Origin of the sequence: Streptomyces sp. SM18, from assembly GCF_002910775.2 — a bacterium.
Lineage (GTDB): Bacteria > Actinomycetota > Actinomycetes > Streptomycetales > Streptomycetaceae > Streptomyces > Streptomyces halstedii.
In genome coordinates, this window is the sequence record NZ_CP029342.1 from 6,119,650 (window position 1) to 6,176,274 (window position 56,625).

Annotated in this window: 50 protein-coding genes (2 of these 50 cut by a window edge); 26 read left to right on the forward strand and 24 right to left on the reverse strand. The window is 73.8% G+C overall.

The window, feature by feature from the left end:
* Positions 1-24, reverse strand: the 5' end (the start) of a protein-coding gene (gene zapE / locus B9S64_RS27220) for a cell division protein ZapE (RefSeq protein ID WP_103492867.1). The gene continues 1,071 nt to the left of window position 1, outside the view; 24 of the gene's 1,095 nt are visible here — the first part of the coding sequence; its start codon is at positions 22-24; the stop codon falls past the left edge of the window.
* A gap of 37 nt (positions 25-61) precedes the next feature.
* Here zapE and B9S64_RS27225 point away from each other — a divergent pair, with 37 nt between their 5' ends.
* The 4 genes from B9S64_RS27225 (at position 62) to msrB (ending at position 3,338) form a co-directional block, all read left to right on the forward strand.
* Entirely contained in the window at positions 62-844 is a 783-nt protein-coding gene (locus tag B9S64_RS27225) for a pyrimidine reductase family protein (RefSeq protein WP_181012403.1), read from the forward strand.
* A 159-nt stretch (positions 845-1,003) separates the two neighbouring features.
* Positions 1,004-1,456, forward strand: a complete 453-nt coding sequence (locus B9S64_RS27230; protein WP_181012404.1) for an indole-3-glycerol phosphate synthase — start codon at positions 1,004-1,006, stop codon at positions 1,454-1,456.
* A 69-nt stretch (positions 1,457-1,525) separates the two neighbouring features.
* The gene (gene murC, locus B9S64_RS27235; protein WP_103492868.1) at positions 1,526-2,920 is read left to right on the forward strand and encodes a UDP-N-acetylmuramate--L-alanine ligase; all 1,395 of its coding nucleotides are present in this window, start codon (positions 1,526-1,528) and stop codon (positions 2,918-2,920) included.
* Between the two features lie 10 nt (positions 2,921-2,930).
* On the forward strand, positions 2,931-3,338 hold the full coding sequence (gene msrB / locus B9S64_RS27240; RefSeq protein ID WP_103492869.1) for a peptide-methionine (R)-S-oxide reductase MsrB: 408 nt from the start codon (positions 2,931-2,933) through the stop codon (positions 3,336-3,338).
* Positions 3,339-3,398: 60 nt separating this feature from the next.
* On the opposite strand, the gene B9S64_RS27245 is transcribed toward msrB, so the two are convergent.
* Both B9S64_RS27245 and B9S64_RS27250 read right to left on the reverse strand, forming a co-directional pair.
* Positions 3,399-3,869: a hypothetical protein gene (locus B9S64_RS27245; RefSeq protein ID WP_103492870.1), complete on the reverse strand. Its 471-nt coding sequence runs from the start codon at positions 3,867-3,869 to the stop codon at positions 3,399-3,401.
* Between the two features lie 131 nt (positions 3,870-4,000).
* Positions 4,001-6,412 (reverse strand): GTPase-associated protein 1-related protein, encoded by a 2,412-nt coding sequence (locus tag B9S64_RS27250; protein WP_109492146.1) that lies wholly within the window; start codon positions 6,410-6,412, stop codon positions 4,001-4,003.
* A gap of 242 nt (positions 6,413-6,654) precedes the next feature.
* Here B9S64_RS27250 and B9S64_RS27255 point away from each other — a divergent pair, with 242 nt between their 5' ends.
* Positions 6,655-7,494 carry an alpha/beta fold hydrolase gene (locus tag B9S64_RS27255; RefSeq protein WP_103488946.1) on the forward strand — a complete coding sequence of 280 codons (840 nt, stop codon included), beginning with the start codon at positions 6,655-6,657 and terminating at the stop codon, positions 7,492-7,494.
* 52 nt (positions 7,495-7,546) lie between these two features.
* Here B9S64_RS27255 and B9S64_RS27260 read toward each other — a convergent pair whose 3' ends face one another.
* Positions 7,547-8,305 carry a DeoR/GlpR family DNA-binding transcription regulator gene (locus B9S64_RS27260; protein WP_103488945.1) on the reverse strand — a complete coding sequence of 253 codons (759 nt, stop codon included), beginning with the start codon at positions 8,303-8,305 and terminating at the stop codon, positions 7,547-7,549.
* 73 nt (positions 8,306-8,378) lie between these two features.
* Here B9S64_RS27260 and B9S64_RS27265 point away from each other — a divergent pair, with 73 nt between their 5' ends.
* On the forward strand, positions 8,379-9,644 hold the full coding sequence (locus B9S64_RS27265) for an MFS transporter (RefSeq protein ID WP_103488944.1): 1,266 nt from the start codon (positions 8,379-8,381) through the stop codon (positions 9,642-9,644).
* 52 nt (positions 9,645-9,696) lie between these two features.
* Here B9S64_RS27265 and B9S64_RS27270 read toward each other — a convergent pair whose 3' ends face one another.
* The gene (locus B9S64_RS27270) at positions 9,697-11,292 is read right to left on the reverse strand and encodes an MFS transporter (protein ID WP_103488943.1); all 1,596 of its coding nucleotides are present in this window, start codon (positions 11,290-11,292) and stop codon (positions 9,697-9,699) included.
* Between the two features lie 350 nt (positions 11,293-11,642).
* Positions 11,643-12,131, reverse strand: coding sequence for a MarR family winged helix-turn-helix transcriptional regulator (locus B9S64_RS27275; RefSeq protein ID WP_103488942.1), 489 nt, complete (start codon positions 12,129-12,131; stop codon positions 11,643-11,645).
* A 124-nt stretch (positions 12,132-12,255) separates the two neighbouring features.
* Here B9S64_RS27275 and B9S64_RS27280 point away from each other — a divergent pair, with 124 nt between their 5' ends.
* From B9S64_RS27280 to B9S64_RS27310, 7 genes are all read left to right on the forward strand, one after another.
* Positions 12,256-12,699 (forward strand): MarR family winged helix-turn-helix transcriptional regulator, encoded by a 444-nt coding sequence (locus tag B9S64_RS27280; RefSeq protein ID WP_103488941.1) that lies wholly within the window; start codon positions 12,256-12,258, stop codon positions 12,697-12,699.
* A gap of 157 nt (positions 12,700-12,856) precedes the next feature.
* Positions 12,857-13,654 carry a hypothetical protein gene (locus tag B9S64_RS27285; protein WP_181012132.1) on the forward strand — a complete coding sequence of 266 codons (798 nt, stop codon included), beginning with the start codon at positions 12,857-12,859 and terminating at the stop codon, positions 13,652-13,654.
* A gap of 7 nt (positions 13,655-13,661) precedes the next feature.
* The gene (locus tag B9S64_RS27290; RefSeq protein ID WP_109492147.1) at positions 13,662-15,800 is read left to right on the forward strand and encodes a bifunctional serine/threonine-protein kinase/ABC transporter substrate-binding protein; all 2,139 of its coding nucleotides are present in this window, start codon (positions 13,662-13,664) and stop codon (positions 15,798-15,800) included.
* A 1-nt stretch (position 15,801) separates the two neighbouring features.
* Positions 15,802-17,913: a bifunctional serine/threonine-protein kinase/ABC transporter substrate-binding protein gene (locus B9S64_RS27295; protein WP_109492148.1), complete on the forward strand. Its 2,112-nt coding sequence runs from the start codon at positions 15,802-15,804 to the stop codon at positions 17,911-17,913.
* A gap of 220 nt (positions 17,914-18,133) precedes the next feature.
* Positions 18,134-19,162, forward strand: coding sequence for an L-threonine 3-dehydrogenase (tdh, locus tag B9S64_RS27300; RefSeq protein WP_103488557.1), 1,029 nt, complete (start codon positions 18,134-18,136; stop codon positions 19,160-19,162).
* A 40-nt stretch (positions 19,163-19,202) separates the two neighbouring features.
* Positions 19,203-20,396: a glycine C-acetyltransferase gene (locus B9S64_RS27305; RefSeq protein WP_103488556.1), complete on the forward strand. Its 1,194-nt coding sequence runs from the start codon at positions 19,203-19,205 to the stop codon at positions 20,394-20,396.
* 48 nt (positions 20,397-20,444) lie between these two features.
* The gene (locus B9S64_RS27310) at positions 20,445-21,350 is read left to right on the forward strand and encodes a LysR family transcriptional regulator (RefSeq protein WP_109492149.1); all 906 of its coding nucleotides are present in this window, start codon (positions 20,445-20,447) and stop codon (positions 21,348-21,350) included.
* A gap of 60 nt (positions 21,351-21,410) precedes the next feature.
* On the opposite strand, the gene B9S64_RS27315 is transcribed toward B9S64_RS27310, so the two are convergent.
* Together B9S64_RS27315 and B9S64_RS27320 are read right to left on the reverse strand one after the other, a co-directional pair.
* A complete protein-coding gene (locus tag B9S64_RS27315) occupies positions 21,411-24,011 on the reverse strand; it encodes an FtsX-like permease family protein (protein ID WP_109492150.1) in 2,601 nt (866 codons plus the stop codon).
* Positions 24,008-24,733 carry an ABC transporter ATP-binding protein gene (locus B9S64_RS27320; protein WP_103488471.1) on the reverse strand — a complete coding sequence of 242 codons (726 nt, stop codon included), beginning with the start codon at positions 24,731-24,733 and terminating at the stop codon, positions 24,008-24,010. Before B9S64_RS27320 ends, B9S64_RS27315 begins: the two co-directional genes overlap by 4 nt.
* A 163-nt stretch (positions 24,734-24,896) precedes the next feature.
* Between B9S64_RS27320 and B9S64_RS27325 the strand changes: the two genes are divergently transcribed.
* From B9S64_RS27325 to B9S64_RS27340, 4 genes are all read left to right on the forward strand, one after another.
* On the forward strand, positions 24,897-26,126 hold the full coding sequence (locus tag B9S64_RS27325) for a sensor histidine kinase (protein ID WP_103488472.1): 1,230 nt from the start codon (positions 24,897-24,899) through the stop codon (positions 26,124-26,126).
* On the forward strand, positions 26,114-26,773 hold the full coding sequence (locus tag B9S64_RS27330) for a response regulator transcription factor (protein ID WP_103488473.1): 660 nt from the start codon (positions 26,114-26,116) through the stop codon (positions 26,771-26,773). The genes B9S64_RS27325 and B9S64_RS27330 overlap by 13 nt, the downstream gene beginning before the upstream one ends.
* 105 nt (positions 26,774-26,878) lie before the next feature.
* A complete protein-coding gene (locus B9S64_RS27335; protein WP_103488474.1) occupies positions 26,879-27,535 on the forward strand; it encodes a nucleoside/nucleotide kinase family protein in 657 nt (218 codons plus the stop codon).
* A gap of 144 nt (positions 27,536-27,679) precedes the next feature.
* Complete coding sequence (locus B9S64_RS27340; RefSeq protein WP_109492151.1) at positions 27,680-28,822, forward strand: aminopeptidase P family protein; 1,143 nt, start codon at positions 27,680-27,682, stop codon at positions 28,820-28,822.
* Positions 28,823-28,886: 64 nt separating this feature from the next.
* Here B9S64_RS27340 and treZ read toward each other — a convergent pair whose 3' ends face one another.
* Positions 28,887-30,647, reverse strand: a complete 1,761-nt coding sequence (gene treZ, locus B9S64_RS27345; protein ID WP_109492152.1) for a malto-oligosyltrehalose trehalohydrolase — start codon at positions 30,645-30,647, stop codon at positions 28,887-28,889.
* A 219-nt stretch (positions 30,648-30,866) separates the two neighbouring features.
* On the opposite strand from treZ, the gene B9S64_RS27350 reads away from it, so the two are divergent.
* Positions 30,867-32,210, forward strand: coding sequence for a GH1 family beta-glucosidase (locus B9S64_RS27350; protein ID WP_103490732.1), 1,344 nt, complete (start codon positions 30,867-30,869; stop codon positions 32,208-32,210).
* Between the two features lie 62 nt (positions 32,211-32,272).
* Here B9S64_RS27350 and B9S64_RS27355 read toward each other — a convergent pair whose 3' ends face one another.
* Positions 32,273-33,226, reverse strand: coding sequence for a GNAT family N-acetyltransferase (locus tag B9S64_RS27355; RefSeq protein WP_103490731.1), 954 nt, complete (start codon positions 33,224-33,226; stop codon positions 32,273-32,275).
* Positions 33,227-33,388: 162 nt separating this feature from the next.
* On the opposite strand from B9S64_RS27355, the gene B9S64_RS27360 reads away from it, so the two are divergent.
* The gene (locus B9S64_RS27360; RefSeq protein ID WP_103490730.1) at positions 33,389-33,955 is read left to right on the forward strand and encodes a DUF1707 and FHA domain-containing protein; all 567 of its coding nucleotides are present in this window, start codon (positions 33,389-33,391) and stop codon (positions 33,953-33,955) included.
* 15 nt (positions 33,956-33,970) lie between these two features.
* Here B9S64_RS27360 and treY read toward each other — a convergent pair whose 3' ends face one another.
* Together treY and glgX are read right to left on the reverse strand one after the other, a co-directional pair.
* Positions 33,971-36,376, reverse strand: a complete 2,406-nt coding sequence (gene treY, locus B9S64_RS27365) for a malto-oligosyltrehalose synthase (RefSeq protein WP_103490734.1) — start codon at positions 36,374-36,376, stop codon at positions 33,971-33,973.
* 111 nt (positions 36,377-36,487) lie between these two features.
* A complete protein-coding gene (glgX, locus tag B9S64_RS27370) occupies positions 36,488-38,644 on the reverse strand; it encodes a glycogen debranching protein GlgX (RefSeq protein ID WP_103490729.1) in 2,157 nt (718 codons plus the stop codon).
* 380 nt (positions 38,645-39,024) lie between these two features.
* On the opposite strand from glgX, the gene B9S64_RS27375 reads away from it, so the two are divergent.
* Entirely contained in the window at positions 39,025-40,257 is a 1,233-nt protein-coding gene (locus B9S64_RS27375; protein WP_103490728.1) for an SAV2148 family HEPN domain-containing protein, read from the forward strand.
* Between the two features lie 95 nt (positions 40,258-40,352).
* Positions 40,353-41,084, forward strand: a complete 732-nt coding sequence (locus B9S64_RS27380; RefSeq protein ID WP_103490727.1) for a 3'-5' exonuclease — start codon at positions 40,353-40,355, stop codon at positions 41,082-41,084.
* Between the two features lie 59 nt (positions 41,085-41,143).
* Here the strand turns inward: B9S64_RS27380 and B9S64_RS27385 are convergent, their stop codons facing one another.
* Together B9S64_RS27385 and B9S64_RS27390 are read right to left on the reverse strand one after the other, a co-directional pair.
* Entirely contained in the window at positions 41,144-41,503 is a 360-nt protein-coding gene (locus B9S64_RS27385; RefSeq protein ID WP_103490726.1) for a DUF4333 domain-containing protein, read from the reverse strand.
* 113 nt (positions 41,504-41,616) lie between these two features.
* Positions 41,617-42,483, reverse strand: a complete 867-nt coding sequence (locus B9S64_RS27390; protein ID WP_037880510.1) for a phosphotransferase enzyme family protein — start codon at positions 42,481-42,483, stop codon at positions 41,617-41,619.
* A gap of 348 nt (positions 42,484-42,831) precedes the next feature.
* On the opposite strand from B9S64_RS27390, the gene B9S64_RS27395 reads away from it, so the two are divergent.
* From B9S64_RS27395 to B9S64_RS27415, 5 genes are all read left to right on the forward strand, one after another.
* Positions 42,832-44,034 (forward strand): S8 family peptidase, encoded by a 1,203-nt coding sequence (locus B9S64_RS27395; RefSeq protein ID WP_103488410.1) that lies wholly within the window; start codon positions 42,832-42,834, stop codon positions 44,032-44,034.
* Between the two features lie 96 nt (positions 44,035-44,130).
* Positions 44,131-44,679 (forward strand): DUF1697 domain-containing protein, encoded by a 549-nt coding sequence (locus tag B9S64_RS27400; RefSeq protein WP_103488409.1) that lies wholly within the window; start codon positions 44,131-44,133, stop codon positions 44,677-44,679.
* Complete coding sequence (locus B9S64_RS27405) at positions 44,672-45,061, forward strand: DUF4440 domain-containing protein (RefSeq protein ID WP_103488408.1); 390 nt, start codon at positions 44,672-44,674, stop codon at positions 45,059-45,061. Before B9S64_RS27400 ends, B9S64_RS27405 begins: the two co-directional genes overlap by 8 nt.
* Before the next feature lie 472 nt (positions 45,062-45,533).
* Positions 45,534-46,451, forward strand: a complete 918-nt coding sequence (locus B9S64_RS27410) for a S1 family peptidase (protein ID WP_103488407.1) — start codon at positions 45,534-45,536, stop codon at positions 46,449-46,451.
* 221 nt (positions 46,452-46,672) lie between these two features.
* Entirely contained in the window at positions 46,673-47,305 is a 633-nt protein-coding gene (locus B9S64_RS27415; protein ID WP_103488406.1) for a DsbA family protein, read from the forward strand.
* Between the two features lie 9 nt (positions 47,306-47,314).
* Here the strand turns inward: B9S64_RS27415 and B9S64_RS27420 are convergent, their stop codons facing one another.
* The 10 genes from B9S64_RS27420 to B9S64_RS27465 all read right to left on the reverse strand — a co-directional run.
* Positions 47,315-48,085, reverse strand: coding sequence for a sirohydrochlorin chelatase (locus B9S64_RS27420; protein ID WP_103488405.1), 771 nt, complete (start codon positions 48,083-48,085; stop codon positions 47,315-47,317).
* A 7-nt stretch (positions 48,086-48,092) separates the two neighbouring features.
* Positions 48,093-48,971, reverse strand: coding sequence for an ABC transporter permease (locus B9S64_RS27425; protein ID WP_103488404.1), 879 nt, complete (start codon positions 48,969-48,971; stop codon positions 48,093-48,095).
* On the reverse strand, positions 48,958-49,749 hold the full coding sequence (locus B9S64_RS27430; RefSeq protein WP_103488403.1) for an ABC transporter ATP-binding protein: 792 nt from the start codon (positions 49,747-49,749) through the stop codon (positions 48,958-48,960). Before B9S64_RS27430 ends, B9S64_RS27425 begins: the two co-directional genes overlap by 14 nt.
* A gap of 54 nt (positions 49,750-49,803) precedes the next feature.
* Complete coding sequence (locus tag B9S64_RS27435) at positions 49,804-50,913, reverse strand: aliphatic sulfonate ABC transporter substrate-binding protein (protein ID WP_103488402.1); 1,110 nt, start codon at positions 50,911-50,913, stop codon at positions 49,804-49,806.
* Between the two features lie 237 nt (positions 50,914-51,150).
* Positions 51,151-52,509 carry a sulfate adenylyltransferase subunit 1 gene (locus B9S64_RS27440; RefSeq protein WP_103488401.1) on the reverse strand — a complete coding sequence of 453 codons (1,359 nt, stop codon included), beginning with the start codon at positions 52,507-52,509 and terminating at the stop codon, positions 51,151-51,153.
* A gap of 159 nt (positions 52,510-52,668) precedes the next feature.
* A complete protein-coding gene (gene cysD, locus B9S64_RS27445; RefSeq protein ID WP_103488400.1) occupies positions 52,669-53,604 on the reverse strand; it encodes a sulfate adenylyltransferase subunit CysD in 936 nt (311 codons plus the stop codon).
* The gene (gene cysC / locus B9S64_RS27450; protein ID WP_078552223.1) at positions 53,601-54,170 is read right to left on the reverse strand and encodes an adenylyl-sulfate kinase; all 570 of its coding nucleotides are present in this window, start codon (positions 54,168-54,170) and stop codon (positions 53,601-53,603) included. The genes cysD and cysC overlap by 4 nt, the downstream gene beginning before the upstream one ends.
* Positions 54,170-54,886, reverse strand: coding sequence for a phosphoadenylyl-sulfate reductase (locus B9S64_RS27455; protein ID WP_103488399.1), 717 nt, complete (start codon positions 54,884-54,886; stop codon positions 54,170-54,172). The genes cysC and B9S64_RS27455 overlap by 1 nt, the downstream gene beginning before the upstream one ends.
* Positions 54,883-55,062 (reverse strand): hypothetical protein, encoded by a 180-nt coding sequence (locus tag B9S64_RS27460; RefSeq protein WP_103488398.1) that lies wholly within the window; start codon positions 55,060-55,062, stop codon positions 54,883-54,885. Before B9S64_RS27460 ends, B9S64_RS27455 begins: the two co-directional genes overlap by 4 nt.
* Positions 55,059-56,625, reverse strand: the 3' portion of a protein-coding gene (locus tag B9S64_RS27465; RefSeq protein WP_103488397.1) for a nitrite/sulfite reductase. The gene runs 128 nt beyond the window's last position; the window shows 1,567 of its 1,695 coding nt (coding positions 129-1,695); the start codon falls outside the window, past its right edge; it ends in the stop codon at positions 55,059-55,061. Before B9S64_RS27465 ends, B9S64_RS27460 begins: the two co-directional genes overlap by 4 nt.

Below are 56,625 nucleotides of genomic sequence, written 5' to 3' on the forward strand. Positions count from 1 at the left end.
CGGCACGGCGGTGGAGGACGACACAACTCTCCACCTTACGGCCCGTGCCAGACTGCCTCACATGCGACGCCTGCTCCCTGTGACGGACCTGACAACCTCCACACCCGGCCCGGAGGCCGCGGCCGACCGTGAATGGACGCTCGACGAACTGGCCGAGGCCTACGCCTACCCCGGGGACGGGCGCCCCTGGCTCCGCGCCAACATGGTGACCACGCTGGACGGTGCCGCCCAGCACGACGGGCGCTCCCAGGGCATCTCCTGCGCCGCGGACATGCGGATCTTCGGCACTCTGCGCGGTCTGGCCGACGTGGTGCTCGTCGGCGCGGAGACGGCCCGGCGGGAGGGCTACCGGCCGGCCCGCGCCCGTGAGGCGTTCGCGGCGCGGCGGGCGGCCGCCGGGCAGGGGCTCGCTCCCGTGATCGCCGTCGTCAGCGCGGGCCTGGACCTGGACTTCTCGCTGCCGCTGTTCGTCTCGCCGCTGGTCCCGACCCTGGTGCTCACCGGGGCCGGAGCCCCGGCGGACCGTGTCCGGGCCGCCCGGGAGGCGGGCGTCGAGGTGCTGGTCGCCGGGGACGGGGCGGGGATCGAGCCGGCGCGCGCGGTGGCGGAGCTGGTGGCGCGGGGGCACACCCGGATGCTCACCGAGGGCGGTCCGAGGCTGCTCGGGCAGTTCGTGGCGGCCGGGGTGCTGGACGAGCTCTGCCTGACCGTCTCCCCGGTGCTCACCGCCGGCAGCGCGCAGCGTATCGCGACGGGACCCGGGGTGAAGGTGCCGGAACGTTTCTCCCTCACATCTCTGCTGGAGGAGGCAGGATTCCTCTTCAGTCGGTACGGAAAGAACTGACACGTAACGGAATTTCCCGTTCCGGTTAGCTCCGGATGGGCAGACTTGACTCTGCAACCCCGTGCAATTGCGGGGAAGGATGGTTTCAGCAGCAGCGGCCGACCACTCACGGCCGAAGAGATGAAGCGGAAGGCGCCTGTCGTGTTCACAAGCGTTTTGATGATCGAGAAGCCCCTCACCCCCGAGGACGTGGAGTTCGTCACCACGCTCCACGGTGAGGAGCGGATCTCGTTCGTCGTACTGATGCAGCCCCGCGGCGACCAGGCCGACGTCCTGCTGCGCGCGATCGACGACGTGGCGCTCGGCGAGCTGAGGGAAGCCGCCCGGGAGAACGAGGAGCCCGAGGGCCGGGCCGCCCTGGAGCCCGCCGTGGTGGCCCTGGAGTACTCGCTCCGGGAACTGCGCGAGGCCGGGGCCGAGGCCGTCGGACAGGTGGTCGAGGACCACCCCCTGGACGCGCTGAAGACCGTGGTCGAGGACTCCCGGGCCGACGAGGTCATCGTGCTGACCGCACCGCACTACGTCGAGGAGTTCTTCCACCGCGACTGGGCCTCGCGGGCGCGTCACAAGGTGGGTGTACCGGTGCTCAAGCTCTTCGCGCACAACGAATAGGCTGGGACCCCGCGGTCCGGGCCTGCCCCGGCCGCGTTCCGGCACCGCACACCCTCGGAGGATCCACAGATGGCACCCGGTATTCCCGCCGCCCTGGAACGGCCGCACTTCATCGGCATCGGCGGCGCCGGGATGTCGGGCATCGCGAAGATCCTCGCCCAGCGGGGAGCGAAGGTGGCGGGCAGCGACGCCAAGGAGTCCGCCACCGCCGAGGCGCTGCGCGCGCTGGGGGCGACCGTCCACATCGGGCACGCCGCCGGTCATCTGGCGGACGACGCGTCCTGCGTGGTCGTCTCCAGCGCCATCCGCCCGGACAACCCCGAGCTGGTCCGCGCGGCGGAGCTGTCCGTGCCGGTGGTGCACCGCGCCGACGCCCTGGCCTCCCTGATGGACGGCCTGCGCGCGATCGCCGTCGCCGGCACGCACGGCAAGACCACCACCACCTCGATGCTCGCGGTCGCCCTGTCCGGCCTGGGCCTCGACCCGTCGTACGCGATCGGCGGCGACCTGGAGGGCCCCGGCACCAACGCAGCGCACGGCGCGGGCGACCTCTTCGTCGCGGAGGCCGACGAGAGCGACCGGAGCTTCCAGAAGTACGCCCCGCGGGTCGCGATCGTCCTCAACGTCGAGCTGGACCACCACGCGAACTACGCGTCGATGGACGAGATCTACGAGTCCTTCGAGACGTTCACCGGCAGGATCGTGCCCGGCGGCACGCTCGTCGTCTCCGCCGACCAGCCGGGCGCCGTCGAGCTGACCCGCCGGGTCCGCGGGCGGGACGGCCTCCAGGTCGTCACCTACGGCGAGGCCGAGGGCGCCGACGTACGGGTGCACAAGATCACCCCGAGGGGTCTGACCAGCGAGGTCACGGTCGTCCTGGACGGCAGGTACCTCACCTTCACCGTCTCCGTGCCCGGCCGGCACTACGCCCTCAACGCCGTCGCCGCGCTCGCCGCGGGGGTCGCGCTGGGCGTCCCCGCGCACAACCTGGCCTCCGCGCTCGGTACGTACACCGGGGTCAAGCGCCGCCTCCAGCTCAAGGGCGAGGCGGGCGGGGTGCAGGTCATCGACTCCTACGCGCACCACCCCACGGAGATGGCCGCCGACCTGGAGGCCATGCTGGGCGCGGCCACCGGTTCCCGGCTGCTGGTGGTCTTCCAGCCGCACCTGTTCTCCCGCACCCAGGAGCTCGGCGCCGAGATGGGCCAGGCCCTCGCGCTCGCCGACGCCTCCGTGGTGCTGGACATCTACCCGGCCCGCGAGGACCCGGTCCCGGGCGTCACCAGCGAGCTGGTCATCGAGGCCGCGCGGGCCGCCGGTGCCGACGTCACCGCCGTCCACGACAAGACCGCGGTGCCCGCCGCCGTCGCGGGAATGGCGAAGCCCGGCGATCTCGTTCTCACCATGGGAGCGGGCGATGTCACCGACCTCGGCCCGCGGATCCTGGACCACCTGTCGAACTGAGGGAGCCACCGTGGCGTACGACGTCGAGAAGCCGGACGAGCAATGGCGGGCCGAGCTCACCCCCGCCGAGTACGCGGTGCTGCGCAAGGCCGGCACCGAGCCGGCGTTCGTGGGTGAGTACACCGACACCAAGGCGGCGGGTGTCTATTCCTGCCGCGCCTGCGGGGCGGAACTCTTCCGCTCCGGCACCAAGTTCGAGTCGCACTGCGGCTGGCCGTCCTTCTACGACCCGAAGGACAGCGACGCCGTCGAGCTGATCGCGGACACCAGCCACGGCATGGTCCGTACCGAGGTGCGCTGCGCCCGGTGCGGCTCCCACCTCGGTCATGTGTTCGAGGGGGAGGGGTATCCGACCCCGACCGACCAGCGCTACTGCATCAACTCGATCTCGCTCCGGCTGGAGCCCGAAGAGGCCTGACCGCCCGCTCACCGGCCGCGCGGCCCCGGACGCCCCACCGGCGTCCGGGGCCGCGCCGGGTCAGGCGTCCTCGGACTCCGTGGCCGCCGCGGCCCGCAGCAGCGGGTGTGCGACCCCGGGGAACACCGTCGCCCGCACGACCTCCTCGGCCGACCCGCCCTGGACCACGGTCCCGGCGACACCCCAGGGGCGCCCGGCCAGCCGGACCGTCAGCGTGTACGAGGACGGGCAGCCCGCGCACGCGTAGCGGTCCGCCCAGACCTCCACGTCCGTGACGCTGCCCGGGTACCGCTTCACGTGCAGATGCCGTGCGTGGCAGCGGCCACAGGTCTCACCGGGCTCGCAGGTGCTTCCGCACGGGCAGGGGACGTCCGCCGAGTCGGCGGGTGCCCACCGCTGGGTGAGGACGGCGGTGCGCGTCGCGGCCGTGTCCTTCATCGCCTTCAGATGGCGCGCGGCGACGTTGTACGACTCCCCGGTCGCCGCCATCCGGTCCCGGATCACGTCCTTGCGTCCGCGGTTCGTCGTCATCGCACTCCTCCTGGGGTGTCACGCAGCCCACCGGAGGCACACGAGATCGGAACACTCCACCGTACCCGCCGTGCCCCGGGCCGCGCACGCCGCGTTCCCGGCTCACCCCGGCGCACCCGCCCGCTCCCGGCTCACCCCCGGCGCACCCGCCCCGCGATGCGTCTGCCGAGACCGCCCAGTGAGCGGGAGGGGCGGTTCCAGGCCCGGAACGCGTCGAGGGTACGGCTGGTGCCCCCGCTCTCCACCGCCGCCTCGACCGCCGCGACCTCCTGGGGCGGCAGCGCGCGCACCGCGGGCCGCAGGACCTCGTCCAGCAGCGCCGTGCGGGTCCGCGTCCAGCCGGCGCCCGCGTGCGGATGGGACGTCCAGACGGCGAAGCAGTCCGCCGCGTACCCGGGGTCGGTGCGCAGCAGGGCCGACACCTCCTCGCGACGGGCCGCCCGGCCGTAGGCCGCGAACAGGTCCTCGTCGCCGCTGTGCGCACAGGCGAACAGCTCCGCCTCCGGCCGGTCCGGGGTGAGCAGCCGGCGTGCCACCGCGTCGTAGGCGTGGTCCCGCACCGAGGGCTCCACCGGTTCCGCCCGCTCGCGCAGCGCACGGACCCGCTCGGCCCAGCCGGGCTCCGCCGTGCCGGAGCGCACCTCACGGGCGAAGTCCAGCAGGAGCAGACAGGCGCGCACCCGGGCGTCGGTCTCCTGCGGGAAGCCCCGCAGCACGTCGTGGGCGAGCGCGGGCCCGTCCTCGTCGTCCGCCGGGGCGGCCAGCGCGGCGTCCACCAGCCGCCGCCAGGTCCCGGCCGTGCGATGGGCGTCCGAGGTGGTCTCGGCGAGCAGCGCGAGCCCCTCGGAGGCCGTCGGCGTGTCCTCGCCCCACACCAGGCCCACCGCCGTGCGCAGCACCAGCGGCTCGGTGAACGGGGACATCCCGGCGGCCCGCAGCACCGTGTGCAGGACCGCCACCCGGTCCGCGCCCCGCGCCTTCGCCCCGGGCGCCGCCGCGCACATCCGCAGGTGCGGAAGCGCCTGCGTCCCCGTGAACGGCAGGGCGACCCGGGACAGCAGCCGTTCCGCGCCGGCCGGGTCGTCGGGGGTGAGCCGGTCCAGCTCGCCCAGCAGCGCGGTACGCACGTCGAACTGCTCGTCCAGCAGGTCCGGCAGCGCGGGGCACGCCCCGGCCTCCGGGTCGGCCAGGAGCGCGCCCGCCAGACGGCGTACGACCCCGGGGAGCACGTCCGTGCGGTCCAGGCCGAGCAGCCGGGCGATCCGTAGCAGTTGCACGGTCCGCGCGACGCCCCCGGTGGCGCCCGCGGTGAGTTCGGCCAGCAGGTCCTCGCCCAGCTCCGCGACCAGTGTGCCGACCGCGTGCTCCCCGGCGGCCCCGGCGAAGGACGAACGGGCCGGAGGCTCCAGGGTGACGTCGCCGCCGCGTACCGCCTCCGTCACCAGCAGCGCGGCGAGCGGGGCGGTCACCGAGGCGGGGGCACGGCCGTCGAGCGCCGTGAGCAGCCGGAGCGCGGCGGCGCACTCGGCCGACGTACGGTCCTCGCCGGGCACCGTGAGCGCGTCGGTCAACTGCTGGGTCCGCTTCTCGTCCAGGGCGTACGGGCGGACGGCCGCCCAGTCCGCCGCCGCGGCGCGTTCCTCCGAACCGAGCGCGATCCCGGCGCCCAGCGCGGTCACGGCGAGCGGCCCTGCGGCGAACGGCTCGCCCGGCAGCTCCGCCGCGTCCCGGAACAGCTCCGGCGCCCGGTGGCGCCAGACGCGGGCGGCGGTCGCCGCCCAGGGGTCGCCCGCCGGTCCGGCGGGGTGCGGCCCCCCGCCGACGTGCACGCGGAAGCGCGGGTCCCGCACATCGGGGGCGTCCTGGGGCAGCACACCGACGACCCGGTGCGCGGCGGACCCGGGCCGCCGGGTGTACGTGGTGAAGGTCAGCCGTTCGGCGTACTCGCGCGGCAGCACGGCCACGGCGAGCGCGATCCACCGGGCGACGTCCGCGCTGTGCCGCTCCACGAGCACGACCTGCGGCGCCGACGGGTCCTCGCTCGTCCGGCGTATGTCACCGAGGACGGCGGCGAGCCAGGGGCCACGGGACACCGCGAAGTCCCCCAGCCACTCGCGGGAGAATCCGCCCGGAGCGCCGGACAGGGCCAGCGCGGTCAGCGGATCGGGCAGTGTGCGGCCGGGGGGTGCGGAGAGCCACCCCGCCGCGCCCCAGGCGGCGACCGGGAGCAACCGGCCCGGCAGGGCCGCGTCCGCCGGTATGTGCACGGCGTGCGCGTGGAAACCGGCCGCGCCCAGGGCCACCGTACGGCTGAGCAGATGGCTGCCGTCGGACAACGCGCTGAAGCCGAACGCGACGGGCAGGGCGCGGAGTTCGCCGTCGCTGAGGCGCTCTGGGGTGCCGGCGGGCGCCTCGTAGGCGAGCAGCGGCCCGGCCTCCGCGCGCACCGGCCCGGGTATCGCGCTGTCGGCGGCGGCGAACCGGCCGGCTGATCCCCCGTCACCTGCCGTGGGGGCGGTGTAGTGCAACTGCGCGAGGCTCATTGTGTCGGTCCTTTTCCGTGCCACGTCCGTCCGGGCCCACCGCGGTCACAACTCCGCGAGGGGAGCGGTCCGTAGTCGCGTGGGCGACGCTATCAAGGCTCGGGCGGTCGGCCCGCGCCGTCGGGCGGACCGGGCGCGCGACGGGCGCCCGGAGGCCGCGCGTGGGGCACGCCTTCCCGCCACGCCGTGGACGAGGCCTTCGGTGTGCCGTGCCCCCGGGCGGTCGGGCTAGGTTGGCCGGTATGAGCGAGGTGCTGCTGTCCGCGGGGGTGGTGGAGTACGAGGACACCGGTGGCGACGGCCCCGTGCTGGTGCTGTTGCACGGTGTGGCGATGAACGGTTCGCTCTGGCGGCACGTGGTCGCCGGGCTGCGCGCGGACTTCCGGTGCGTCGTGCCCACGCTGCCGCTGGGCGGCCACCGCAGGCCCATGCTTCCGGACGCCGATCTGACGGTCCAGGGGGTGGCCCGGCTGGTCGCGGAGTTCCTGGACGCGCTGGACCTCCGGGACGTCACGCTGGTGACGAACGACTGGGGCGGCGCCCTGTCCCTCGTCGCGGACGGCAGGGACCGCCGGATCGGCAGGCTGGTGATCACGTCCTGCGAGGCGTTCGAGAACGTCCCGCCCGGACTGCCCGGCCGCACTCTGTACGCCGCGGCGAAGCTGCCCTTCGCGCTGTGGGCCGCCCTGACCCTGCTGAAGCTGAGGCCGCTGCGCAGGCTGCCCTTCACCTGGGGGTGGATGAGCAGGCGGCCCGTACCGCACGCGGTGATGGACGCCTGGTTCCGCCCCCTGTGGACCTCCGCCGAGATCCGCCGCGACCTCAGGGCATACGTCCTCGGGGTGCCGCCCGACGACGTACTCCTCGGGTGGGCGGAGGCGTTGCGTACGTTCGACCGGCCCGCGCTCGTCGTCTGGGCGGCCGAGGACAGGGTCATGCCGCCCGCCCACGGGCGCCGGCTGGCCGAACTGCTGCCCCAGGGCGAGCTGGTGGAGATCGTGGACAGCTACACGCTGATTCCCGAGGACCGTCCGGAGCGGCTCTGCGAGGCCGTCAGGGGGTTCGTCCCGCACGGGCGGTGACGGACCCGGGAGGCGGGAACGCGCCCTGGGCTCCTGGGGCTTGAGGCGGTGGTCAGACCGTCCGTACGTCCACCCCGGCGGCGCGCAGCGCCTCGGTCTCCTCGTCCGGGGCCCCTGTGTCGGTCACCACGGTGTGCAGGGCGCTCACCGGTGCCACCAGGGCCAGGGCCGTCCGGGAGAACTTCGCCCCGTCGGCGACGGCGACGACCCGGCGGGCCGACGCGATCGCGGCGCGCTTGACGGCGGCGTCCTCCAGGTCGTACGCGGTCAGGCCGTCCGCCGTGGTCAGACCGCAGCAGCCGATGACCGCCGTGTCGAAGCGCAGGGAGGCCAGGGACGCCTCGGTCAGCGGGCCGGTCAGCGCCAGCTCACCGGGGCGGGGTCGGCCGCCGGGCAGCAGCAGGGTCGTGCCGGTCGTCCCGGTCAGGGCGTTGGCGGCGTGCAGCGACAGCGGCATCACGGTCAGCCGGCGGCCGGCGACCGCGTGGGCCACCTCCAGACAGGTGGTCCCGCTGTCCAGGACGACCGATTCGCCCTCCGCGAGCAGCGAGGCCGCCTCGGCCGCGATGCGCCGCTTGGTCTCCACGCCCTCCCCGGCGCGCAGCGCGAACGGCGGCTCCTCACCGCGCAGCACCAGGCTCCTGGCGCCGCCCCGGAATCGCTCCAGCACGCCCTGGCCCGCCAGCGTCTCCAGATCACGCCGGATCGTCATCTCCGAGGCGCCGGTGAGCCCGGCCAGCTCCGCCACCCCCACCCGGCCGCTCTCCCGTACCGCGTCGGTGATCTGCCTCAGCCGGTCCATGCTCGCCATGCGGCGATTGAACACAGAGCATGTTCGAAACGCAACTTTACGAACATGAACGATGTTCTATAGGTTCTCGGTCATGGAAAAGTCCCTGCGTGCCGCCCGGCTGGCCACCTTCGCGTACTTCGTACTCAACGGCTTCCTGCTGGGGATGTGGATCGTCCACATCCCCACGGTGGAGGAGCACACGGGCATCAGCCACGCGGTCCTGGGGTGGCTCCTGCTGCTGCTGGGCGGCGGGGCGTTCGCGGGGATGCAGCTGGTCGGGCCGCTCGCCGACCGGTTCGGGTCCCGCAAGGTCGTCCCGCTGAGCGCGGCGCTGTGCAGCGCGGCACTCCTGCTGCCGGGGCTGGCCGCCGACGCCTGGACGCTCGGCCCGGCCCTGTTCGTCTTCGGCTTCGGCAACGGCTGCCTGGACGTCAGCATGAACACCCATGCCGTCCAGGTCGAGCGCGGCTACGGACGGCCCATCATGTCCGCCTTCCACGCGCTGTTCTCCATCGGCGGCGTGATCGCCGCGCTGGTGGGCGCCCTGACGCTCAGCCTCGGCTGGAGCGCGGCCACCACCCTGGGCGCCATGGCCGTGCTCGGTCTCGTCGCAGCGGCGCTGGCGTCGCGCGCCCTGCTGCCGCCCGAGAGCGCCCCGTCGAAGGAGACGACCGCGACCGCCACGGAGAACGGGGCCACGGAGACCGGCCCCGGGGAGGCGGCCACCGAGAACGGCACCGCGGGGGCGGCCGCCGGGCGCCGGGCGCCGTCGCGGATCTGGATCCTGGCGGCCCTGGCGTTCATGCTCATGCTCAGCGAGGGCGTGGCCAACGACTGGAGCGTGCTCCACCTGAAGGACGTGCTGGACGCCCCCGAGGCGACCGCGGCCTTCGCCTACGGTGCCTTCGCCACGGCCATGACGGTCGGCCGTCTGCTCACCGACCGGGTGGCCGCGCGGATCGGGACCGTCGCGGTGGTGCGGTACGGCTCGGCGGTGGCCGCGGTCGGTCTGACGGTGGCCACGCTGGCGCCCGCCGTGCCGCTCGCCCTGGTCGGCTGGACCATTTTCGGAATCGGCCTCTCCGGCTGTGTCCCGCAGCTCTTCAGCGCGGCGGGACACGCCGACCCGGGCGCCGCGGGAGCCAATGTGTCCCGGGTGGCGGGTCTCGGGTACCTCGGCATGCTCGCCGGGCCCGCGGTCATCGGCCCGATGACCCATCTGATGCCGCTCAACCTGGCGTTCTTCCTGCCGGTCGCCTTCTGTGCCGTCGCCTGCCTCACCGCGCCGGTCCTGCGGACGGGACAGCCGGAGGGGGCGCCCGGCGTGGGTCCCGCGCCCGCGCGGCAGCAGGTCTGACGGGTCTGCCCGTCCCGTACGGGGCCCGGCCACCGGGCCCCGTGACGCGCGCTCAGGCCCCGGTGGCCTCCTCCCGCGTGGCGCGCCGCATACCGAGTCCGGCCAGCAGCGCGCCGGCCACGCACAGGAGGGCGGTGACGAGCACCGCGGCGTGGACCCCGTTCATGAACGCGTTGCCGCTGCCCTCGACGACGGCGGCCCTCAGTTGGGCCGGCATGGCGTCCGAGACCGGGGAGACCCCCATGGCCACGGCGTCCTTCGCCTCCGCGAAGCCGGCCGCCGCCCCGGCCGGTACACCGGCCGCGGTGAGTTCACCGGTGAGGGTGGAGCCCACCGTGCCGCTGATCAGGGAGATCAGGACAGAGGTGCCCAGCGCGCCGCCGACCTGGAGCGCGGTGGCCTGGAGGCCGCCCGCCACGCCACCGTCCTTCTGCGGCGCGTTGCCGACGATGGCGTCGGAGGAGGCGGACATCACCATGCCGACACCCAGGCCGATGGCCAGGAGCGGCGGCCACAGCGCGGCGTAGGAGGACTCGGCGTCCCAGGTCAGCATCCACAGCGAGGCCGCCGCCTGGAGGAGCATGCCGGCCGGCATGGTCAGGCGGGGGCCGAAGCGCTGGGTCAGGGCGGCGCCGAGCGGGGCGGCGACCACGGAGGCCAGGCTCAGCGGCAGGGTGCGGACCCCGGACTCCACGGGGGTGAAGCCCCGCACGTTCTGGAGGTACAGCATCAGGAAGAAGATGACGCCGAGCAGGACGAAGAAGTTGATCGCGGTGACGAGCGCGCCGATGGACAGCGACCGGTCGCGGAAGAGGCGCATCGGGAGCAGCGGGTGCTCCTGACGGGTCTCGTACCAGCAGAAGACGGCGAGCAGGACGAGGCCCGCGGCGAGCGAACCCAGGGTGCCGCCGGAGGTCCAGCCCCACGTCTCGACCTTGACCACGCCGAAGACCAGGGAGACCAGTCCGGCGGCGAGCAGGATCACGCCCGGTACGTCGAAGCGGTGATGCCCCGTGGCGTCCTTGCTCTTCGGGAGGACGAACAGGCTGAAGACCAGGGCGACGACACCGATGGGCGCGTTGATGTAGAAGACCGACTCCCAGTTGACGTGCTCGACGAGCAGGCCGCCGACGATCGGGCCGAGCGCGGTGGAGCAGGACGCCACCATCGCCCACAGGCCCACGGCCGTGCCGAACCGCCGGGGCGGGAAGACCGCCCGCAGCAGGCCGAGGGTGTTGGGGATCAGCAGGGCGGCGAAGAGGCCCTGGGCCGCGCGGAAGGCGATGACGCCCTGGATGGACCCGGAGAGGGCGATCGCCACCGAGGCCAGGGTGAAGCCGACGACGCCCACCAGGTAGACCGTGTGCCGCCCGAAGCGGTCGCCGAGCTTTCCGCCCAGGATCAGCAGGGCGGCCATGGCGATCAGGTAGGCGTTGGTGACCCACTGGAGGTCCGCCGTGGACGCGTCGAGGTCGCGGCCGATCTCGGGGTTGGCGATCGCGACGACGGAGGCGTCGAGGTTGACCATGAACAGGCCGATGGCGACGGCGATCAGCGTCAGCCACGGATTGCCGCGCCGGTCCGTCTTCCGGACATCTGGTGACGGGCCGGCGGGCGTGGAGGAGGTGTCCACGGTGGTGGAGGACATCAAGTGCCTTGTCTGTGTACGTGATGGGGAGGGGTGGGCGTGCCGGGGGACGGTGTGCGCGCTCCGGGGTGTGGGCGTGCTCCGGGACGGCGCCCTGTGCCGGGACACGCCCGTACGCCGGTGGCACGCGCCGTACGCCGGGGCACCCGCCGTACACGGGCACGCCGTCGTACGCCGGGGCGCCGGGGCGTGTGGGATCAGGCGGGCGGTCCTGGGACACCTGGGTCCGGGTGAGCGGTACCGGGCCGTGCGGACCGGGTCGGCGGCATCCGTCCCCCGGGGCGCCGGGAACCCGCCAGGGGCCCCGGGCCCCCAGCGGTCCCGGGGCCCCAGGCCGGTGTCCGGGGGTGTCAGCCGGCGGGGGAGTGCAGACGCGGCGGCAGGGACACCAGCGCCCCCAGAGCCGCGCCGAGGGCGTCGAGATCACCGTCGGTGAGGGAGCGCAGGGCGCGGGCCATGTACGCCTGCTTGAGGAGCCGTGCCTCCGCCAGGCGCTCCCGGGCCAGAGGCGTCGGGTACAGATGGGCGACGCGCTTGTCCGCCGTGTCCTGCCTGCGCTCCAGCAGCCCGAGATCGGTGAGCTGGGAGACCAGGGCGCTGACGTTGTTCGGCTTCATCAGCAGGGCCTCGGCCGTCTCCCGGACGGTGACGCCCTCACGCTCCTCCACGAGGAACAGCAGGGCGAGCTGGCCGTCGGGGAGCCGCGGGTGCGGGAACTCCCGCGCGATCCGCCGTTCCAGGCCCCGGTGCAGCGCGGGCAGGCACGCCACGAGCACGGAGGCCACATGGTCGATGTCCTGGGAGTGCGCGTCCTGGGAAGGGGCACGGGAGCCGGTCATGCCGGGAGTGTAGGTACGACAATATAGCTATGTCAACATACCTAAAATCCCGTGAGTCCGGCGTGAGTGGTATATCTGCACGTGAGAGCCCCGGAGCACGGTGAAGACGGTCGGGAGAAGGACCATGGAGAAACCCACGCACCTGATCGAGTTCGAGACGATGCTGCTCGGGCGGTACGTCCAGCTGAGCAGCCGTAACGGCTCCCACCTGGACCGCAGCGCGTACACCCTGCTCAGCCGCATCCGGATGGACGGCCCGATGTCCATCGGGCAGCTCAGCGACGCCTTCGGCCTGGACGCCTCCACCCTCAACCGCCAGACCGCCGCCATGCTCCGCGCGGGCCTCGTGGAGCGCATCCCCGACCCCGAGGGCGGCATCGCCCGCAAGTTCCGGATCACCGGCGCGGGGGAGCGCAGCCTGGACGCCGAGCGCGCCGGGAACATCAGCGGCCTGGAGCGGGTCATGGCCGCCTGGGACCCGGAGGAGGTCGCCGCCTTCGCCGCGTACCTCCAGCGCTTCAACACCGACATCGAGAAGCTCGACGGGCGGCCCTGGCCCCGGCCCTGACGGCCGGCCGCCGCCGTCCCGTTCGTCACGTCCGTGTGCCGCTTGTCGCACCGGCGCAACAGTTCGCCCGCTCCCCGGCCGGGGCGCCGGGGCGCCCCTATGATCGGAGCGACCGGCCCGAGCGGAGCCGGCCGCGCGCGACGGGGGGAGCGAACGCATGGGCCACGTAGGGGACTTACGACGCGGACTCGGGCTTCCCGTCCTGGTGCCCCTGCTCCTGCTGACCGCCTGCTCACCGGGCGGCGGCGCCCCGGCCGAGAACAAGCCCGGTGTCTCCTCCCCGGCCATGGGCGGCCCCGCGCCCACCCCCTCCGTGCTGGACGCCGACCCGGCCCGGCTCCCCGACGACCGGGAGTCCGCGCTCGCCCTCGTCCGCCAGGTCATCGCGACCCCCGACAGCTTCGGGCCGGACGCGGTGAAGCGCACCCCCTACGAGAGCGGCCCGGACACCTGGCCCGTGCTCGGCGCCGACTGCGTCTGGCGGCGGGCGAAGACCCCGGACAGCGTGCTCGCCACCCTCACCCGCTCCTTCGAACTGCCCGCCGCCGACGGCAAGGGGCCGCTGCGGCTCTCCGCCGTCGTCACCGTCCACCGCACCCGCGACGACGCCCGCTGGGAGATGGCCGAATCGCTGGAGGAGACCATGCGCTGCCCCGCCCAGCGGTTGCGACGGGACGAGCGGATCGGCTCGATGCTGTCCGGCGTGCTGTTGTCCGGCGAGGGCGGGCAGCACACCTCGGAGGACACGCTCACCGAGTCCGGGGAGTTCCACAGCACCGAACTGGGCGGCCCCCACCCCTACGAATGGCACCAGGCGCAGACCCTCCAGTTCACCGTGGCGGTGACCGGCAAGGGAGCGAAGGGCCGGACGGCCGACGAGCTCTCCGGACTGTCCTCCCGGGCGGTGGCCACCATGCTGACGCGGCTGGAATCCGCCGTCGAGAAGCGGAGTTGAGGCCCCGATGGACGCGTTACGCCCCACCGACCCCTCCCGCATCGGCGGCCACCGGCTGCTCGGACGCCTCGGCACGGGCGGCATGGGCGTGGTCTACCTCGGCCGTACCCGGGCGGGGGCGCCCCTGGCGATCAAGGTGATCCTCCCGGAGTACGCCGGGGACGAGGACTTCCGGGCCCGTTTCCGGCGGGAGGCCGAGGCCGCCCGGAGCGTGCGCAGCCCCTGGGCCGTCGAGGTGGCCGACGCCGACACCGAGGCCGAACGGCCCTGGATCGCCACCGCGTTCGTGCCGGGTCCGCCGCTCTCCGAGGCGGTCGCCCGCTGCGGCCCGCTGCCCGCCCGCGCCGTACGGGTGCTGGGCAGGCTGCTGGCCCGCGCGCTGGCCGCCGTGCACGACGCCGGTCTCGTCCACCGCGACGTCAAACCCGGCAACGTCCTGCTCGGCGCGGACGGGCCCCGGCTGATCGACTTCGGGATCGCCCGGACCGGCGAGGCCACCGCGCTCACCGCCACCGGTCTGGTCGTCGGCACCCCCGGCTTCCTCTCCCCGGAGCAGGCCACCGCCGACGACACGGCGCTCGGGCCCGCGAGTGACGTCTTCTCGCTGGGCTGCCTCCTGGCGTACGCGGCGACCGGGCGGCCCCCCTTCGGCAGCGGAGCCGTGGACGCGCTGCTCTACCGCACCGTGCACGACGCCCCCGACCTCACCGGGATCGACGACCCCGCGCTGCGCGCCCTGGTCACCGACTGCCTCGCCAAGGACCCGGCCGACCGGCCCACCGCCCGTGCGCTGGACACCCGTATCGCCGAGGACGTGCCGGGCGGGTCCATCGACTGGCTGCCCGAGGACGTCGTACGCCTGGTCGCCGAGCGGTCCGCCGCCATGCTCGCCCTGCCCGACATCGAACCCACCGCCGCCGAGCCGCCCGCCGCGCCCCCGGCGACCCGGCGGCGGGTCCTCGCCCTGGCCGCCGGGGGCGCCGTCCTGGCCGTCGGCGGCGGCGCGTACGCGGTCTGGGAGGTGCTGCGCGACGACGCCTCCGGAGGTGCGGCGAAGGCGGGTGAGCCCGTCTGGACGCTCGGGGTGCAGGCCGACCTCTCCGGGGCGCGCGGCGCGTGGGGACGGGCCCAGGAGCGCGGGGTGCGGCTCGCGGTCGCGGAGTTCAACTCCCGTGCGGACAAGGCGTTCACCCTGAGGGTCAAGGTCCTGGACGACCGGGGCGAGGTGGCGCGGGCGGCCGAGGTGGCCGAGGAGTTCGCCCGGGACCGCGACGTCCTCGCCGTGGTCGGCCCGACCGGCGACGCGGAGACCGACGCCGTACTGAGCCTGTACGACGAGGCGATGCTCCCGCTGATCACCGTGTCCTCGCTGGCCATGGCCTACGCGTCCCGGCCCCACGCGTCCTTCTTCCAGGCCGCGCCGTCCTACGCCGTCCTGACCAAACCCGTCGTCAGCAGGCTGGTGATCCGGCCCGACGTGGAGCGGCTGGGGGTGCTCCTGGACCGGGCCGGCGGCCAGTCCGCCTACGCGGGCGGCTACACGACCAACTACCTCATCCCGGCCTTCACCACCGGCACCACCTATCCGCGGGTGGTGCCCGGCGGCACCGAGGACCTCGGACCGGTCGTCGCGGACATGCTGGCCCACGGCAGCGACGCCTTCTTCTACGCCGGGGACGAGGCCGGAGCCGCCCGCACCGCCCAGGCGCTCGCCGCGACCCCCTTCGCCGGGCCGCGCATGGCCATGTACACCTCCATGGGCGCGCGCTTCCTGAGCCAGGCGGGCGCCGCCGCGACCGGCTGGGAGTTCGTCGCCCCGTACACCGACGCCACCGCCCCGGCCGCGAAGGCGTTCACCGCCGCGCACCGCGAGCGGTACGGCTCCGCGCCCGCGCCCTGGGCCGCCGAGGCCCACGACGCGGCCGCCCTGGTCGCCGCCGCGCTCACCACCGCCGCCGGACCGGCCGGGAAGCGGCCCACCCGGGCCGCCCTCATGGCCCGGATCGCCGCGTCCACGTACCGGGGGATCTCACGGACGTACGCCTTCGACAAGGACGGGACGCTCGACGGCGACGACGCCCATCTGTACCGGGCCGAGCGGGGCCGCTACCGCTATCTGGGGCCCGCGCCCGAACTGGGGAGCTGAGGTGCGGCCGCTCACCCCCGAGGACCCCCGGGCGATCGGGACCTACCGGCCGCTGGCCCGGCTCGGGGCGGGCGGTATGGGCGTCGTCTATCTGGCGCGGGCGTCCGGCGGGGCGCTGGCCGCCGTGAAGGTGATCCACGCCGAGCACGCCGCCGACCCCGCGTTCCGGGCCCGGTTCCGGCGGGAGGCGTCGGCGGCCCGGCGCGTCGGCGGCCCCTGGACGGTCCCGGTGACCGGCGCCGACACCGAGGCCGAAGCCCCCTGGCTGGCCACCGCGTTCGTGCCGGGCCCCACGCTCGCCGAGGCGGTCGCGGAGCGCGGTGCGCTGCCCGTGGCCACCGTCCGGGCGCTGGGTGTCCGGCTGGCCCGTGCGCTGGGCGCGGCCCACGCGGCGGGCCTCGTCCACCGGGATGTGAAACCCGGCAACGTCCTGCTCGCCGCCGACGGGCCCCGGCTCATCGACTTCGGCATCGCCCGGCACACGGGCGCCACCGCGCTCACCGCCACCGGGGCGCTGCTGGGCACCCCCGGCTATCTCGCCCCGGAACAGGCGGTCGCCGGGGAGACCGGGCCGCCCTGCGACCTGTTCGCGCTCGGCGGGGTGCTGGTGTTCGCCGCCACCGGGCACCGGCCCTTCGGCGAGGGCTCCGCCCCGGGGGTGCTGTTCCGCACCGTCCACGAGGACCCGGACCTGCGCGGACTGCCGGCCGGGCTGCGCGCCCCGGTCACCGCGTGCCTGGCCAAGGACCCGGCGAAGCGGCCCACCGCCCGCGAGGCGGAGGCGCTGCTGTCCGCGACCGGGCCCTTCGACACCTGGGACGTACCCGGGCTCAACGCCCTGATCGCGGAGCGCTCCACCGCCGCGCTGGCCCTGCCCGACCCCGAACCCCTCCCGCCCGGCCCGGAATCCGCCGCCCCCGAGCCCGCGCCGCGGCCCTCCCGGCGCCGCTTCCTGACCGCGGGCGCCACGGGGGCGGTCCTGCTGGCCACAGGCGGCACCGCCTGGATCGCCACCCGCCGCGACCGCTCGGGCGGTGCACCACCTGGTTCCGGCAGCCGCCCCACGTACACCCTCGGGCTGCACGCCGACCTGACCGGCCCCGGCGCGGCCGTCGGGCTGGCGCACCGGCGGGGCGTCCTGCTGGCGGTGGCCGACCACAACGCCCGTACCGGCACGGCCTTCCGGCTCGCCCTGCGCGCCGAGGACGACGGCGGCACCGCGGCCGGGGCCGCCCGCGCCGCCGGACGGCTGGCCGACGACACCACGGTGCTGGCCGTCGTCGGCCCCACCACCGACGCCGTACCGAAGGCGGTCGCCGCCCGGTACGCGGCGGCCCGGCTGGCCGCCGTCGTGGTCGCCGCCGGTGCGCAGACGCCGGGATTCGACGAAACCCTGTGTGTGATACGGCCGTTCGACCCGGACCTGTCCACCGCCCTGATCCACTACCTGGCCCGGACGCACCCCGCCGGGACGGTCCGGGTCGTCGACGACCGGACCGGCGGCACGGGCACCTGGGGTGTCACCCAGGAGTTCCAGGACCTGCGCCGGTCCTGGGTCACCGTGCACACCGTCCGGGACGGCGAGGACTTCGGCCCCGCCGCCCGCGCCGCGAGAGCCGACCGGGTGGACGCCGTCGTCCACGCGGGCACCTCGCCCGCACGGGCCGCCCGGTGTGCCGTGGCACTGGCCGAGGCCGGGTACACCGGAACCCGGCTGTCCAGCGGGCCCGCGCTCGGCCCGGACTTCCTCACGGGCGCCGGGGCGGCCGGGGACGGCTGGGTCTTCGCCGAGGCGTACACCGACCCCGCCGCCGCCCCGGCCGCGAAGGCGTTCACCGCCGCCCACCGCGCCCGGTTCGGCGCACCGCCCGACCGCTGGGCCGCCGAGGCGTACGACGCGGTCGGGCTGATCGCACGGGCCGCCGAGAGCACCAGCGCCGCCGACGCCGAGCGCGGCGGGATCGCCCGGCGGCTGTTCCTGCTGAGCTACGACGGCATCAGCCGCCCCATCGCCTTCCGCACCACCCGGCGGGTCCGCGCGGAGACCGGGATGTTCCTGTACCGCGCCGAGGGCGGCCGGGCGCGCTGGCTGGGGCCGTACGCCGACGTCTGACACCCCGGCGGTGTGAAGCACAACTGCGGCGGAGCTTAAGAAATCCTCGATGGACCCGGCGGCCCGCCTGCGGAAGAGTGCTCCTGACGGCAGTCGGCGCCCGCGAGGCCGCCCCGGCCCCTGCCGGACCGTCCGTCGAACCCCGACCACCCCGGGCCCCGGGCTGCCCTCGGCATGCCCGAGGCCCGGGGCTCTCCACTCCGCACAGGGAGCCGCAGCCGTGAAGGCACTCGTGAAGCACAAGGCCGAGCCCGGACTCTGGCTGATGGACGTGCCGGAGCCGGAGACCGGTCCGGGTGACGTCCTGATCAAGGTGCTGCGCACCGGGATCTGCGGCACCGACCTGCACATCCGCGCCTACGACGGCTGGGCCCGGCAGGCCGTGCGCACCCCGCTCGTGCTGGGCCACGAGTTCGTCGGTGAGGTCGCCGACGTGGGCGCCGACGTCGTGGACATCAAGGCCGGCGACCTGGTCAGCGGCGAGGGCCACCTCGTCTGCGGGAAGTGCCGCAACTGTCTGGCCGGCCGCCGCCACCTGTGCCGCTCCACCCTCGGGCTCGGCGTCGGCCGGGACGGGGCGTTCGCCGAGTATGTCTCGCTGCCCGCGTCCAACGTCTGGGTGCACCGGGACCCGGTCGACCTCGACATCGCCGCGATCTTCGACCCGTTCGGCAACGCCGTGCACACCGCGCTGTCGTTCCCGCTGGTCGGCGAGGACGTCCTGATCACCGGCGCCGGTCCGATCGGCATCATGGCCGCCGCCGTCGCCCGCCACGCGGGTGCCCGTAACGTCGTCATCACCGACGTCAGCGAGGCCCGGCTCGAACTGGCCGGAAAGGTCGGCGTGGACCTTGCCCTGAACGTCCGCGAGGAGACCATCGGCGACGGGCAGCGCCGCCTCGGCCTGCGCGAGGGCTTCGACATCGGCCTGGAGATGTCCGGACGCCCCGAGGCCATGCGGGACATGATCGCGAACATGACGCACGGCGGGCGGATCGCGATGCTCGGCCTGCCCTCCGAGGAGTTCGCCGTCGACTGGTCCCGCGTCGTCACCTCGATGCTCACCGTCAAGGGCATCTACGGCCGCGAGATGTACGAGACCTGGTACGCCATGTCCGTGCTGCTGGAGGGCGGACTCGACCTCTCCCCGGTCGTCACCGGACGCTACGGCTACCGCGATTTCGAGGCGGCCTTCGACGACGCGGCGAGCGGCCTGGGCGGCAAGGTCCTGCTCGACTGGACCGCCTGAGCCCCCTCGTCCGACCCACACCTCACCGGGAGACAGCCCCATGTTCGACTCCGTACGCGACGACCTGCGCACCACCCTCGACGAGATCCGGGACGCCGGGCTCCAGAAGCCGGAGCGGGTCATCGGCACCCCGCAGTCCGCGAACGTCGCCGTCACCTCCGGCGGTCGCGCCGGCGAGGTGCTCAACTTCTGCGCCAACAACTACCTGGGCCTCGCCGACCACCCCGAGGTCGTCGCCGCCGCCCACGAGGCACTGGACCGCTGGGGCTACGGGCTGGCCTCCGTCCGCTTCATCTGCGGCACCCAGGAGGTCCACAAGGAGCTGGAGCAGCGCCTGTCGGCCTTCCTCGGCCAGGAGGACACGATCCTCTACTCCTCCTGCTTCGACGCCAACGGCGGTGTCTTCGAGACCCTGCTCGGCCCCGAGGACGCGGTGATCTCCGACGCCCTCAACCACGCCTCGATCATCGACGGCATCCGCCTCTCCAAGGCGGAGCGGTACCGCTACGCCAACCGCGACATGGCCGAGCTGGAGCAGCGGCTCAAGGAGGCGTCCGGGGCCCGGCGGCGCCTCGTCGTCACCGACGGCGTCTTCTCCATGGACGGTTACGTCGCCCCGCTCGCGGAGATCTGCGACCTGGCCGACCGCTACGACGCCATGGTCATGGTCGACGACTCGCACGCCGTCGGCTTCGTCGGCCCCGGCGGCCGGGGCACCCCCGAACTGCACGGCGTCATGGACCGCGTCGACATCATCACCGGCACCCTCGGCAAGGCGCTGGGCGGCGCGTCCGGCGGTTACGTCGCGGCGCGCGCCGAGATCGTCGCGCTGCTGCGCCAGCGCTCACGGCCGTACCTCTTCTCCAACTCGCTCGCCCCGGTGATCGCCGCTGCCTCCCTCAAGGTCATCGACCTGCTGGAGTCCGCGGGCGACCTGCGCGAGCGGCTCGACGCCAACACCGCGCTCTTCCGCTCCCGGATGACCGCCGAGGGCTTCGACGTCCTGCCCGGCGACCACGCCATCGCCCCGGTGATGATCGGGGACGCGGCGAAGGCGGCCCGGATGGCCGAACTGCTCCTGGAACGCGGGGTGTACGTGATCGGGTTCTCCTACCCGGTCGTCCCCCAGGGCGCCGCGCGCATCCGGGTCCAGCTGTCCGCCGCGCACTCCACCGAGGACGTCGACCGCGCCGTGGACGCGTTCGTCGACGCGCGGGCGGCCCTGGAGGCGTGACCCGGACGGCGGGTCGGGGCAGCCGCCGCGACCTGGGACAATGAGGACATGATCGATGCCCGGCGGTTGCGCGTCCTGCGTGCGGTGGCGGATCACCGCACGGTGACCGCCGCGGCCGCCGCGCTCTACCTCACCCCGTCCGCCGTCTCCCAGCAGCTCGCCGCCCTGGAGCAGGAGACCGGCCACCGGCTGGTCGAGCGCGGGGCGCGCGGGGCCCGGCTCACGGTGGCCGGGGAGATCCTGCTGACCCACGCCAACGAGGTGCTGGCCCAGCTGGAGCGGGCCGAGGCGGAGCTGGCCGACTACGGGGCGGGGGTCGCCGGCACGGTCACCGTCGCCGCGTTCGCCACCGGCATCGGTCTGGTGCTGGCCCCCGCCATCGCGGAGCTGACCCGCACCGCGCCCGGTATCCGGGTCCGGGTGCAGGACGCCGAGGGCGACGCGAGCGTACCGATGGTGCTGGACCGGCAGGTCGATGTGGCGGTCGCCGTCGAGTACCGGGGCGCGCCCGGCGACGACGACCGGCGCCTCACCCGCGTCCCGCTGTACTCCGAGCCCTTCGACGCCGTGCTGCCGGTCGGCCACCGCCTCGCCGGACGTGGGCACATCGCCGTCGCCGACCTCGCCGACGACCCCTGGATCGGCCCGTACCCCGGCAACCCCTGCCATGACGTGGTGGTCCTGGCCTGCGAGTACGCCGGGTTCGCACCGAGGCTCGAACACTCCTCGGACGACTTCCACGCGGTGCTCGCCCTGGCCGGCGCGGGCGCCGGGGTGGCCCTGGTGCCCCGGTCGGCGCTGCGGGACACGGAGCGGGGCGGTGTGGTCGTCCGTCCGGTGGAGGGTGTCGCGCCGACCCGGCGGGTCTTCGCCGCGGTGCGGCGGGGCGCCGAGGGGCACCCGCTGATCAAGCCGGTCCTGGACGCGCTGGGCGCGGCGGCGGGACCCGCGTAGCAGCGGTCCCGCCGACCGTGTCCGCGGGCCGCCCGCCACCGCGCCCCCCGGCCGCCCGCCTCAGCGGCCCGACCGGGCCGGCAGGAGCGTCCCCGCCACCGCGGCCGCCACCACGGCGAGCACCAGCGCCCCGTACCGGGCGGGCTCCATGTACGGCGCCGAGCCGGCCAGCGCCACCGAGAACGCGGTGAGCGGGATCGCGGCCACCAGGGTGCCGAGCGCCAGCCCGGCGACCGCCACCAGCGCCGTCTCCAGCACCAGCATCCGGGTCAGCTGTCCGCGCCCGGCGCCGACCAGCCGCAGCAGCCGCAGCTCACGACGGCGGCCCACCGAGATGAGGGTGAGGGTGGAGACCACCGCGAGGAGCGCGAAGCCGCCGATCACCCCGACGCCGATCACCATCAGCGCGTCGTCCTCGCCCGAGACCGCCGGGGCGGTCCGTACGGCGTCGTCCGTCGCCGGGCCGGTCCGCGCCCCGCCGTACGGGGCCAGCGCGTCCCTGACCGCCGCGGCGGTCGCGTCCCGGTCGGTGCCGTCCGTGCGGACCAGCACCGCGTGGTCGCGGGCGGCGGACACATGGGCGGCGAGCGCCTCCCGGGGGAAGAGGAAGTCGCCCACGCCCAGGGCGCGTTCGTACACGGCGACGACCCGGGGCGCCACCTCCGTACCGTCCCCCAGGCGCAGCTTCACCCGGTCGCCGACGCCCGTGCCCAGGCTGCCGGCCCGGTCGGCGCCGACCGCCACCGTGCCGGTGCCCCTCAGGTCCCCGAGGTCGCCCGCGGTGACCCCGGCGTCGAGGGTGCCCTCCAGCTGTCCGGGCGTCACCCCCAGGACCGGCAGCCGGTCCAGCACCGGTTCGCCCGCCTCGCGGTGGGCCAGCACCACCGCGGAGCGCAGGACGCCCGTCGCCGCGGCCACCCCCGGGACCCCGCGTACGGTTCCGGCCACCTCCGACGGCAGGCCGCCCGGGGCGGTCACCATCAGGTCGGCGCGGAGCGCGGCCGCGGCCTGCCGGTCGGCGGCCCGCTCCAGCGTGGACGTCGCCGCCAGCTGTACGCAGACGAACGCGGCCACCAGCACCACCGGCGTGAGCGCCGTGCCCAGCCGGCGGGTGTGCGCGGCGGTGGACCGGGCCGCCAGGAATCCGGAGACCCCGCCGGCCCGGCGCATCGGCGCCCCCAGCACCCGCACCGCCACCCCGGCGATCCGGGGGCCCAGCAACGCCACCGCGACGACCAGGGACATCGCGGAGCTCGACGCGGCGAGCGCGGCCGCCTGGCCGCCCTGCGTCGTCGCCAGACCCGCCGAACTGACCCCGGCCAGCGCCAGGAGCAGCCCCGCGACCGTGCGGACCCGCCCCGGATCGCCCGGCTCCGGGGCCCCGGCCGCCCCCAGCGCGGCGGACGGCCGCATCCGGGTGACGCGCCGGGCGGCGAGCATCGCCACCGGCCGCGCGGCCAGGGCGACCAGCAGCGCCCCCGCCGCCCCGGCGGCCAACGGCAGCCACGGCGGCACGGGCAGCACCAGCGCCTCGGTCTCCAGCAGCGAGCGCATCAGCAGCCCCAGCGGCAGCGCGCCGAGCCCGCCCACGGCCGCGGCGACCGCGGCGACCCGTCCCGCCTCCCGGCCGACGGCCGACCGCAGCTGGCGCGGGGAGGCGCCCACCGCGCGCAGCAGGGCCAGCTCCCCGGAGCGCTGGTGGACGGCCTGGGCGAGGGTGGAGGCGATCACCAGCAGCGCCACCATCACGACCGTCCCGGCGACGGAGGCCAGCAGCGCCAGCAGATCGCCCCGCCCGCCCAGCGCGTCCACCCGCTCGCCCTCGCCCCGCTCCGCGCCCGTCAGCACCCGCACCGCGCGGTCCTGGTCCGTCGCCTCGGGGAGCGCGGCACGCAGCGAGTCCCGCAGCGCCCCGGCGGAGACACCCCGCTCGGCCACGACGCCGATCGCGTCGACCGTGCGCGGGTGCCCGGCCAGCTCCGTCAGCCGCGCCCCGGTGAGGAAGACGGCCGGAGAGCCCGTCCCGCCCGCGGCCTCGGCGAGCCCGCTGACCGTGTAGCTCCGGGCGGCTCCGTCGGCCCGGAGCGTCACGGTGTCGCCCGGCCGGACACCCGCCGGGGCCGCGTCCGCGTCCAGGACCACCTCACCGGCTCCGCCCGGGGCCCGGCCCTCGGTGAGCCGGTACGGGGTGAGCGCCGCCGACTCCCAGGACCGGGCGATCGCCGCGGCGCCGTCCCCCAGGGCCACCGGCACCGAGTCGTCCGCGACGGCCGAGGCGACCCCCTCCGCGGCCGCGGCCCTCGCCACCAGTGCCCGGTCCAGCCGTACCCGCTCCGGCAGATACGCGGACACGGTGCGCGGCTCGCTGCCCCACGGCTTCGCGGTGTACGACACCTTCTGGTCCGCCGCCACCACCGCGTCGGCGCCCGCGTACCGCTCCACCGGCGGCCCGGCGAGCAGCAGCGACCCCAGGACGAGCGCGAACGCGCCCAGCAGCGCCGCCGCCGCGCCCGCGGCCGCGAACACGGCGGCCCAGGACCGCCGGTGGGCCGCAAGCGAGCGCCGCGCGAGGAACGCCGACGCCCGCCGCGAACCCGCCCGCACGGCCGCCACCGGCGGCGCGTGCTCCGCCGTTACCCGCGCTTGCTTTCCCCTGCTCATCCCAGCCGCCCGTCACGCATCGTCAGCACGGTGTCGGCCCGGTCGGCCGCCGCTGGGTCATGGGTGACCATGACGACGGTCCGCCCGTCGATCCGTACCGCGTCCCGCAGCAGGGCCAGCACCAGCGCGGCCGAGTCCGGGTCCAGCGAAGCCGTCGGCTCGTCCGCGAAGATCACGTCGGGCCCGGTCACCAGGGCCCGCGCCACCGCGACCCGCTGCTGCTGTCCCCCCGACAGCGTCGAGGGCCGGTCCTGACCGCGCCCACCCAGCCCCACCCGGGCCAGCAACTCCCGTCCCCGGCCCAGCACATCGGCGGCCGCCGGGTCGGCGCCCGCCAGCACGAGCGGAAGGACGACGTTCTCCTCGATGCTCAGCGAGGGCACCAGGTTCAGCGCGTGCGACTGGAAGACGAACCCGACCCGGTCCCGCCGCAGCCGGGTCAGCGCCGCCTCCGACAGCGACCCCAGATCCGTCCCGCCGATCCGCACCGTCCCGGACGTCGGCCGGTCCAGCCCCGCCGCGCACAGGAGGAACGTGCTCTTGCCGGAGCCGGAGGGTCCGACCACCGCGGTGAAGCTCCCGGCCGGCACCGCGCAGCTCACCGCGTCCAGCGCCGTCGTCCCCCGGCCGTCGCCGCCCCGGCCCCCGTAGCGCCGGCTCACCGACTCCAGGCTCAGCGCGGCCGTCCGCACCGCCGTGACCCCTCGCACCGTCGACTTCACTGTCCCTCTTCCGCTGTACGTCTGTGACCTGCGTAAACGCTAGGCGGGCGGGGGCTTCGGGGCGAGGGTGCGCACTCCCGGACCCGGGGTTCAGCAGGCACCACCACGGGAGGGGTGGGCACCCCACTCCGTACGGGGGCCACCCCCCGTACGGTGGTCTGCCATGAGCTCCACTCCCGCCCCGCTCCCGGCGGCCGTCCAGCGCTCGTGGGACGCCTCCACGTACCTGTTCACCGGCCTGCTGCTGGGCCTCGCCGGCTATGTCCTCACGTTCCTCGTGGCGGCGGTCCTGCTCTTCGCGGCCGTGGTCATCGGCCTGCCCGCGCTGCCCGAGGCCGCCACGCTGCTGCGCCGGCTCACCGGCTGGGAGCGGCGCAGGACGGCGGAGCGGCTCGGTGAACCCCACCGGCCCGCGCCGTACCTCCCCCTCGACACGGGGGAGCTGGGGGAGCGGGTGCGCCGTGTCCTCACCGACCCCACGACCTGGCGTGACGTCCTGTGGCTGCCGTTCCAGGCCGTGGTCGGAGGCGCCCTGGCCTACCTCGCGATGGTGCTGTGGCCCGTCGGCCTGCTCGTGGACGGCATCGCCCTTCCCGTCACCCACCTGCTGGACCGCAGGGCGGCCGACGAGTACGGGACCCCGCCCCCGGTCCGCCGGGGCTGGGTCCTGCGCTGGCACCCCGTCCTGGCCGACCTGTCGGCGAGCTGGAGCCGCTCGGTCCTCACCGCCCCGGTCACCGACGGCCTCACGGAGCGCGTCGCCCAGCTCACCGAGAGCCGCGCCGGCGCGGTCGAGGCCCACGGGGCCGAACTGCGCCGTATCGAACGGGACCTGCACGACGGAGCCCAGGCCAGGATCGTCGCCCTGTCGCTGCGCATCGGACTGGCCAGACAGCTCCTGGACCGTGACCCGGCGGCGGCCAGGGTCCGCCTCGACGAGGCCCAGGACGGCGCGGACGCGGCCCTGGCGGAACTGCGCCATGTGGTGCGCGGCATCCACCCACCGGTGCTGACGGACCGTGGACTGGCGGGCGCCGTACGGGCGTTGGCGGCCGACGTGACCGTCCCCGTCGAGGCGGAACTCGACGCGGTGGAGGACGGCCGACGGCTCCCGGCCGCGATCGAGGCCGCCGCCTACTTCGTGATCGCCGAGGCGCTCACCAACATCAGCAAGCACAGCGGGGCGACGACGGCGACCGTCCGGATCGGCAGGGGCGCGGGCACGCTGCGCGTACACATCGGCGACGATGGGCACGGCGGCGCGGACGAACGCGCCGGCAGCGGGCTGGTCGGGATCAGGCGGCGGGTCGCCGCCCTGGACGGGACCACCCGGATCAGCAGCCCCGCCGGGGGGCCGACGGACATCGAGGTGGAGCTGCCGTGCGGATCGTGATCGCCGAGGACAACGCGTTGCTCAGGGAGGGCATCATCCTGCTGCTCACCAGCTCGGGGCACGAGGTGGTCGCCGACGTGGCCACCGGGCCCGAGGTGCTGCCCGCGCTGCTGGAACACCGCCCGGACGTCGCCGTCCTGGACGTCCGCCTGCCCCCGGCCTTCCGTGACGAGGGCCTGCGCGCCGCGCTCGCCGCCCGCGCCGAGATGCCCGGCCTGCCGATCCTGGTCCTCTCCCAGTACGTGGAGGAGACCTACGCCGCCGAGCTGCTGGCCAGGGGCGCGCAGGGCATCGGTTACCTGCTCAAGGACCGGGTGGGCCGCGTCGAACAGTTCCTCCAGGCCCTGGAACGGGTCGCCGCGGGCGGCACCGCGCTCGACCCCGAGGTGGTCTCCCAACTGCTGACCCGCAAGGCGTCCGCGGGGCCCCTCCAGAGCCTCACGGCCCGGGAACGCCAGGTGCTGGAACACATGGCGCAGGGCAAGGCCAACGGCACGATCGCCGCCGAACTCGTGGTGACCGAACGGGCCGTGAGCAAGCACATCGGCTCGATCTTCGCCAAGCTGGGCCTGGAACCCGACGACGGCACCGTGCACCGGCGCGTCCTGGCCGTACTGGCCTACCTGGAGGGCCGGGACACCCTCTGACCGTGCGGGCCCCGGCGCGGCGCGGGGCGGTGTGAGGCGGTGCGGCGCGCTCGGGCCGCGCCCCGCGCTGACGCGGTACCGCACCACCCGGGGACAATGCCCGCCATGGACACGAGCGCCCCCGCCCCCACCCCCGCCTCCGTTCCGGACCTGGCCCGGCTGACGGCCCGCGCCCGGCGCCTCGCCGTTCCCGGGACCCGCCGCCTGCTGGGGATCGCCGGGGCGCCCGGCTCCGGGAAGTCCACCCTGGCCGCCCGGCTCGTGGACGCCCTCGACGGGCAGGCGGTGCTGGTCCCGATGGACGGCTTCCACCTGGCCGGGGCCGAGCTGGACCGGCTCGGGCGCACGGAGCGCAAGGGCGCCCCCGACACCTTCGACGCCGCCGGGTACGCGGCGCTGCTCCGGCGGCTGCGCCACGCGGAGGGGCCGGAACCGGTGTACGCGCCCGCCTTCGACCGGACGCTGGAGGAGCCGGTCGCCGGAGCGGTCCCCGTGCCCTCGGACACCCCGCTCGTGGTGACCGAGGGCAACTACCTGCTGCTGGACGAGGGCCCCTGGGCACCGGTGCGCGGACTGCTCGACGAGGTGTGGTTCCTGGAGGCGGAACCGGCGCTCCGGGTGCGCCGGCTGGTGTCCCGGCACATGCGGTACGGCAGGTCCCGCGCGGACGCCGAACGCTGGGTCGCCGGGTCCGACGAACGCAACGCCCGGCTGGTGGACCACCACCGCGACCGGGCCGACCTGGTGGTACGGGTGGGGTGAGCCGGAGACGCCGGGCAGCGGCGGCCCGGCACGTCCCCCGATACCGTTCGCGTCGTCCGGGGCGGGCGGGCAGGATGCTGTCTGCCGTGCCGTCGCCCGCGGGCGGTCCACGGCCTCGTGCCACCGTCCCGCCAGGAGGTTTCCATGACCAGCCCCGCCGCCGGAACCGGCCGGCCCGTCCCCTTCACCGCCGACGACTACCGGGCCCGGATGGCACGTGCGGCCGGGGCCGCCGACGCCGCGGGGCTCGCGGGCGTCCTCGTGGCCCCCGGCCCCGATCTCGTCCACCTCACCGGATACCGCCCGACCGCGGCCACCGAGCGGCTCACCCTGCTCGTCCTGCGGGCCGGCCACGACCCCGTCCTGGTGGTCCCCGCCCTGGAGGCGGCGGACGCCGAACGCGCGGTCGGCGCACCCGCGTTCACCGTACGGGACTGGACCGACGCCGCCGATCCGTACGCCCTGTCCGCCGGACTGCTGGGCGACACGGGCAGGTTCGCGGTCAGTGACAACGCCTGGGCCCTGCACCTGCTGGCCCTCCAACAGCTCCTCCCCGGCACCGCCTACGCCTCGCTGACCGCCGCCCTGCCGATGCTCCGGGCGGTGAAGGACACGGCCGAACTGGAGCGGCTCGCGGCCGCGGGGGCCGCCGCCGACGCCACGTACGAGCGGATCCTGAAGGTCCGCTTCTCCGGCCGCCGGGAGACCGACGTGGCAGCCGATCTGGCGTCCCTCCTCCGGGAGTACGGCCACGAGCAGGTCGACTTCACCGTGGTCGGTTCCGGCCCGAACGGAGCCAACCCGCACCACGAGGCAGGTGAACGCACCATCGAGCGGGGCGACATGGTCGTCCTGGACTTCGGAGGCCTCAAGCACGGCTACGGCTCCGACACCTCCCGCACGGTGCACGTCGGCGAGCCCACCGCCGAGGAGCAGCGGGTCCACGACATCGTGCGCGAGGCCCAGGAGGCCGGATTCCGTGCCGTACGCCCCGGGGCCGCCTGCCAGGACGTCGACCGGGCGGCCCGTGCCGTCATCACCGAATTCGGTTACGGCGAACGGTTCATCCACCGCACCGGCCACGGCATCGGCGTCACCACCCATGAACCGCCCTACATGATCGAGGGCGAGGAGCAGCCCCTGGTGCCCGGCATGTGCTTCTCGGTGGAGCCGGGCATCTACCTCCCCGGCCGCTTCGGCGTCCGCATCGAGGACATCGTCACCGTCACCGAGGACGGCGGACGGCGGCTGAACACCACCCCGCGCGAGCTGGCGGTGGTCGAGTAGGACCGGCCGCGCCGGCCCGGATCCGCCTCGCCGTCCCCCCCCCCCCCCCCGCGCGCCTCCCCGCTCAGTCGTCGGCCAGCACCACGCACGACTCCGGCGGCAAGTGCAGCACACCGTCCGCGCCGGGCGCCTCGACCGGGGTCCAGGCGGCCAGCACCCGGCCCCCGCCCGCGCGGTGCCGGCCGAGCCCCAGGGGGAGGGCGGCGGGCCGGCCGGCGAGGTTGACGGCGATCCGCAGATCGCCCCGGCGGTAGGCGATCCAGCGGGCCCGCTCGTCGTACGCGGTCCGGACCGAGGCCAGGTCCGGATCGCACAGGTCGGGCATGGCGTGGCGCAGCGCGATCAGTTCGCGGTACCAGGCCGCCATCCGGGCGTGCGGCTCCCGCTCCGGTTCGCTCCAGTCGAGGCACGAACGGGCCCGGGTCCCCGGATCCTGCGGGTCGGGGATGTCCTCGGCGGCCCAGCCGTGCGCCGCGAACTCCCGCCGCCTGCCCTCCCGTACGGCCCGCGCCAGGGCCGGATCGGTGTGGTCGGTGAAGAACTGCCACGGGGTCCGGGCGCCCCACTCCTCGCCCATGAAGAGCATCGGGGTGAACGGCCCGGTGAGCAACAGGGCCGCCGCGCACGCCTGGAGCCCGGGGGAGAGGGACGAGGCGAGGCGGTCACCGAGCGCCCGGTTGCCGATCTGGTCGTGCGTCTGGGCGTATCCGACGAAGCGGTGGGCGGGGGTCCGGGTGATGTCCACGGGACAGCCGTGCGTACGGCCCCGGAAGCTGGAGTACGTGCCGTTGTGGAAGAACGCGGCGGTCACCGTCTTGGCGAGCGCGGCCAGCGGGGCGTCCGCGAAGTCGGCGTAGTACCCCTGGGACTCACCGGTCAGCGCGGTGTGCAGGGCGTGGTGGAAGTCGTCGTTCCACTGGGCGTGCAGCCCGAGCCCGCCCTCGGCCCGCGGCGCCGTCGTCCGCGGGTCGCACAGGTCGGACTCGGCGATCAGCGGCAGCGGGCGGCCCAGCACCGACGAGAGCGCGTCCACCGCCGCGGACAGCTCCTCCAGGAAGGTCAGCGCCCGGCCGTCCGCGAGCGCGTGCACCGCGTCCAGCCGCAGCCCGTCCAGCCGGTAGTCCCGCAGCCAGGCCAGCGCGCTGCCCAGCAGATACGCGCGCACCTCGTCCGAGCCGGGGGCGTCCAGGTTGACGGCCGCGCCCCAGGGCGTGTGGTGGGTGTCGGTGAAGTACGGGCCGAAGGCCGGGAGGTGGTTGCCCGAGGGGCCGAGGTGGTTGTGCACCACGTCCAGTACGACGGCCAGGCCCCGGCCGTGCGCCGCGTCCACGAAGCGCTTCAGGCCCGCCGGTCCGCCGTACGGCTCGTGCACCGCCCACAGCGACACCCCCTCGTACCCCCACCCGTGGGTACCGGGGAAGGGGCAGACCGGCATCAGCGACACATGGGTGACGCCCAGGTCCACCAGGTGGCCGAGGCGTGCGGCGGCCGCGTCGAAGGTGCCCTCCTCGGTGAACGTACCGATGTGCAGCTCGTACAGGACGGCGCCCGGCAGCCCGCGCCCGGCCCACTCGCTGCGCCAGGCGTAGGCCGCGTGGTCGACCACCGCGCTCTCGCCGTCCGGGCCGTCCGGCTGGCGGCGCGAGCGCGGGTCGGGCAGGACGGGGCCACCGTCCAGCACGAAGCCGTAGCGGTCGCCGTCCACCGCCTCGGCCGTGGCCGTCCACCAGCCCGCGCGCAGCGGATCGGCCTCCATCGGCAGGCGGCCGCCCCGCGTCGCCAGCAGGACCGACTCGGCCCGAGGGGCCCACACCTCGAACTGCATCCACCACTCCTCGTCCACGGACCGACAGGACCCCCGCAGGGGCCCCATGTTCGGCGGAAGTCGCACGCACGGTCGCCGGAACACTGGAGCGAGTCCGTACCTGGCCATTAGGGTCTGGTCCTGATCATTGCCCTACCGGCTTCCGCTCATACGTGGCAGACATGCGTGGAAGCACCCGGAACGCGTACCAGGTCCCTCTGACGGCTGCTGGAGGCCGAGATGACCGTGCCGACCTTCCCACCCGGCTTCCTCTGGGGAGCCTCCGCCTCCGCCTTCCAGACGGAAGGGGCGTACGACGCGGACGGCAAGGGCCCCTCCGGCTGGGACGCCTTCGCCGCGCAGGGCCGGATCAAGGACGGCACCGACACCACCCGGGGCACCGGCTTCCACGAGCACTACCGGGAGGACGTCGCCCTGCTCGCCGGGCTCGGCGCGGACGCCTTCCGCTTCTCCGTCAGCTGGCCCCGGGTCGTCCCCGGCGGCAGCGGCGCCCTCAACCCGGCCGGGCTGGACTTCTACGACCGGCTCGTGGACGAACTCTGCGCGCACGGCATCACCCCCGCCCCCACGCTCTACCACTGGGACACCCCGCTCGCCCTCGACGAGGAGGGCGGCTGGCTCAACCGGGACACCGCCTACCGCTTCGCCGAGTACGCGGGCATCGTCGCCGAGCGGCTCACCGACCGCGTCCCCATGTGGATCACCGTCAACGAACCGGCCGAGGTGACCCTGCTCGGCTACGCGCTGGGCGAGCACGCCCCCGGCCGCACCCTGCTCTTCGACGCGCTGCCCGCCGCCCACCACCAACTGCTCGCCCACGGCCTGGCCGTACGGGCGCTGCGCGCCGCCGGTGCCGGGAACATCGGCGTCGCCCTCTCCCACAGCCCCGTCTGGACGGCCGGCGAGTCGGACGAGGACCGCATGGGCGCGGAGCTGTACGACACCCTCACCAACTGGCTGTTCGCCGACCCCGTGCTCACCGGCCGCTACCCCGAGGGCATCGCCGGCCTCATGCCGGGCCCCGTGGAGGACGACCTCGAAACGATCTCCGCGCCCCTCGACTGGTACGGGGTCAACTACTACAACCCGACCCTCGTCGGCGCCCCCGGACCGGAGGCACGGGCCTCCTTCTCCGGGTACACGATGCCCGAGGGGCTGCCCTTCGGGATCCGCGAGATCCAGGGGTACGACACCACCGACTTCGGCTGGCCCGTCGTCCCGGCGGGGCTCACCGAGACCCTCCGACAGCTCCGGGACCGCTTCGGCGACCGGCTGCCGCCCGTCTACATCACCGAGAACGGCTGCGCCGTGGACGAGCCCGTCGCCGACGCGCGCCGCATCGCCTACCTGGAAGGCCACCTGGGGGCGCTGCGGACGGCCATCGACGCGGGCGTCGACGTACGCGGCTACTTCACCTGGTCGCTCACCGACAACGTGGAGTGGACCGAGGGCGCGAGCAAGCGCTTCGGGCTCGTCCACATCGACTACGAGACGCTCCGGCGCACCCCCAAGGAGTCGTACGCCTGGTACCGGGACGTCATCCGCGCCCAGCGCGACGGCTGACGTTCCCTCAGCCATACGGTGAGCGGGCGGGCCTGACGGGACGTCACGTCAACCGTTCCCGGTCAGTCCCACACCATGTCGATCGCCCGCTCGAAGTTCACGTACCCCAGGCGGGCGAAGGACCGCGCCATCGGGACGTTCCCGAGGTCGGTGGCGGCCCTGATCCGCTCCACGCCCCGCGCGGCGAGCACCCGGGTGCCCTCGGCCAGGATGTCGTCGATGTAGCCGTGGCCCCGGTGGGCCGGCAGCACGCCGATGTAGCCGATCATCGGGTGGTAGTTGTTGCGCGCCGGGAGCACGAAGCCGACCGGTTCGCCGCTCGGCAGTTCGGCGACCCGCCACCACTCGCGGGGCGACTTCTGACCGGTGATCTCCTCCTCGTACTGCCGCTCCGCCGCCTGCCGGGCGCTCATCCCGGAGGCCAGGTCCTTCTGCCCGTGCGCGTCGAGGGTCCCCTCCATCACCGGTGTCATGAGGGCGAGAAGGTCCTCGCGGTCCACGACCTGACGGAACACCAGCCGCCCGCTGTCCTCGGGCACCGGCGTACCCGCCCGCCACTCCAGACGCAGCCGCTCCACCAGGATCCGGGCGCCGCTCGCCTCCATGACCCGCGTCCGGGCCTCGACGCCGTCACGCGCCACCGGGTCGTCCCGCCAGTTGGCCGGGACGAAGCGCGCGTACTCGGGGCGGACCGCCCCGGCCGGTACCACGGCGGCGGTCGCCGCCTCCAGCAGCCGCAGCCCGGTCTCGGTGCGCTCGGGCTCCGGCAGGGTGTCGTCCAGGTCGAAGAAGTCGAGCAGCAGCGGCTCGGCGCCGCCCGGCTGGGCCCACCAGGCGATCCGGGCCACGACACGCTCACCGCGCAGGGCCACCCACATCCACGCGGGCCGACGGCGGCCGGCCGCGAGATCGTCGGCCAGTTCGTGGTCCAGGACGTAGGAAAGGCGGAGGAAGAGACCGAGCTCGCCGGCTCCGGAGAGCGGGCGGAGGATCAGTTCCGGTGGTGCTGGGGTCACAAAGGCTCCTCGGTACGGGGACCGCGGTCGGGGGACGGCGGCGCGCGACGGTAACAGCATCCGTCCGGCCGCCGCCCGGAATTAACCGCTCCCACGCAGGTCAGGCGGCACGAAACCGGGGTTCTTCTGGACACCCGCACACCCTGGGCCGACAATCGCACTGTGACGTCTTCCTTCGAGCACTCCACGTATCCCGCGCGGCTGTCGGACGCCCAGCGCGACCGGGTCCTCGGGGTGCTCCGGGACGGCGCCGCGCAGGGCAGGCTCTCGCACGACACCTTCCTGCGGCGGATGGAACTCGCCCTGGCCGCCCGGCGTTCCGAGGAGCTGTACGCGCTCACCGCCGACCTGGAGAGCGGCGGGCGCCTCTCGCGGGGCCTGTTCCGCGCGGTGGGCGGTGTCTCCGCCTTTCCGGCCCGGCTGCGGCGCGCCTGGCAGTCCGAGCGGCTGCCCAAGCTCCTGCTGCCCGCGCCCGGCCCGCACCCGCTGCACATAGGCCGCGACCCGGGCAACGGACTGCGGCTCAGCCACGAGACCGTCTCCCGGCGGCACGCCGAGCTGACCGCCCACGGCAGCCGGTGGATCCTGCGCGACCTCGGCTCGACCAACGGCACGTGCGTCAACGGGCAGCGGGTCATCGGCGCCGTCCCCGTGCGCGACGGCGACCAGGTGAGCTTCGGCCGCATGGCCTTCCTGCTCTCCGCCCCGCCCCCGCTGCCTCCGGCCTGAGGACCGCCCCCCGGCTCACCCCCGGTCCGCCGGGGCCTCGCCTCCCGCCCTCATGAGCAGGGCCACCGGCCGCTCGGCGAACAGCTCCGCCACGGCGACCTCCGGACCGGTGAACTCCCGCTCCGGGGACAGCAGATCGCGCCACCGGCCGCCCTCGGGCAGCGTCAGCGCCGTGTCGCGCCAGCCGCCCTCCTCCGAGAGCCGCAGCGACAGCCGGGTCACCGCCGTGACCACCTCACCGGACCGGCAGAACGCCAGGCAGTGTCCGGCCGCGGGGCCCCGCGCGGCCACCGGGGCGTAGGTGCCCGACTCGTCGAAGAGCTCGGGGCGGTCCCGGCGCAGCCGCAGCGCCGCCGCCGTGACCCCGGCCTTGTCGTCGTGCCCCTCGGGCGGGCGGGTGAACGGGCGGCGGTTGTCCGGGTCGACCAGCGCGATGTACTCCCGCTCCGTGCCCTGGTACAGATCAGGCACCCCGGGCATCGTGAGCTGCACCAGCGCCGCCCCCAGCACATTGGCCCGGACGAACGGTCCGAGCGCCGCCGTGAACCGGGCCAGCGCGGCGTGCGCCTCCCCGGTACCGCTGCCCGGCCCGGCCGCCACGAAGTCCGTCACCGCGCGCTCGTACGCCGGATCGGGCTCCGTCCAACTGGTGAACAGGCCCGCCTCACGCACCGCCTTCAGCAGCGCGGGCTCCAGCCTGCCCGCCGCCTCCCCGTCCGTCAGCCCCGCGCAGCCGTACGCCGACTGCCAGGCCCGCCAGGCCAGCTGGGGATCCGGGGCCGCCACCCCGGTCGCCCGGGACAACTGCGCCACCAGCGCGGACCACCGCTCCGGGCACTCCGACAGCACGGCGATCCGGGCCCGGGTGTCGCCGCTGTGCTTGGTGTCGTGCGTGGTCAGCACCGTGCCGGTGGCCGGCCAGTCCCGGGCGATCCGCGCGCAGTACGCGTGGAACTCGTCCGGGCGCACGGACGGCCGGCCCGGGTCGCCGCCCACCTCGGCCGCCGAGATCAGCGGCACGTACCGGTAGAACGCCGTGTCCTCCACCGACTTGGCGTGCAGCGCCGACGCCGTCTGCGCGAACCGGGCGCAGAACTCGGCCCGCGCCCCTCCCGCCCCGAGCAGGCCCAGCGCCAGGTCGCGCACCACGTCCACGGCCGCCGCCTCCTGGGGCACGGAGAACGCCGCCTTGGCGTCCCGGACCGCCTGGGGCGGCAGCGTGGACTCCGCGGCCTCCGTCGGCCGGACCCCCGCCGTGACGTACGGACGGTAGACGGGGACCCGGACCAGCAGCTCCCGGATCGCCGTACGCAGCGCCCACGGGGCGTGGTCCCGCAGCGCGGTGTCCCCGGAGCAGACCCGGACGGCGATCCGGGTCAGCCACTCCGTCTCGGCGGCCAGCTCATGGGTGACCACCCGGTAGGCGGCCCGGCGCACGGTCGCCGTCCAGTAGCCGCCGCGGTCCCCCGGGGGCCCCGCGAAGTCCCGGTAGCGGCCCAGCAGGTCCGCCGCGCCCGCCGGGTCGGTGAACAGCCCGTCGATCCGGCGCAGGGCGTCGTACCCCGTCGTCCCCGCCACCGCCCAGCCGGCCGGCAGCGTCTCCTCGGCGGTGAGGATCTTCTCCACCACCGTCCACCGTCCGCCGGTCGCCGTGTCGAGCCGTCGGAGGTAGCCGGCCGGGTCGGCGAGCCCGTCCGGATGATCGATCCGCAGCCCGTCCAGCACCCGGTCGGCCAGCAGCTCCAGGATCTTGGCGTGGGTGGCCTCGAAGACCTCCGGATCCTCCACCCGGACCCCGATCAGGTCGGAGACGGTGAAGAAGCGCCGGTAGTTCAGCTCCGTACGGGCCAGCCGCCACCACCCCAGCCGGTAGTGCTGGGCGTCCAGCAGCTCCGGGAGCGGAAGGTCCGCGGTGCCCTCGCGCAACGGGAACTCCTGCTCCCCGTAGCGCAGGACCGGGGTGCCGTCGTCCCGGGCGCCCGTCACGAGACGGTCGCTCTCCTCGCCGATCCGCCCCGCGAGGACGGGCAGCAGCACCCGCCCGCCGCCCGCCTCCCAGTCGATGTCGAACCAGCGCGCGTACGGGGAGCCGGGGCCCTCCCGCAGGACCTCCCAGAGCTGCCGGTTGTGGCGGGGGGAGGCCGCCATGTGGTTCGGCACGATGTCCACGACCAGCCCGAGCCCGTGCGCGCGCGCCGTGGCGGCCAGGTCCCGCAGGCCCTCCTCCCCGCCCAGCTCGGCCCGCACCCGGCTGTGGTCGACCACGTCGTAGCCGTGCCCGGAGCCGGGCACGGCCTCCAGGACCGGGGAGAGATGCAGATGCGAGACGCCGAGCCCGGCGAGATAGGGCACGGCGTCCGCCGCGGCGGCGAACGGGAAGTCCGGCTGGAGCTGGAGCCGGTAGGTGGCGGTGGGCGTCATGGACACGTACGTACCCAGCCGGGCGGCTTCTGTGTCACCCCGGGGGCCGGTGGGCACGGGGCCGGCCGTCCCCGTGACCCGATCGGCCCACGGGGACGGCCCTCAGGGGCCTCAGGCCGGGCGCTTGAGCACCGTCAGACTGCGCCCGAGCAGCGTCACCCGCTCGCCCGCCGACACCTTCGGCCCGGCACCCGGCGGCACCCCGTCCGGGATCCCCGTGTCCACCACGACCTGCCACCGCTTCCCGTGGTGCGTGGGAACGGTGAACTCCAGGGTGTCCGCGCTCGCGTTGAACATCAGCAGGAACGAGTCGTCCGAGATCCGCTCGCCGCGCGGACCCGGCTCCGAGATGGCGTGCCCGTTCAGGAACACCGTCATCGCCTTCGCGTGCGCGGCCTGCCAGTCCCGCTGGGTCATCTCGTCGCCCCGGGGGGTGAACCACGCGATGTCGGAGAGCTCGTCGTGGGTCCCCTCCACCGGGCGGCCGTGGAAGAACCGCCTGCGCCGGAAGACCGGGTGGTCGCGGCGCAGCCACACCATGGCCCGGGTGAACTCCAGCAGGCTGGTGTCCGTGCCGCCCCGGGCACCCGCCGCGCCGTCGTCCGCGCGGGCCGCCGCCGGGTCGGGCCAGTGCACCCAGGACAGCTCGTTGTCCTGGCAGTAGGCGTTGTTGTTGCCGCGCTGCGTACGGGCGAACTCGTCGCCGTGGCTCAGCATCGGGACGCCCTGGGAGAGCATCAGGGTGGCGATGAAGTTACGCATCTGGCGGCTGCGCAGCTCCAGCACCTCCTTGTCCTCCGTGGCCCCCTCCGCGCCGCAGTTCCAGGAGCGGTTGTGGCTCTCGCCGTCCCGGTTGCCCTCGCCGTTGGCCTCGTTGTGCTTGTCGTTGTACGAGACGAGGTCGTGCAGGGTGAACCCGTCGTGGCAGGTGGTGAAGTTGATCGAGGCCAGCGGGCGCCTGCCGTCGTCCTGGTAGAGGTCGGAGGAGCCCGTCAGCCGCCCGGCGAACTCGGCGAGGGTCCTCGGCTCCCCCCGCCACAGGTCGCGCACCGTGTCCCGGTACTTGCCGTTCCACTCCGTCCACAGCGGCGGGAAGTTGCCCACCTGGTAGCCGCCCTCACCCACGTCCCACGGCTCGGCGATCAGCTTCACCTGGCTGACCACCGGGTCCTGCTGCACCAGGTCGAAGAACGACGACAGCCGGTCCACCTCGTGGAACTGGCGTGCGAGGGTGGCCGCCAGGTCGAAGCGGAAGCCGTCCACATGCATCTCGGTGACCCAGTACCGCAGCGAGTCCATGATCAGCTGGAGCACGTGCGGGGACCGCATCAGCAGCGAGTTCCCGGTGCCCGTGGTGTCCATGTAGTACTGCGGGTCGTCGGTCAGCCGGTAGTACGAGGCGTTGTCCAGGCCGCGGAAGGAGAGCGTCGGCCCCAGGTGGTTGCCCTCCGCCGTGTGGTTGTACACCACGTCGAGGATCACCTCGATGCCCGCTTGGTGCAGCGCCCGCACCGCCTGCTTGAACTCCAGGACCTGCTCGCCCCGGTCGCCCCAGGAGGCGTAGGCGTTGTGCGGGGCGAAGAAGCCGATGGTGTTGTAGCCCCAGTAGTTGGCGAGGCCCGCGTCGGCGAGGCGGTGGTCCTGGACGAACTGGTGCACCGGCATCAGCTCGATCGCGGTGACGCCCAGCTCCGTCAGATGGGCGATGATCTCCGGGTGCGCGAGCCCCGCGTACGTACCGCGCAGCCCCTCGGGCAGGCCGGGGTGAAGCATCGTCAGGCCCTTGACGTGCGCCTCGTAGATCACCGTGCGGTGGTAGTCCGTACGGGGGCGGCGGTCGTCCCCCCAGTCGAAGTACGGATTGACCACGACGGAGCTCATCATGTGCGGCGCCGAGTCGAGGTCGTTGCGGTCGTTCGGCTTGCCGAAGGGGTAGCCGTACACCGCCTCGCCCCACTGGATCTTCCCGGAGATCGCACGCGCGTACGGGTCGAGGAGCAGCTTCGCCGAGTTGCACCGCTGCCCGCGCTGCGGCTCGTACGGGCCGTGCACCCGGAAGCCGTAGCGCTGACCCGGCATCACCCCGGGCAGATAGGCATGGCGGACGAAGGCGTCGGTCTCGCGGAGCTCCACCGCCGTTTCTGAACCGTCGTCGTGCAGCAGGCACAACTCGATCCGGTCGGCGGCCTCCGAGAAGACCGCGAAGTTGGTCCCGGCGCCGTCGTACGTCGCACCGAGGGGATACGCCTGTCCCGGCCAGACCTGCATCGATAGGACTCTTCCACTTCTGATCCGGGTGCTTCGGGGTTGTTGCCCCGATAATCCCCGAAAGATGCGTCCGTACCTAGTACGTCGGCCGGTGCGGTCGGGTGCCGTCACCTCGGATGCCGCTGTGCCGGTCAACTTCGGACACCTCGGGGTCGCCCGGGGGTGAGACCGGGCGCCCGGTCCGCGAAGGTGTCCGGTATGCCGGGTGCGCTGGGCGGCCAATCCCTATGAATCAGCTCACTCCGCCCGATCTCGCCACGAGGAAGGGGAGTGACCGGCGGGGGAGTTGAGTGAGAAGCCTGTGCATCCGGCTGCACCGGATCCCGCTCCCGGAGTACCCTTCCTTGATCGTTGGTGGGGGAGCGGAAGGCGGTACGCGGGTGAGCTCGGGAGGGTTCGAGCTGCCCCCAGGTGACGCAGGTCACGAGGGGGAGCCGACCGATGCCCCGCCGGGGGCGGTGTCCCTCGCGCAGCCCATGGAGATCGGGGTGGCGCTGGACTGGGGAGCCGACGCCTGGAACGAGGTGCGCACCCGGGCCCAGCGCGCCGGGCGGGCCTATATCTGGCTGAATCTGGTCGAACAGCGGTTGCGGGCCGTGGTCTCCGCGGTGATCCGGCCGATCTACGAGCCGGTGCACGGCGACGAGTGGGTGGTGGCCGCCGCCGGCCCCGCCGGACAGGAGTGGGTCCAGCGCGCCGTGGCCGTCCGTGAGGTCTCGCGCCGCAAGGGCTACCTCCTCGACCCGGCCGACGACAACGTCCTCAGCTTCCTGACGCTCCCTCAGTTGCGGGAGCTGATGGTCCAGCACTGGCCGTGCTTCGAACCGTACTTCGACGACCGCCGCGAGGTGGAGCTCGCCCTCGACGAGCTGGAGGTGGCCCGCAACGTCGTCTCGCGCAACCGCGCCCTCAACGAGGCGGTCCTCGCGCAAGCCGAACGCGCCTCCGCGCGGCTGCTGGAGATCCTGGGCAACGGGGCGTCCGTCCCGTCCGCCGACCGGCTGCCGGTGGACGCGGTGGAGGAGCTGGTGGGCGACCGGTACGCCGACGTGGTCTCCGTCCACCCCGACCGGGTGCGGCTCCAGCGCCAGATCCCCGCCGAGGACCTGTTCGGCGGCGCCCGGCGGCTGGACGCGATCGGCATAGGGCTCAACCTCCTCACCCAGAACTTCTCGGGACGCCGGCTGATCCGGCTCGCCGAGTCGGGCTGCCGGGTGCGGCTGCTCTTCATCAACCCGGCGAGCAGTGCCGTCAAGCGCCGGGAGCGGGAACTGGGCCTCAAGAAGGGCGAGCTGAGCCGCTCGGTGGAGATGAACATCCTCCATATGCGCCGGGTGCGTTCCAAGCTCCGCGACCCGGACGCCTTCCAGATCCAGGTCTTCGACGAGACGCCCCGCTTCACGGCCTATCTGGTGGACGGCGACGGGCCCGATGCGGTCGGGGTCGTCCAGCCCTATCTGCGGCGGGCGCGGGGCATGGAGGCGCCCGTGTTCGTCCTGCGGGGCGGCGGGCGCGCGGTGGTCCGCGCGGGCCAGGACAGCGAACACGGACTCTTCGAGACCTACCGCGAGGAGTTCGAGTCGGTCTGGACCGATTCGCGGCCCGTGTCCTGACTCCTCACGTCTTCTGACGCCCCCTCCTGCGTTGTCAGTGGGCCGTGCGATGGTGGTCGTCACATGGGGGAGAGCACCACCGAAGGAGGTACGGGATGAGCTGGCACCGGGAGCGTCTGGCCGGGTTCGACCTGGAGACGACCGGCACGGATCCGCTGGAGGCCCGCATCGTCACGGCCGCGGTCGTCGAGGTGGAGAGCACGGACGGCGATCCCGTCCGGTGCCGCACCTGGCTGGCGGACCCGGGAATCAGGATCCCCGAGCAGGCCTCGGCGATCCACGGCATCAGCAGCGAGCGCGCGGCGGCCGAGGGGCGGCCGGTGCGGGAGGTGGCCGACGAGATCGCCGGTGCCCTCGTGGAGCACTGGAGGGCGGGCGTGCCCGTCGTCGCGTACAACGCGGCGTTCGATCTGACGCTGCTCTCGGCCGAGTTGCGGCGCCATGGGCTGCCCTCCCTGAGCGACAGGCTGGGCGGCGGCGGTATCGGACCCGTCATCGACCCGTACACCATCGACCGGGCCGTCGACCGCTACCGCAAGGGCAAGCGCACCCTGGAGGCCGTCTGCGTCGAGTACGGCGTGGTGCACGGCGGAGCACATGACGCGTCGGCCGACGCGCTGGCCGCGGTGCGCGTGGCGTACGCGATAGCCGGGCGGCACGCGTCGGTGGCCGCCCTGACCGCCACCGAGCTGCACGGCCGTCAGATCGGGTGGTACGCGGACTGGGCCGCCGGCTTCCAGGAGTTCCTGCGCCGCAAGGGGTCGGCGGACGCGGTGATCGACGGCCGCTGGCCGCTGCGCGAGCTCGCCCCCGCGCACGCCTCCTGACCGGCCGGGCGCACCGGCGGGCGGGGCGGGGGCCGGTGCGCGGCGGGTGACGACGGGGGTCAGTTCGCGGCGGGTGCGGGGGAGGCCGTGTCGTCGGCCTTGATGTCGAAGTTGATCTGGTCCCCCTCGACCGAGGTGACGGTGACCGACACGCCCAGCGTGCTGCCGTCGTCCGCCGTCAGCGTGCAGCGGGTGGCGGTGCCGACCTTCCCCCGGAGGTCCTCGGGGCAGGTGATGTCCGGCGTCGGGCGGCCGGTCGTGTCGGCGAGCTTCTCGGCGACGGTGGTGGCCAGTTCGTCCGCGGACAGTTTCGGCTCGGACTTCCCGATGCTGACCGAGGCCGAGCAGCCGACGAGCAGCGCGCCGACGGCTATGGCCGCGAGAGTCCGGGCCACTGCGGGCGAGGGGAGCAGGGGCATGGAGGGTCCGTTCGGGTGTGCGGTGGCAGAGGGTCGCCGGAAGCATACGTGCCGGACCCGCGGCGCGTGCGCACGGGAGAACGAGGGGCCCGAGGGGGGTGTCCTCGTCGCCCTCAGAAGGGGTACCAGCGCACCTCGGGGTCGTCCTCGCGCAACGACGCCACCCGGCGCCGGAATTCGGCCAGCGCCTTCGGGTTGGTTGGGGCGTGCTGGGAGACCCAGGCGCAGCTCGCCGTCTCGCGGGCCCCGCGCAGCACCGCGCACCCCGCCCACGCGCGCACGTCCCAGCCGTAGGCGGCGGTGAACGCGTCGTACGCCTCCGGGGGCAGGCCGTAGCGGTCGCGGGAGAGGGCGAGGACCACCAGGTCGTGTTCCCGGAAGTCGGCGGAGAAGGTCTCCAGGTCGACCAGGACCGGTCCGTCCGGGCCGATGTGGACGTTGCGGGGGAGCGCGTCGCCGTGGATGGGCCCGGGGGGCAGGTGCGGGGCCAGGGCCGCCGCGGCCTTGGCGAAACCGTCGCGCCGGCCGCGCAGGTAGTCCGCGTCGGCGGGGTCGATGGCGTCCCCCGCGAGCCGCAGCCAGCGTTCCACCCCGCCCAGCAGTTCCCGGCGCGGCAGCGTGAAGTGCTCGGGCGGGGGCAGCGCGTGGACCTGGGTGAGCAGCGGGGCCAGGTCCCGGGGCTCGGGCGGGCGCACGGCCTCCGGCAGCCGGTGCCAGAGCGTCACCGGGTGCCCCTCGACCAGGCGCGGCGCGGGCTCGGCCGCGCGGACGGCGGGGACGCCCGAGTCGGCGAGCCACCGTGCGACGGCCACCTCGCGCTCGGCCCGCTCCCGCAGCTCCGGATGCGTGGTCGCCGCCCGGCCCACCTTGGCCACCAGGTCCCCCACGGCGAACACCGCGTTCTCGCCGAGCGCCAGCAGTTCGGCCCCGGCGGGCAGCCCGGCGGCGGTCAGTACCTCGCGGGCACGCATCTCGTCCATGACCTGTATTTTCGCATCCACGTGGGCCGGCCCGCGCGCGAGGGCGGACGGCGCCGGAAGGGGGCCCAGGCCGGGCGGCCGGGCTGACCGGGGCGGAGCCCGGCGGCCGGCCCCGGCGGCGGCCGCAAATGCGGTGAAGTGCCGTGCGCACAAGGGGCGTCGGGGGAGCTGTCGGACTTGGCCGGGAGTGTTTCGGTTTTCTGTGGAGAGAGCCGGGCGACTGCGTGACGGGTACATGAAGGCCTTGATCTGGGCGCGTCAATCGAGCAGGGTTTCGAGGCAGCCCCCGGAGATTTTCCGGCCGAGGGCCAATCCCCCCACAAAGAATGACGAGGAGAACCCCTCTTCATGGCCATTCACCAGCGCGCACGCCGGACCAAGCTCACCGCCGCCATCACCGCCGTGGCGGCGGCCGCCGGTGTCACCCTGTTCGGCACGTCGTTCGCGGGAGCCGCCCCGGCCCCCGCCATGGGTACCGTCTACGGCGCCGACGCGGCGACCGCCGTGTCCGGCAGCTACATCGTCATGCTGGCCGAGAAGACCGACAAGGCCGAGCTCGCCGCGCAGTACGGCGGCACGCTCCAGCGGAACTACAGCTCGGCCATCAACGGCTTCTCGGCCAGCGGCCTCACCGAGACCGAGGCCAAGCGCCTCGCGGCCGACCCGGCCGTCTCCAAGGTCGTCCAGAACAAGAAGTTCCACATCGACGCCACCCAGGAGAACCCGCCGTCCTGGGGCCTGGACCGGATCGACCAGACCGAGACCGCCGGCGACGACGCGTACACCTACCCGGACGCCGCCGGTGAGGGCGTCACGGCGTACGTGATCGACACCGGGGTCCGTGTCACGCACGAGGACTTCGAGGGCCGGGCCACCTCCGGCTTCGACGCCGTGGACAACGACGACGACGCCGACGACGGCAACGGACACGGCACCCACGTGGCCGGCACCATCGCGGGCGCCGCCCACGGAGTCGCCAAGAAGGCCAAGATCGTGGCCGTCCGCGTGCTGGACGACTCCGGCTCGGGGACCACCGAGCAGGTCGTCGCGGGCATCGACTGGGTGACCGCCCACCACGAGGGCCCCTCCGTCGCCAACATGAGCCTCGGCGGCGGCGCGGACCCGGCCCTCGACGCCGCGGTCCAGAAGGCCATCGCGTCGGGTGTCACCTTCGGGGTGGCCGCGGGCAACGAGTCCAGCGACGCGGGCGGGGGCTCCCCCTCGCGCGTGCCCGAGGCCATCACGGTCGCCTCGTCCACCATCGACGACCAGCAGTCGTCGTTCTCCAACTACGGTTCGGTCGTGGACATCTACGCCCCCGGCTCGAACATCACCTCCGACTGGAACGACAGCGACGACGGGACGAACACCATCTCGGGGACGTCCATGGCGACCCCGCACGTCGTCGGCGCCGCGGCCGTCTACCTCGCCGGCCACCCGGACGCCACCCCGGAGGAGGTCTCCGACGCGCTCACCGAGGGGGCCACCCCGGACGCGATATCCAACGCGACCCAGGGCACCGCGAACAAGCTCCTGAAGATCGTCGAGTAACGGCACAGCAGCACCGGTCGGCAGTGGCCGCCGCGCCCTCCCCCACGGGGCGCGGCGGCGCTCACCGGCTGAGAAGATCGTCTTATGGTGGGGAGTATGAGCACGATGTACGCGGCGCTGCTGCGCGGAATCAACGTCAGCGGCCACCGAAGAGTCCCGATGCCCGAACTCCGGGCGCTGCTCACGGAACTGGGGTACGGCGACGTCGCCACCCATCTGCAGAGCGGCAACGCCGTCTTCCGCAGCGCCTCGGGCGACGAGAGTGCTCTCGCCGCCGGCCTGGAGCGGGCGGTGGAGGAGCACTTCGGATTCCCGGTCGAGATCCTGGTGCGCTCGGGCCCCGGTCTCGCGGCGATCGTCGAGGACTGCCCCTTCCCGGCCGACCGGATCGAGGGAAAGCACCTGCACGTCACCTTCTTCGACCGGCCCGTGGACGCGGCGCGGTACGCCTCACTGGACGCCCAGGCCTTCCTCCCCGAGGAGTTCCGGCTGGGCCGCCGGGAGTTGTACCTGTATGCCCCGGAGGGGCTCGGCCGGTCCAAGCTGGCCGCCGCCCTCGGACGGCCCGCGCTCAACCGAGGCCTCCTCGCGACCTCCCGCAACTGGAACACCGTGGAGCGACTCGTGGAGATGACGCGTGACTGACCCCTCGCCCGCCGTGGCCGCAGCCATCGAGGGCGAGCTCCGCCTCCTCGACCCCGTCGTCCGGGCCTCGGCGGAACAGCTGGCGAGGATGCTGCATCCCGGCTTCCGGGAGATCGGCACCAGCGGCCGCCTCTGGGACCGGGACACCATCATCACGGCGCTCACCACCCCCGACCCGGACGCCCCGCGTCCCGGACCGCTGACCGCCTCGCGGATGCGCGGCGAGGAGCTCGCCGACGACCTGGTGCATCTCACCTTCGACACCGAGTCCCGGGGACTGCGTTCGCACCGCAGCTCGCTGTGGCGGCTGACCGCGAGCGGCTGGCGCCTCTACTTCCACCAGGCCACCCCCTTCATCGACGACCCCTTCGCCGAGATCTGACGGCCGCTGGCCCGGGCACCGCCCCCCGCCCGGGATGAGGTACGCCCCCAGGGGTCTGTTTCCGGCCAATCGCGGTCGCGCGGGCGACCGGTGACGAAGCGGGGCGAAGGCGCGGCTCTTCACGCCGCTTCGTCACCGCGCCCCGTGCCGCCCCCGCACCCGGCGGGCCGCGCCCGGACCCCTGTCGCGCCGACCGGCAGGAGTCCTCGTCAGCGCCCCACGGGCCGGTCCCGGACGGCCCCGGCCACGTCCCGTCCGGTGAGCGGACGGGACCGTCCGCGGGCCACCTCGCCGCGTATCGGGGTTCACCGTCCGTTTTCCGTCACCGATCCGGGCGGCACCCTTGTCAGCGGTTCAAGCGGAGTCAAGGATTCGGGCCGTGCGGTTGGCAGGTTCACGACCAGACCCACCTGGTCCGTGGAGGACCGCACACCGCGGCCGCCCACCCAGCGGTCAGCGACACCCCCCATCCATGGAGGAATTCGTGACCTTCACCCTCGGCTCCCTCTCCAGACGCGCTCGGATCGTCGCCGTCACCTCCGGCCTGGCCGCCGCCGTCGCGCTCGCGGCCCCGACCGCGGTCGCCCAGCCCGCCCAGGACACCGCCGTGACCAAGGCGGCCCTGGCGGACGCGAGTTCGGCCGTGCGCGGCGCGGACATCGCGGGCACCGCCTGGTACACCGACGCGAAGACCGGCAAGGTCGTCGTGACGGCCGACAGCACGGTCACCGCGGCCGAGCTGGCCACGATCGAGAAGTCGGTCACCGACTCCGGCGCGAAGATCGACATCAAGCGCACCGAGGGCCAGTTCAACAAGCTCATCGCCGGTGGCGAGGCCATCTACGCCAGCGGCGGCCGCTGCTCCCTCGGCTTCAACGTCCGCAGCGGCAGCACCTACTACGCGCTGACCGCCGGGCACTGCACCTCGATCGGCAGCACCTGGTACACCAACTCCTCCGGAACCGCGAGCCTCGGCACGCGCGCCGGCTCCAGCTTCCCCGGTAACGACTACGGGCTCATCCGGCACTCCAACTCCGCCAACGCGGACGGCCGGGTCTACCTCTACAACGGCAGCTACCAGGACATCACCTCGGCCGCCAACCCCACGGTCGGCCAGGCGGTCAAGCGCAGCGGCTCCACCACCGGCGTCCACAGCGGTACGGTCACCGGCCTGAACGCGACCGTGAACTACGGCGGCGGTGACATCGTCTCCGGCCTCATCCAGACCAACGTCTGCGCCGAGCCCGGTGACAGCGGTGGCTCGCTCTTCGCGGGCAGCACCGCCCTCGGCCTCACCTCGGGCGGCAGCGGCAACTGCTCCTCGGGCGGCACCACGTTCTTCCAGCCCGTCGTGGAAGCGCTGAACGCCTACGGCGTCCAGGTCTTCTGACCCCCACGCCCCACCCGGCCCGGCTCACCCCCGGCGGACCGCGCTCCCGGAGCGCGGTCCGCTGCCGTGTGCGCCGGGGACCGGCCGGTGAGGCCGCGTGAGCTCGTACCGGACCGTGCCATGTGACAGGCGGCACATGGCACGCGGCACGGCGAATGGCCCGGCGGACCGCCCGCGCAATGGCCCACGCCCACGGGCCACCGCCTCCCTAGGCTCCGTACATGACCACCCACGCGAACGAAGCGGCGGACAGGACCGTCGTGGACTTCTACTTCGACCCGGCCTGTCCCTTCGCCTGGATCACCTCCCGCTGGATGCTGGAGGTCGAACAACGGCGCGACATCGAGCTCCGCTTCCACCTCATGAGCCTCACCCTGCACAACACCGGCAACGAACTCTCCGACTGGTACCGGGACCTGGTGGACCGGTCGATCGGACCGGTACGCGTCGCCGCCGCGGCCGCCGCCGCGCACGGGCCGGACATCCTGCGCGACCTCTACACCGCCCTCGGCACCCGCATCCACCAGCGGAAGAACGACGACTTCGACGCCGTCACCGCCGAGGCGCTCGCCGAACTGGGCCTGCCCGCCGCCCTGGCGGACGCCGCGCACACGGACGCTTACGACGATGCCGTACGCCGCGGCCACGACCGGGGGAAGGACCCCGCGGCCGGCGCCTACGTCGGGACGCCCACGATCCACGTGGACGGCACCGTCTGGTTCGGACCGGTGCTGGGCTCGATCCCGCGCGGCGAGGAGGCGGCGCGGCTCTTTGACAGCTTCCGGGTCCTGGCCGGCCACCCGGACCTCTTCGAGCTGAAACGCGAACGCACCGGCCGCCTCGACTGCGGCTGAAACCCGCCGCTACGCGCTCAGCCGCTCCGAGGGCGCACCGGCCGCCGAGGCACACGCCTCGGTGTACCGGGCCAGCAGCAGCCGGGCGAGCGCGGGGGACGGGCCGAGGACACCGGAGAGCACATCGGCCCGGGCCGCGCCCGCGGCGATCCGGTCCGGAAGGCGGCCGGGCGCGATGACGTACGGGGCCACCGCCACCCGCCGCACCCCCTCGGCCCGCAGGGCCCGCACCGCGTCCTCGGTGCGGGGGAAGCCGCCGGCGGTCACGGTGGAGGCGAACGCAGGCCGCACGGCGCACCAACCGGTGTGCCGCAGCTCCCGCGCGATTTCAGCGATCACTGCGCTCGCCTCCGGATCTGTGGAGCCCGCCGAGGCCAGGACCAGCCCGGTCGAGCTCTTGTCGGCGGGCGAGAGGCCCGCCTCGTACAACCGCTGCTCCAGTGCCGTGTTCAGCAGCGGCGACGGGCCGAGGACCCTGCCCTGCCGCACCCGCAGTCTCGGCAGCCGGGTCCGGGCCTCGCGCAGCACCGACGGGATGTCGGACTTGGCGTGGAAGGCCCGGGTCAGCAGCAGCGGCAGGGCGACGACCTCGCCCGCCCCGTCCGCCGCCAGGCGCTCCAGCACCCGGGGCACCGACGGCGCGTTGAACTCCAGGAAGCCCGTCTCCACCCGCAGCCCGGGGCGCAGCGCCCGTACCCGCGCGGTGAGCGCGTGCACGGTCGCCGCGTGCCGTGGGTCGCGGCTGCCGTGGGCGATGACGAGGAGGACCGGGACAGTCATGGCGGGCTCAGTTCTTGACGAGGAGGCCGCGGCCGCGCAGGACCCGGCGCTCCAGCGGACTGAAGATCAGCAGGTCGATCGCGATGCCGACGAACAGGATGAGCAGGATGGCCAGGAAGATCCCCGGCATGTCGAAGTTGTTGCGGCCGTTCTCCAGCAACTGGCCCAGTCCCAGGCCCAGATCGGGTGAGGAGGCGATGATCTCGGCGGCCATCAGCGACCGCCAGGAGAACGCCCAGCCCTGCTTGAGTCCCGCCAGGTAGCCCGGCAGGGCGGCCGGCAGGACGATGTGCCAGGTCCCGCGCAGCCCGGTCGCCCCGATGGTGCGGCCCGCGCGCAGGAACAGCGGCGGTACCTGGTCGACGCCGGAGACCAGGCCGTTGGCGACGGAGGGCACCGCGCCGAGCAGGATCACCGCGTACATCATCTTGTCGTTGAGGCCGAGCCAGATCACCGCCGGGGCCACCCACGCCACCGAGGGAAGCGACTGGAGCCCCGACAGGATCGGGCCCAGCGCGGCCCGGACCACCTTCACCCGGGCCACCAGCAGACCCAGCGGCGTGCCGATCGCCACGGCCATCAGGAAGCCGAGCAGACCGCGCGAGACGCTCGTCCAGACCACTTCGAGCAGCGTGCCCTTCAGCCACATGTCCCGCAGGCTGTCCCAGACGGCCGACGGCGGCGGCAGCTTGTAGTCGTCGGTGACCTCGCCCCAGACCAGCAGTTGCCAGACGAGGACCACCAGGACCACCGCGACCACCGGCGGCAGGACCTTGGCCACCAGGACCTCGCGGAGCGGGGCCCGGCGCACCTGTACGGCGTCCAGGGCGTCCAGCCCGGCCTCCAGCCCGGCCAGATCGTCGGGCTTGGTGTCAGTGCTGGCCATGACGGCGGATCTCCCCACGCAGTTCTTCGGTGATCTCGACGGACAGCTCCGCCACGGCGGTGTCCTCGATACGGCGCGGCTGCTCGATGCCGACCGTCCACTCACGGGCGATCCGGCCCGGCCGCGACGACAGCAGCACGACCCGCTGCGCCAGCCGTACCGCCTCGCGCACGTTGTGGGTGACGAAGAGCACCGAGGCGTTCGTCTCGCGCCAGATACGGGTCAGTTCGTCGTGCAGCACATCGCGGGTGATGGCGTCGAGCGCCGCGAACGGCTCGTCCATCAGCAGGAGTTGGCTGTCCTGGGCCAGTGCGCGGGCCATCGCCACGCGCTGCCGCATCCCGCCCGACAGCTCGTGCACCCGCTTGCCGTACGCCCCGCCCAGGCGTACGAGTTCGAGCAGTCGCTCCGCTTCCGTGCGGCGGTCCGACTTGGCCACCCCGCGCAGCCGCAGGGCGAGTTCGATGTTCTTGCCCGCGGTCAGCCACGGGAAGAGGGCGTGTTCCTGGAACATCAGGGCCGGCCGCCCGCCGGGGGTCTCGATGGACCCCGCGCTCGGGCGGTCGAGTCCGGCCACCAGGTTGAGCAGGGTCGACTTACCGCACCCGGAGGCCCCCAGAAGGGTGACGAACTCGCCCGGGGCGACATCGAGCGTGATGTCGTCCAGGACCAGCTGCTGCCCCGAAGGGCCTGCGAAGGACTTGGAGACGTGGGTGATACGAGCGGCGTGCTCGACCGTCGCACGGTCCTCGGCCTTGGTGAGGGTGGTGGTCGCCATGGTCGTCACCTCCTGGGGATCTCGGGGCTCTCGGGAATCCGGTCGTCTGCCGGGCTACTTGACGCCGAGACCGGCGTCGGCGACCTCGGGCTCGCCCGCGGCCTTCAGGATCTTGTTCAGCGGCTTCAGGTCGTAGATGCCCTTGAGATCGGGCTCGTCCAGCAGACCGGCCTTCACCGCGTGCTGCGCCTGCGCGTCCAGCGTCGCCGCCAGCGGGTCGTCCGTGATCTTGATGGACTCCCACGCCGGGTCGAGGATCTCGGCCGGCAGTGCCTTGCCGCTCAGCTTCTCCAGCGCGGTGTTGGCCGACGCCTTGGCCTTCTCCGGGTTGGCGTTGATCCACTTGTTGGTGCTCACCGTGCCCCGCAGCACCGCCTCGACGACGTCCGGGTGCGCGTCGAGGAACTTCTGCGACACGATGATGTTGGTGATCACGAACTGGTCGTCGGGCCACAGCGTGGACTCGTCCAGCAGCACCTCGCCGCCCTCGGCGACGAGCTTGGACGCGGTCGGCTCGGGGACCCAGGCGCCGTCCAGGGAACCGGACTTGTAGGCGTCGGGGGTGACCTTGTTGTCCGAGCGGACCACGGAGACGTCGCCCTTGCCGCTCTGGGCGTCGACCTTCCAGCCCTTCTCGGAGATCCAGTTGAGGAAGGCCACGTCCTGGGTGTTGCCGAGCTGCGGGGTGGCGATCTTCTTGCCCTTGAGATCGTCCAGCGTCTTGATCTTGTCGGGGTTGACGACCAGCTTCACCCCGCCGGAGGCCGACCCGCCGATGATGCGCAGGCTCTGGCCCCTGGACTTGGTGTATCCGTTGATCGAGGGGGAGGGGCCGATGAAGCCGATGTCGATCGAGCCCGCGTTGAGCGCCTCGATCTCGGAGGGCCCCGCGTTGAACGTGGAGGGCTTCACCGAGGTGCCGCCCAACTCCTTGGCGATGAGCCCTTCCTGGATACCGACCAGGGCGGTGGCGTGCGTGAGGTTCGGGAAGTATCCGATCTTCACGCTGTCCGCGGAGAGCTTCTCCCCGCCGGCGGAGAGGTTCTTGGTGTCGTCCTCCTCCGCGTCGGAACCGTAGCCGCACGCGGTGAGTGCCACGGCGAGCAGCGGCAGGGCGGCGGCAGCGGCGAGGCCGCGGCGAAGGGTGGTGCGAGGGGCTGGCACGGGAGGTCTTCCTCTCGTCGGCCCGGTCCTCACGTCCCCCGGAGGTACGGGGGCGCGGCCGGGTCGTCGGCTGGTCGTCTTCGTCTACGACGGTGGTGCGGGTGGTGCTGGCGGGCGCGCGGGCAGTGCGCGTACGTCATGCCGCACATCGCCCGACCCCGCCCTGACCGCTGCCGAGGGCGCCGCTGCCGACCCGGCCGCCCTCCTTCGCGAAGGTCGAGAAGAAGTCCGTACGCATCAGAAGTCCCACCCCGTGCCGTCGTTGCCGACGGTGCCCTCGGTGCTCTCGGGGTCCTCGGCGCCCTTGCCCACGGCGCCGAACGACGCGCCCGCCATACCGGCCGTCAGCGTCGTGCCGTCGGACGGATCGATCAGCAGAAACGATCCGGTGCGCCGGGAGTCGGCGTAGGCGTCGAGTGCGAGCGGCTCGGCCGTGCGCACCACGACCCGGCCGATGTCGTTGGCGGCCAGCTGCCCGGGGGCCCGGTGCTGGGAGAGGTCGTCCAGGGTGAGCCGCGAGGGGATCTCCTTGACGATCGCCTTGACCGTGCGGGTGGTGTGCTTCAGCAGCACCCGCTGGCCGACAGTGAGCGGCCGGTCCGCCACGTGGCAGACGGTCGCCTCGACGTCCTGGGTGGTGCCGGGCGCGTCCCCGCTCGGCGCGATCAGGTCACCGCGCGAGATGTCCAGGTCGTCGTCGAGCCGCAGGGTGACGGACTGCGGCGCCCAGGCCACGTCGACGCTCTCCCCGAGCGCGTCGATCCCCGCGATGGCCGAGGTGCGGCCCGAGGGCAGCACGGTGACGCTCTCACCGACCCGCAGCACACCCGAGGCGATCTGTCCGGCGTAGCCCCGGTAGTCGGGGTGCTCGGCGGTCTGCGGGCGGATGACGTACTGGACGGGGAAGCGGGCCGGGCACTCGGTGAGGTCGTGGCTGACCGGCACGGTCTCCAGGTGCTCCAGCACGGTCGGGCCGCCGTACCAGTCCATGTGGGCGGAGGGCTCCACCACGTTGTCCCCGGCCAGCGCCGAGATCGGGACGGCGGTGATCTCCGGGACGCCCAGCGAGGCGGCGTACGCGGTGAACTCCTCGGCGATCGCGGCGAAGACCGGCTCCGCGTAGTCCACGAGGTCCATCTTGTTGACGGCGAGGACGACGTGCGGGACGCGCAGCAGGGCGGCCACGGCGGCGTGCCGGCGGGTCTGCTCGACGACCCCGTTGCGGGCGTCGACCAGGACCACGGCGAGTTCCGCGGTGGAGGCGCCGGTGACCATGTTGCGGGTGTACTGCACATGGCCGGGGGTGTCGGCGAGGATGAAGCGGCGCCGGGGGGTGGCGAAGTAGCGGTAGGCCACGTCGATGGTGATGCCCTGCTCGCGCTCGGCCCGCAGCCCGTCGGTGAGCAGGGCGAGGTCCGGGGCCTCCTGACCGCGGTTGCGCGAGGCGTGCTCCACGGCTTCGAGCTGGTCGGTGAGGACCGACTTGGAGTCGTGCAGGAGGCGTCCGACCAGGGTGGACTTGCCGTCGTCGACGGAGCCCGCGGTGGCGAACCGCAGGAGGGTGGTGGCCGAGAGCTGCTCGGTGGTGAGGGTCATGGGCGGGCCTCTCGTGTGGATCAGGCCGGAACGGGGAGCGGCGGCGGGTGGCGGGGGCACCACCCCCGCCCTCCGGACGGCGCGGGCGCGTCGGGGGCGGGGCGGTGCTCGGTGGCTGGGCCGGGGCGACGGTGAGCCGTGGCGGGGTGCCGGGCGGGCCTAGAAGTACCCCTCGCGCTTGCGGTCCTCCATCGCGGCCTCGGACATCTTGTCGTCGGCGCGGGTGGCCCCGCGTTCGGTGAGCCGGGAGGCCGCGATCTCGGTGATCACCGCGTCCAGGGTGGTGGCGTCGGAGTCGACGGCGCCGGTGCAGGACATGTCTCCGACGGTGCGGTACCGGACCTGGCGCCGCTCGACGCCCTCGTGCTCCCTGGGCCCGCCCCAGCCGCCGGCGGTGAGCCACATGCCGTCGCGGTTGAAGACCTCGCGCTCGTGGGCGAAGTAGATCCCCGGAAGCTCGATGCCCTCCCGCGCGATGTACTGCCAGACGTCCAGCTCGGTCCAGTTGGAGATCGGGAAGACCCGGACGTGCTCACCGGGGGCGTGCCGGCCGTTGTAGAGCTGCCACAATTCGGGCCGCTGGCGGCGGGGGTCCCACTGGGAGAACTCGTCGCGCAGCGAGAAGACCCGCTCCTTGGCGCGGGCCTTCTCCTCGTCGCGGCGGCCCCCGCCGAACACGGCGTCGAAGCGGTGCCGCTGGATGGCCTCGGTGAGCGGCACGGTCTGGAGCGGGTTACGGGTGCCGTCGGGGCGTTCGCGCAGGGTGCCCGCGTCGATGTACTCCTGGACGGAGGCGACGTGCAGCCGCAGACCGTGCTTCTCGACGGTCCGGTCGCGGTACTCCAGGACCTCGGGGAAGTTGTGCCCGGTGTCCACGTGCAGGAGGGAGAAGGGGATCGCGGCGGGCGCGAACGCCTTCAGCGCGAGGTGCAGCATCAGGATCGAGTCCTTGCCGCCGGAGAACAGGATCACCGGCCGCTCGAACTCACCCGCCACCTCACGGAAGATGTGCACCGCCTCCGACTCCAGCGAGTCCAGGTGGCTGAGCGCGTACGGGTGGTCGGTGCCTTCCGGCACGATGGCGACGGTGCTCACGCCAGTCCCCTCTCGGTGAGCAGCGCGTGCAGCGCCGCTGCTGACTCCTGCACGGTCTGCTGGTGCGACTCGATCCGCAGGTCCGGCGACTGAGGCGCCTCGTAGGGGTCGTCCACCCCGGTGAGGCCCCGCAGTTCGCCCGCCGCCTGCTTGGCGTACAGCCCCTTCACATCGCGTACCGAGCACACCTCGACGGGGGTCGCGACGTGCACCTCCAGATACGTGGTGCCCTCGGCCAGATGACGCTTGCGGACCGCGTCACGGCTGTCGGCGTACGGCGCGATGACCGGGACGAGCACCTTCACCCCGTGGGCGGCCAGCAGCCCGGCGACAAAACCGATCCGTCCCACGTTGGTGTGCCGGTCCTCGCGGGAGAAGCCGAGGCCCGCGGAGAGGAACTCCCGGATCTCGTCGCCGTCCAGCACCTCGACCCGGTGGCCCTCACCCCGCAGCCGGGCGGCCAGCTCGTAGGCGATGGTGGTCTTGCCCGCGCTCGGCAGACCGGTGAGCCACACCGTGGCGCCCGTCTCCGTCACGCTCATCGATATCTCCTGATCAGTCGTCATCAGCCGTGCAGTCCGCATTCCGTCTTGCCGCGCCCGGCCCACCGGCCGGCGCGCGCGTCCTCGCCCTTCAGCACCCGCCGGGTGCAGGGCGCGCAGCCGACGGAGGCGTATCCGTCCATCAGCAACGGGTTGGTCAGTACGCCGTGTTCGGCGACGTAGGCGTCCACGTCGTCCTGGGTCCAGCGGGCGATCGGGGAGACCTTGACCTTGCGGCGCTTGGCGTCCCAGCCGACGACCGGGGTGTTCGCCCGGGTCGGGGACTCGTCGCGGCGCAGCCCGGTCGCCCAGGCGGTGTAGCCGGTGAGGCCCTCCTGGAGCGGGGTGACCTTGCGCAGCGCGCAGCACAGGTCGGGGTCCCGGTCGTGAAGCTTCGGCCCGTACTCGGCGTCCTGCTCTGCCACCGACTGACGGGGCGTCAGGGTGATGAGGTTGACGTCCATCACGGCCTCGACCGCGTCCCGGGTCCCGATCGTCTCCTCGAAGTGGTAGCCGGTGTCGAGGAACACCACGTCCACGCCGGGCATCACCTGGGAGGCGAGATGGGCGACGACCGCGTCCTCCATGGAGGAGGTGACGCAGAAGCGGCTGCCGAAGGTCTCGGTGGCCCACCTCAGGACGTCGGGCGCGGAGGCGTCCTCCAGCTCGCGCCCGGCGCGCTCGGCCAGCTCCCGCAGCTCCTCGTCGGTGCGTTCACGGGTGTGCGGAATATCCGTCATGTCCCGTCCCCTTCCCGGTCGTCGGCCGACAGGCCCCGGGCCAGCAGGCCCAGGAACTTCAGCTGGAACGCGCGATTGCAGGAGGCGCATTCCCAGGCGCCGTGTCCGGCCTCGTGCGGCCGCAGGTCCTCCTCGCCGCAGTAGGGGCAGTGGAACGGGGCGGCCCGCCCGCTCATGACAGGGACTCCGCCGTGGCGCGGGCCGCCCAGGTGGCGAAGCGCTCCCCGTCCTCGCGCTGCTCCTGAAACCTGCCGAGGACCCGCTCGACGTAGTCGGGGAGTTCGTCCGAGGTCACCTTCAGGCCGCGGACCTTGCGGCCGAAGCCGGCGTCCAGGCCCAGCGCGCCACCGAGGTGCACTTGGTACCCCTCGACCTGCTTGCCGTCGGCGTCCAGCATGAGCTGGCCCTTGAGCCCGATGTCGGCGGTCTGGATACGGGCGCAGGCGTTGGGGCAGCCGTTGATGTTGATGGTGAGCGGCTCGTCGAAGTCCGGGAGGCGGCGCTCCAGTTCGTCGATGAGCGCGGCGCCGCGCGCCTTCGTCTCGACGATCGCGAGCTTGCAGAACTCGATCCCGGTGCAGGCCATGGTGCCGCGCCGGAACGGGGAGGGGTGGACCTGGAAGTCCAGCGCCTCCAGCCCGGCGGTCAGCGACTCCACCCGGTCCCGCTCCACGTCGAGGATGATCATCTTCTGCTCGACCGTGGTCCGCACCCGGCCCGAGCCGTGCGCCTCGGCCAGCTCCGCGATCTTGGCCAGGGTGGATCCGTCCACCCGTCCCACGCGCGGGGCGAAGCCCACGTAGAAACGGCCGTCCCGCTGGGGATGGACGCCGACGTGGTCGCGCCAGCGGGAGGAGGGCTCGGCGGGGGCGGGACCGTCCAGCAGCGGACGCTTCAGGTACTCGTCCTGAAGCACCTGACGAAACTTCTCCACGCCCCAGTCGGCGACCAGGAACTTCAGCCGGGCGCGGTTGCGCAGCCGACGGTAGCCGTAGTCGCGGAAGATCCCGACGACACCGGCCCAGACGTCCGCGACCTCGTCCAACGGCACCCAGGCGCCCAGGCGTTCGGCCAGTCGCGGGTTGGTGGAGAGCCCGCCGCCGACCCAGAGGTCGAAGCCGGGGCCGTGCTCGGGGTGCTCGACCCCGACGAACGCGATGTCGTTGATCTCGTGCACCACGTCCTGGACGGGGGAGCCGGAGATCGCGGTCTTGAACTTGCGCGGCAGGTTGGAGAACTCCGGGCTGCCGATGTACCGCTCGTGGATCTCGTCCACCGCGGGGGTGCCGTCGATGATCTCGTCGGCCGCGATGCCGGCCACCGGTGAGCCGATGATCACGCGCGGGCAGTCGCCGCAGGCCTCGGTGGTGGAGAGCCCGACGGCCTCCAGCTTCTCCCAGATCGCGGGGACGTCCTCGATGCGGACCCAGTGCATCTGGACGTTCTGACGGTCGGTGATGTCGGCGGTGCCGCGCGCGTACTCCTCGGACACCTCGCCGATCGCCCGAAGTTGAGCGGTCGTCAGGCTTCCGCCGTCGATGCGCACCCGCATCATGAAGTAGGAGTCCTCCAGCTCCTCGGGCTCCAGCACCGCGGTCTTGCCGCCGTCGATGCCCGCCCGGCGCTGCGTGTACAGGCCCCACCAGCGCATCCGGCCGCGCAGGTCGTTCGGGTCGATCGAGTCGAACCCGCGCTTGGAGTAGATCGTCTCAATGCGCGTCCGCACGTTGAGACTGTCG

Coding starts and splice junctions, on each gene's coding strand:
- B9S64_RS27225 (WP_181012403.1), top strand. CDS start 62: ATGCGACGCCTGCTCCCTGTGACGGACCTGACAACCTCCACACCCGGC.
- B9S64_RS27230 (WP_181012404.1), top strand. CDS start 1,004: ATGATCGAGAAGCCCCTCACCCCCGAGGACGTGGAGTTCGTCACCACG.
- murC (WP_103492868.1), top strand. CDS start 1,526: ATGGCACCCGGTATTCCCGCCGCCCTGGAACGGCCGCACTTCATCGGC.
- B9S64_RS27245 (WP_103492870.1), bottom strand. CDS start 3,869: ATGACGACGAACCGCGGACGCAAGGACGTGATCCGGGACCGGATGGCG.
- B9S64_RS27250 (WP_109492146.1), bottom strand. CDS start 6,412: ATGAGCCTCGCGCAGTTGCACTACACCGCCCCCACGGCAGGTGACGGG.
- B9S64_RS27255 (WP_103488946.1), top strand. CDS start 6,655: ATGAGCGAGGTGCTGCTGTCCGCGGGGGTGGTGGAGTACGAGGACACC.
- B9S64_RS27260 (WP_103488945.1), bottom strand. CDS start 8,305: ATGGCGAGCATGGACCGGCTGAGGCAGATCACCGACGCGGTACGGGAG.
- B9S64_RS27265 (WP_103488944.1), top strand. CDS start 8,379: ATGGAAAAGTCCCTGCGTGCCGCCCGGCTGGCCACCTTCGCGTACTTC.
- B9S64_RS27270 (WP_103488943.1), bottom strand. CDS start 11,292: ATGTCCTCCACCACCGTGGACACCTCCTCCACGCCCGCCGGCCCGTCA.
- B9S64_RS27275 (WP_103488942.1), bottom strand. CDS start 12,131: ATGACCGGCTCCCGTGCCCCTTCCCAGGACGCGCACTCCCAGGACATC.
- B9S64_RS27280 (WP_103488941.1), top strand. CDS start 12,256: ATGGAGAAACCCACGCACCTGATCGAGTTCGAGACGATGCTGCTCGGG.
- B9S64_RS27285 (WP_181012132.1), top strand. CDS start 12,857: ATGGGCCACGTAGGGGACTTACGACGCGGACTCGGGCTTCCCGTCCTG.
- B9S64_RS27290 (WP_109492147.1), top strand. CDS start 13,662: ATGGACGCGTTACGCCCCACCGACCCCTCCCGCATCGGCGGCCACCGG.
- B9S64_RS27305 (WP_103488556.1), top strand. CDS start 19,203: ATGTTCGACTCCGTACGCGACGACCTGCGCACCACCCTCGACGAGATC.
- B9S64_RS27310 (WP_109492149.1), top strand. CDS start 20,445: ATGATCGATGCCCGGCGGTTGCGCGTCCTGCGTGCGGTGGCGGATCAC.
- B9S64_RS27315 (WP_109492150.1), bottom strand. CDS start 24,011: ATGAGCAGGGGAAAGCAAGCGCGGGTAACGGCGGAGCACGCGCCGCCG.
- B9S64_RS27325 (WP_103488472.1), top strand. CDS start 24,897: ATGAGCTCCACTCCCGCCCCGCTCCCGGCGGCCGTCCAGCGCTCGTGG.
- B9S64_RS27335 (WP_103488474.1), top strand. CDS start 26,879: ATGGACACGAGCGCCCCCGCCCCCACCCCCGCCTCCGTTCCGGACCTG.
- B9S64_RS27340 (WP_109492151.1), top strand. CDS start 27,680: ATGACCAGCCCCGCCGCCGGAACCGGCCGGCCCGTCCCCTTCACCGCC.
- treZ (WP_109492152.1), bottom strand. CDS start 30,647: ATGCAGTTCGAGGTGTGGGCCCCTCGGGCCGAGTCGGTCCTGCTGGCG.
- B9S64_RS27350 (WP_103490732.1), top strand. CDS start 30,867: ATGACCGTGCCGACCTTCCCACCCGGCTTCCTCTGGGGAGCCTCCGCC.
- treY (WP_103490734.1), bottom strand. CDS start 36,376: ATGACGCCCACCGCCACCTACCGGCTCCAGCTCCAGCCGGACTTCCCG.
- glgX (WP_103490729.1), bottom strand. CDS start 38,644: ATGCAGGTCTGGCCGGGACAGGCGTATCCCCTCGGTGCGACGTACGAC.
- B9S64_RS27380 (WP_103490727.1), top strand. CDS start 40,353: ATGAGCTGGCACCGGGAGCGTCTGGCCGGGTTCGACCTGGAGACGACC.
- B9S64_RS27385 (WP_103490726.1), bottom strand. CDS start 41,503: ATGCCCCTGCTCCCCTCGCCCGCAGTGGCCCGGACTCTCGCGGCCATA.
- B9S64_RS27390 (WP_037880510.1), bottom strand. CDS start 42,483: ATGGACGAGATGCGTGCCCGCGAGGTACTGACCGCCGCCGGGCTGCCC.
- B9S64_RS27395 (WP_103488410.1), top strand. CDS start 42,832: ATGGCCATTCACCAGCGCGCACGCCGGACCAAGCTCACCGCCGCCATC.
- B9S64_RS27400 (WP_103488409.1), top strand. CDS start 44,131: ATGAGCACGATGTACGCGGCGCTGCTGCGCGGAATCAACGTCAGCGGC.
- B9S64_RS27410 (WP_103488407.1), top strand. CDS start 45,534: ATGGAGGAATTCGTGACCTTCACCCTCGGCTCCCTCTCCAGACGCGCT.
- B9S64_RS27415 (WP_103488406.1), top strand. CDS start 46,673: ATGACCACCCACGCGAACGAAGCGGCGGACAGGACCGTCGTGGACTTC.
- B9S64_RS27420 (WP_103488405.1), bottom strand. CDS start 48,085: ATGACTGTCCCGGTCCTCCTCGTCATCGCCCACGGCAGCCGCGACCCA.
- B9S64_RS27425 (WP_103488404.1), bottom strand. CDS start 48,971: ATGGCCAGCACTGACACCAAGCCCGACGATCTGGCCGGGCTGGAGGCC.
- B9S64_RS27430 (WP_103488403.1), bottom strand. CDS start 49,749: ATGGCGACCACCACCCTCACCAAGGCCGAGGACCGTGCGACGGTCGAG.
- B9S64_RS27440 (WP_103488401.1), bottom strand. CDS start 52,509: ATGACCCTCACCACCGAGCAGCTCTCGGCCACCACCCTCCTGCGGTTC.
- cysC (WP_078552223.1), bottom strand. CDS start 54,170: ATGACGACTGATCAGGAGATATCGATGAGCGTGACGGAGACGGGCGCC.
- B9S64_RS27455 (WP_103488399.1), bottom strand. CDS start 54,886: ATGACGGATATTCCGCACACCCGTGAACGCACCGACGAGGAGCTGCGG.
- B9S64_RS27460 (WP_103488398.1), bottom strand. CDS start 55,062: ATGAGCGGGCGGGCCGCCCCGTTCCACTGCCCCTACTGCGGCGAGGAG.